At 41.1% G+C, this 52,045-nt stretch carries 51 protein-coding genes; 24 read left to right on the top strand and 27 right to left on the bottom strand.

Annotation, left to right across the window (positions count from 1 at the left end):
* Positions 1-236: 236 nt before the first annotated feature.
* Together RRG12_RS27950 and RRG12_RS27945 are read right to left on the bottom strand one after the other, a co-directional pair.
* The gene (locus RRG12_RS27950) at positions 237-1,055 is read right to left on the bottom strand and encodes a hypothetical protein (RefSeq protein WP_420761426.1); all 819 of its coding nucleotides are present in this window, start codon (positions 1,053-1,055) and stop codon (positions 237-239) included.
* Between the two features lie 33 nt (positions 1,056-1,088).
* On the bottom strand, positions 1,089-4,436 hold the full coding sequence (locus RRG12_RS27945; RefSeq protein WP_420761425.1) for a hypothetical protein: 3,348 nt from the start codon (positions 4,434-4,436) through the stop codon (positions 1,089-1,091).
* 142 nt (positions 4,437-4,578) lie between these two features.
* On the opposite strand from RRG12_RS27945, the gene RRG12_RS27940 reads away from it, so the two are divergent.
* Entirely contained in the window at positions 4,579-4,965 is a 387-nt protein-coding gene (locus tag RRG12_RS27940) for a four helix bundle protein (protein ID WP_420761424.1), read from the top strand.
* A gap of 51 nt (positions 4,966-5,016) precedes the next feature.
* Here RRG12_RS27940 and RRG12_RS27935 read toward each other — a convergent pair whose 3' ends face one another.
* Both RRG12_RS27935 and RRG12_RS27930 read right to left on the bottom strand, forming a co-directional pair.
* A complete protein-coding gene (locus RRG12_RS27935) occupies positions 5,017-5,652 on the bottom strand; it encodes a hypothetical protein (protein WP_420761423.1) in 636 nt (211 codons plus the stop codon).
* Positions 5,653-5,674: 22 nt separating this feature from the next.
* Complete coding sequence (locus RRG12_RS27930; RefSeq protein WP_420761422.1) at positions 5,675-7,708, bottom strand: hypothetical protein; 2,034 nt, start codon at positions 7,706-7,708, stop codon at positions 5,675-5,677.
* A 216-nt stretch (positions 7,709-7,924) separates the two neighbouring features.
* Here RRG12_RS27930 and RRG12_RS27925 point away from each other — a divergent pair, with 216 nt between their 5' ends.
* A complete protein-coding gene (locus RRG12_RS27925; RefSeq protein ID WP_420761421.1) occupies positions 7,925-8,809 on the top strand; it encodes a hypothetical protein in 885 nt (294 codons plus the stop codon).
* Between the two features lie 131 nt (positions 8,810-8,940).
* Here the strand turns inward: RRG12_RS27925 and RRG12_RS27920 are convergent, their stop codons facing one another.
* On the bottom strand, positions 8,941-9,135 hold the full coding sequence (locus RRG12_RS27920; protein WP_199331162.1) for a hypothetical protein: 195 nt from the start codon (positions 9,133-9,135) through the stop codon (positions 8,941-8,943).
* Positions 9,128-9,595 carry a hypothetical protein gene (locus tag RRG12_RS27915; RefSeq protein WP_420761420.1) on the bottom strand — a complete coding sequence of 156 codons (468 nt, stop codon included), beginning with the start codon at positions 9,593-9,595 and terminating at the stop codon, positions 9,128-9,130. Before RRG12_RS27915 ends, RRG12_RS27920 begins: the two co-directional genes overlap by 8 nt.
* 345 nt (positions 9,596-9,940) lie before the next feature.
* Between RRG12_RS27915 and RRG12_RS27910 the strand changes: the two genes are divergently transcribed.
* Positions 9,941-10,246 carry a hypothetical protein gene (locus RRG12_RS27910; RefSeq protein WP_420761419.1) on the top strand — a complete coding sequence of 102 codons (306 nt, stop codon included), beginning with the start codon at positions 9,941-9,943 and terminating at the stop codon, positions 10,244-10,246.
* 27 nt (positions 10,247-10,273) lie between these two features.
* Here the strand turns inward: RRG12_RS27910 and RRG12_RS27905 are convergent, their stop codons facing one another.
* The 4 genes from RRG12_RS27905 to RRG12_RS27890 form a co-directional block, all read right to left on the bottom strand.
* Entirely contained in the window at positions 10,274-10,624 is a 351-nt protein-coding gene (locus tag RRG12_RS27905) for a hypothetical protein (RefSeq protein WP_094353291.1), read from the bottom strand.
* Between the two features lie 82 nt (positions 10,625-10,706).
* Positions 10,707-10,985 (bottom strand): hypothetical protein, encoded by a 279-nt coding sequence (locus RRG12_RS27900; protein WP_420761418.1) that lies wholly within the window; start codon positions 10,983-10,985, stop codon positions 10,707-10,709.
* Positions 10,986-11,018: 33 nt separating this feature from the next.
* Positions 11,019-11,435 carry a hypothetical protein gene (locus tag RRG12_RS27895; RefSeq protein WP_420761417.1) on the bottom strand — a complete coding sequence of 139 codons (417 nt, stop codon included), beginning with the start codon at positions 11,433-11,435 and terminating at the stop codon, positions 11,019-11,021.
* A gap of 460 nt (positions 11,436-11,895) precedes the next feature.
* Positions 11,896-15,267 carry an RNA dependent RNA polymerase gene (locus RRG12_RS27890; protein ID WP_420761416.1) on the bottom strand — a complete coding sequence of 1,124 codons (3,372 nt, stop codon included), beginning with the start codon at positions 15,265-15,267 and terminating at the stop codon, positions 11,896-11,898.
* A 35-nt stretch (positions 15,268-15,302) separates the two neighbouring features.
* Here RRG12_RS27890 and RRG12_RS27885 point away from each other — a divergent pair, with 35 nt between their 5' ends.
* Both RRG12_RS27885 and RRG12_RS27880 read left to right on the top strand, forming a co-directional pair.
* A complete protein-coding gene (locus RRG12_RS27885) occupies positions 15,303-15,434 on the top strand; it encodes a hypothetical protein (protein ID WP_420761415.1) in 132 nt (43 codons plus the stop codon).
* A gap of 85 nt (positions 15,435-15,519) precedes the next feature.
* Complete coding sequence (locus tag RRG12_RS27880; protein ID WP_420761414.1) at positions 15,520-15,846, top strand: hypothetical protein; 327 nt, start codon at positions 15,520-15,522, stop codon at positions 15,844-15,846.
* 129 nt (positions 15,847-15,975) lie between these two features.
* Here RRG12_RS27880 and RRG12_RS27875 read toward each other — a convergent pair whose 3' ends face one another.
* A complete protein-coding gene (locus tag RRG12_RS27875) occupies positions 15,976-17,118 on the bottom strand; it encodes a hybrid sensor histidine kinase/response regulator (protein WP_420761413.1) in 1,143 nt (380 codons plus the stop codon).
* Between the two features lie 754 nt (positions 17,119-17,872).
* Here RRG12_RS27875 and RRG12_RS27870 point away from each other — a divergent pair.
* Entirely contained in the window at positions 17,873-18,589 is a 717-nt protein-coding gene (locus RRG12_RS27870) for a response regulator (protein WP_420761427.1), read from the top strand.
* Positions 18,590-18,728: 139 nt separating this feature from the next.
* Here the strand turns inward: RRG12_RS27870 and RRG12_RS27865 are convergent, their stop codons facing one another.
* The 6 genes from RRG12_RS27865 to RRG12_RS27840 form a co-directional block, all read right to left on the bottom strand.
* Positions 18,729-19,637: a ThiF family adenylyltransferase gene (locus RRG12_RS27865; protein WP_420761412.1), complete on the bottom strand. Its 909-nt coding sequence runs from the start codon at positions 19,635-19,637 to the stop codon at positions 18,729-18,731.
* On the bottom strand, positions 19,628-20,320 hold the full coding sequence (locus RRG12_RS27860; protein WP_420761411.1) for a hypothetical protein: 693 nt from the start codon (positions 20,318-20,320) through the stop codon (positions 19,628-19,630). Before RRG12_RS27860 ends, RRG12_RS27865 begins: the two co-directional genes overlap by 10 nt.
* A complete protein-coding gene (locus RRG12_RS27855) occupies positions 20,304-21,062 on the bottom strand; it encodes a hypothetical protein (RefSeq protein WP_420761410.1) in 759 nt (252 codons plus the stop codon). Before RRG12_RS27855 ends, RRG12_RS27860 begins: the two co-directional genes overlap by 17 nt.
* Positions 21,035-21,859 carry a hypothetical protein gene (locus RRG12_RS27850; RefSeq protein ID WP_420761409.1) on the bottom strand — a complete coding sequence of 275 codons (825 nt, stop codon included), beginning with the start codon at positions 21,857-21,859 and terminating at the stop codon, positions 21,035-21,037. Before RRG12_RS27850 ends, RRG12_RS27855 begins: the two co-directional genes overlap by 28 nt.
* Before the next feature lie 144 nt (positions 21,860-22,003).
* Positions 22,004-22,441, bottom strand: coding sequence for a hypothetical protein (locus RRG12_RS27845; RefSeq protein ID WP_420761408.1), 438 nt, complete (start codon positions 22,439-22,441; stop codon positions 22,004-22,006).
* Between the two features lie 5 nt (positions 22,442-22,446).
* Positions 22,447-23,088, bottom strand: a complete 642-nt coding sequence (locus RRG12_RS27840) for a hypothetical protein (protein ID WP_420761407.1) — start codon at positions 23,086-23,088, stop codon at positions 22,447-22,449.
* 123 nt (positions 23,089-23,211) lie between these two features.
* Between RRG12_RS27840 and RRG12_RS27835 the strand changes: the two genes are divergently transcribed.
* The 3 genes from RRG12_RS27835 (at position 23,212) to RRG12_RS27825 (ending at position 27,889) form a co-directional block, all read left to right on the top strand.
* The gene (locus RRG12_RS27835) at positions 23,212-23,775 is read left to right on the top strand and encodes a Uma2 family endonuclease (protein WP_420761406.1); all 564 of its coding nucleotides are present in this window, start codon (positions 23,212-23,214) and stop codon (positions 23,773-23,775) included.
* A 346-nt stretch (positions 23,776-24,121) separates the two neighbouring features.
* Complete coding sequence (locus RRG12_RS27830) at positions 24,122-24,508, top strand: hypothetical protein (RefSeq protein WP_420761405.1); 387 nt, start codon at positions 24,122-24,124, stop codon at positions 24,506-24,508.
* A gap of 123 nt (positions 24,509-24,631) precedes the next feature.
* Positions 24,632-27,889, top strand: a complete 3,258-nt coding sequence (locus RRG12_RS27825) for a hypothetical protein (RefSeq protein ID WP_420761404.1) — start codon at positions 24,632-24,634, stop codon at positions 27,887-27,889.
* Positions 27,890-28,201: 312 nt separating this feature from the next.
* On the opposite strand, the gene RRG12_RS27820 is transcribed toward RRG12_RS27825, so the two are convergent.
* Together RRG12_RS27820 and RRG12_RS27815 are read right to left on the bottom strand one after the other, a co-directional pair.
* On the bottom strand, positions 28,202-28,780 hold the full coding sequence (locus RRG12_RS27820) for a siphovirus Gp157 family protein (RefSeq protein ID WP_420761403.1): 579 nt from the start codon (positions 28,778-28,780) through the stop codon (positions 28,202-28,204).
* 2 nt (positions 28,781-28,782) lie between these two features.
* Positions 28,783-28,974, bottom strand: coding sequence for a hypothetical protein (locus RRG12_RS27815; protein ID WP_162398260.1), 192 nt, complete (start codon positions 28,972-28,974; stop codon positions 28,783-28,785).
* A gap of 140 nt (positions 28,975-29,114) precedes the next feature.
* On the opposite strand from RRG12_RS27815, the gene RRG12_RS27810 reads away from it, so the two are divergent.
* The gene (locus RRG12_RS27810; RefSeq protein ID WP_420761402.1) at positions 29,115-29,366 is read left to right on the top strand and encodes a hypothetical protein; all 252 of its coding nucleotides are present in this window, start codon (positions 29,115-29,117) and stop codon (positions 29,364-29,366) included.
* Between the two features lie 55 nt (positions 29,367-29,421).
* Positions 29,422-30,045 (top strand): hypothetical protein, encoded by a 624-nt coding sequence (locus tag RRG12_RS27805; protein ID WP_094353307.1) that lies wholly within the window; start codon positions 29,422-29,424, stop codon positions 30,043-30,045.
* 363 nt (positions 30,046-30,408) lie between these two features.
* Here the strand turns inward: RRG12_RS27805 and RRG12_RS27800 are convergent, their stop codons facing one another.
* Entirely contained in the window at positions 30,409-31,764 is a 1,356-nt protein-coding gene (locus RRG12_RS27800) for a hypothetical protein (protein WP_420761401.1), read from the bottom strand.
* On the opposite strand from RRG12_RS27800, the gene RRG12_RS27795 reads away from it, so the two are divergent.
* From RRG12_RS27795 to RRG12_RS27780, 4 genes are all read left to right on the top strand, one after another.
* Positions 31,763-31,954: a hypothetical protein gene (locus tag RRG12_RS27795; protein ID WP_420761400.1), complete on the top strand. Its 192-nt coding sequence runs from the start codon at positions 31,763-31,765 to the stop codon at positions 31,952-31,954. The genes RRG12_RS27800 and RRG12_RS27795 overlap by 2 nt on opposite strands.
* 128 nt (positions 31,955-32,082) lie before the next feature.
* The gene (locus RRG12_RS27790) at positions 32,083-33,681 is read left to right on the top strand and encodes a hypothetical protein (RefSeq protein WP_181927193.1); all 1,599 of its coding nucleotides are present in this window, start codon (positions 32,083-32,085) and stop codon (positions 33,679-33,681) included.
* A gap of 46 nt (positions 33,682-33,727) precedes the next feature.
* The gene (locus RRG12_RS27785; RefSeq protein ID WP_420761399.1) at positions 33,728-34,600 is read left to right on the top strand and encodes a macro domain-containing protein; all 873 of its coding nucleotides are present in this window, start codon (positions 33,728-33,730) and stop codon (positions 34,598-34,600) included.
* Positions 34,601-34,842: 242 nt separating this feature from the next.
* Entirely contained in the window at positions 34,843-36,288 is a 1,446-nt protein-coding gene (locus RRG12_RS27780; RefSeq protein WP_181927191.1) for a hypothetical protein, read from the top strand.
* 119 nt (positions 36,289-36,407) lie between these two features.
* On the opposite strand, the gene RRG12_RS27775 is transcribed toward RRG12_RS27780, so the two are convergent.
* Both RRG12_RS27775 and RRG12_RS27770 read right to left on the bottom strand, forming a co-directional pair.
* The gene (locus RRG12_RS27775) at positions 36,408-37,913 is read right to left on the bottom strand and encodes a relaxase/mobilization nuclease domain-containing protein (protein WP_420761398.1); all 1,506 of its coding nucleotides are present in this window, start codon (positions 37,911-37,913) and stop codon (positions 36,408-36,410) included.
* Entirely contained in the window at positions 37,910-38,284 is a 375-nt protein-coding gene (locus tag RRG12_RS27770; protein ID WP_420761397.1) for a plasmid mobilization protein, read from the bottom strand. Before RRG12_RS27770 ends, RRG12_RS27775 begins: the two co-directional genes overlap by 4 nt.
* A 94-nt stretch (positions 38,285-38,378) precedes the next feature.
* Here RRG12_RS27770 and RRG12_RS27765 point away from each other — a divergent pair, with 94 nt between their 5' ends.
* The 6 genes from RRG12_RS27765 (at position 38,379) to RRG12_RS27740 (ending at position 43,119) form a co-directional block, all read left to right on the top strand.
* Complete coding sequence (locus tag RRG12_RS27765) at positions 38,379-38,744, top strand: hypothetical protein (protein WP_420761396.1); 366 nt, start codon at positions 38,379-38,381, stop codon at positions 38,742-38,744.
* Between the two features lie 278 nt (positions 38,745-39,022).
* Positions 39,023-40,171: a ParM/StbA family protein gene (locus RRG12_RS27760; protein ID WP_420761395.1), complete on the top strand. Its 1,149-nt coding sequence runs from the start codon at positions 39,023-39,025 to the stop codon at positions 40,169-40,171.
* Positions 40,168-40,806: a hypothetical protein gene (locus tag RRG12_RS27755; RefSeq protein ID WP_420761394.1), complete on the top strand. Its 639-nt coding sequence runs from the start codon at positions 40,168-40,170 to the stop codon at positions 40,804-40,806. The genes RRG12_RS27760 and RRG12_RS27755 overlap by 4 nt, the downstream gene beginning before the upstream one ends.
* A 45-nt stretch (positions 40,807-40,851) precedes the next feature.
* The gene (locus RRG12_RS27750; RefSeq protein ID WP_420761393.1) at positions 40,852-41,622 is read left to right on the top strand and encodes a mobilization protein; all 771 of its coding nucleotides are present in this window, start codon (positions 40,852-40,854) and stop codon (positions 41,620-41,622) included.
* Positions 41,623-41,641: 19 nt separating this feature from the next.
* Positions 41,642-42,427 carry a DUF6753 family protein gene (locus tag RRG12_RS27745; protein WP_420761392.1) on the top strand — a complete coding sequence of 262 codons (786 nt, stop codon included), beginning with the start codon at positions 41,642-41,644 and terminating at the stop codon, positions 42,425-42,427.
* A gap of 152 nt (positions 42,428-42,579) precedes the next feature.
* Positions 42,580-43,119 (top strand): hypothetical protein, encoded by a 540-nt coding sequence (locus RRG12_RS27740; protein WP_420761391.1) that lies wholly within the window; start codon positions 42,580-42,582, stop codon positions 43,117-43,119.
* 78 nt (positions 43,120-43,197) lie between these two features.
* Here the strand turns inward: RRG12_RS27740 and RRG12_RS27735 are convergent, their stop codons facing one another.
* The 3 genes from RRG12_RS27735 to RRG12_RS27725 all read right to left on the bottom strand — a co-directional run bounded on the left by RRG12_RS27735 (position 43,198) and on the right by RRG12_RS27725 (position 44,936).
* Entirely contained in the window at positions 43,198-43,521 is a 324-nt protein-coding gene (locus RRG12_RS27735; protein WP_094332201.1) for a hypothetical protein, read from the bottom strand.
* A 185-nt stretch (positions 43,522-43,706) separates the two neighbouring features.
* On the bottom strand, positions 43,707-44,138 hold the full coding sequence (locus RRG12_RS27730; RefSeq protein WP_420761390.1) for a hypothetical protein: 432 nt from the start codon (positions 44,136-44,138) through the stop codon (positions 43,707-43,709).
* A gap of 171 nt (positions 44,139-44,309) precedes the next feature.
* Positions 44,310-44,936, bottom strand: a complete 627-nt coding sequence (locus tag RRG12_RS27725; protein ID WP_420761389.1) for a primosomal protein — start codon at positions 44,934-44,936, stop codon at positions 44,310-44,312.
* Positions 44,937-45,259: 323 nt separating this feature from the next.
* Between RRG12_RS27725 and RRG12_RS27720 the strand changes: the two genes are divergently transcribed.
* Both RRG12_RS27720 and RRG12_RS27715 read left to right on the top strand, forming a co-directional pair.
* Positions 45,260-46,921: an AAA family ATPase gene (locus tag RRG12_RS27720; protein WP_420761388.1), complete on the top strand. Its 1,662-nt coding sequence runs from the start codon at positions 45,260-45,262 to the stop codon at positions 46,919-46,921.
* A 28-nt stretch (positions 46,922-46,949) separates the two neighbouring features.
* The gene (locus RRG12_RS27715; RefSeq protein ID WP_420761387.1) at positions 46,950-47,135 is read left to right on the top strand and encodes a hypothetical protein; all 186 of its coding nucleotides are present in this window, start codon (positions 46,950-46,952) and stop codon (positions 47,133-47,135) included.
* Between the two features lie 164 nt (positions 47,136-47,299).
* Here RRG12_RS27715 and RRG12_RS27710 read toward each other — a convergent pair whose 3' ends face one another.
* A complete protein-coding gene (locus RRG12_RS27710; RefSeq protein WP_420761386.1) occupies positions 47,300-49,954 on the bottom strand; it encodes a tetratricopeptide repeat protein in 2,655 nt (884 codons plus the stop codon).
* Between the two features lie 129 nt (positions 49,955-50,083).
* Positions 50,084-50,662, bottom strand: coding sequence for a hypothetical protein (locus RRG12_RS27705; protein ID WP_420761385.1), 579 nt, complete (start codon positions 50,660-50,662; stop codon positions 50,084-50,086).
* Positions 50,663-50,723: 61 nt separating this feature from the next.
* On the opposite strand from RRG12_RS27705, the gene RRG12_RS27700 reads away from it, so the two are divergent.
* On the top strand, positions 50,724-51,563 hold the full coding sequence (locus RRG12_RS27700) for a hypothetical protein (protein WP_420761384.1): 840 nt from the start codon (positions 50,724-50,726) through the stop codon (positions 51,561-51,563).
* Positions 51,564-52,045: the final 482 nt, after the last annotated feature.

The following is a 52,045-nucleotide window of genomic DNA, read 5'->3' as shown; positions in this document are numbered from 1 at the left end:
AGGGCGCAGCCTCTCGTAGAGAAGGGAAGACACGAAGAAATGGAAGGTTTTGCGTAAGTTGTTATTGATTTACAATGTCTAATTAATTACTTAGAGCTAGTACAGCACGACATAAATAAACCAACCATAGCCCTACTCTTAAAACTTGCTACGAAATAGCTAAAAAGGTTGATTAATCAGCTTTTTGACTTTGGACTTCCGCCTTACGGTACTAGCTCTAAGATTCTAATTCCTAGCTACTGCTTGTCAGAACCAAGAGTAATGCCACCAGGCATGATCAATAACCCCGCCTGTTGAGTGGCAGCATTACCGGCGGCAACACTCTTACGGCGATCGGCAGTATTGATGGCTGAAAGTTCCTTAGCTGTTTGAGCGGTTAAGGTGTTACTCAATGCCCTGTCAATGCGTGCTTGCTGGGCTTCTTGAAGCATTCGCTCATTGACGCGACTAGTCAGGGCAGTCTGTTGGGATAGGTTTTGCAAAATCTGTTGGGTGACATCTAAACTTTGGGATTCCTCACCCAAGCTGACGTTTTCTTGAGTATCTTGTTGAGTAGCTTGCTTAATTTGAGCCATCTGACTTTGGGCTGTTTGGCTCAAAGTAGTCTGATTAGCGATCTCTGTGGCAACTGTTCTAGTAGCATATTTACCAAGGTCTTCACGGATACCATAAGAGCTTTGACCATTGGTTTTGTTCTCCAAAGTTTCAGACAGCACCGCACCAGGGTCGTTGTTAGCAGAACCGTTCATAATTCCTGCCAAAACTTTGTTTAAATCTGGAATTTGAATTGCACCCAAGGCAGAATTGAGCAAATTGCCAAGAGGATTAAATAGGTCATTTTGAGCGAAATTTTTGACATCTCCCACAAAATCATTGATTTGAGATGCTGTGTCTGAGGTGAAAATACTACTACCAGTAGTTTTGTTACTAACAGCAGCAGCTACCGGATCTCGACCGTTGTCTTGAGTGCGAGCAAGGGCTGGACTGGCGATAGAACCAAGTTCAAAAATTAGAATCAGTGCTATCAATCTGATAAAGGTAAGTTTAGATTTCATGATTCACCTTCCTTAATGCAGTTTCTAGATATATCAACTTGCAATCAGGCTACTTTCAGCCTGTTGGCCATCGTTACTCTCTCGGCGATCGCCTTCTTCTTGCAGAGATGCTCCGCTTTGGTGGGGTCTGTCCGCAGGACTTACGGCTGGGCGTAACCAATCGCGCAATACTGGGGTTTGATCTATCTCTCCACCAATATGCTTAAAGCCTCTGTTTTCCTTCAAAGCAGGAATGTAAGCATCAGTAAACGCTCTCAGTCCTAACAGGTTGCCTTTGGGAGTATCTGGATACTGAGCCATGACCCGTTCTCGTGCTTCTCGTTCATCCTGGTTATTGGCAACACTAGCCAACATCATTTCTCCAGGGTAAAAGCGGGTACGCCAGAATCTACCACCTGTTTCTACTAGCCAGCAAGAATAAAGGTCGCTGGTACGGGGCAAAAATGCTTCCGTCGCATTTTGACTGATAATATTGACGGGATAGCCCAGATACTGTTGGAAAGAAGTAACACCGCTACTGGTAATACGTCCGGTAATCCGGTAAGTCATGTTCTGCATAATTTGAGCGCCTGTTGAACACTCGCAAATGGTATCCGGGTCTTGGGACATCAGCAGAACAGCAATGCCTTCTTTTCTTCCCGTGGCACAGGTTTCGCCTATAATCTGGGCAAAGCCATCTTTACGTAATAATACGGAAAGCTCATCGCCAATAAACAAACTCTTAGGATGGGATAGGGCATTACGGATACAGGCACTATGGGCGTTAATTGCCATCAAGTAAGCATCCTGTTCGTTACTCAATCCACTGAGGGCAAAGAATTTAATCGCCGGTAATGGGGAAAAAGTGCTGGGACGAGCGATCGCTTTCCCCAACCTAGATGCCAGTAAAGCGCTAACCTGATTTTGGATTTGGTTGAGTGCCTGTCGGTCAATTTCTTCAAACGACCTGAGATTAAGGCGCTCTCTAGTGCAGAACTTGACGAAATCTGGTAGCGTGGGTATCTGCTGCCATTCTGGTGAAAGCCAGCCCATCTCAAAGGCTCGGTTGTAACGAGTAATAATTTCTGGGTCTTTTAAAAATACGTCCAAAGCTTTGACCAGCAAGGCATCAACCCGTTGAGCTAGATGGGGGTTTTCGACTTTACCCATTGCGATCGCAGTTAATGCTTTGCGAATAAAGTCCTTCCAAGATTCCATACGCCGTTCCCGTTCTGACTTGTCGAAGCGTCGCAAATCTGGCGGTTCCAGTAGGTTACTGCTGCCACTGGAAATATCGTAATATGCTCCTTGCTCGCCCAAAAGCTCAATTGCCGTTTTGAAGGTGCTATTGCCACTGGCAGAGATATCCATACCAACAACAGGAATATTGTTCGCTAATGCCTCTAGAGCAAAGCGCCATCCCAAAACGCTCTTTCCTGAGCCGGAAGTACCTGTAATTAGAGCGCGTCCAATCTGTTGGTGAAATAAATCCACATAAATAGGCTTGCCACCTCGACTGGTAAGGAATTCTACACCTTGTTTATCGATGTCCTTGGGGACAGTTAGGGGCATGATTCCAGCCACAGTATGGGTATCTAAAGTTATTCTGCGTTCGCTGAGATTGCCTCCATGCAGCAACCATTTGCAGGTAATCGGCAGGGTTTGCAGCCAAATTTCCCAAGCAATATTACGCTCTCGAATTACTTTAGCAGTCTCAAAACTGTTAGCCAATAAGTTGCAAGCGTGGGTTAACTCTTGGGCGCTGTGACGATAAACTAGAAATACAGGCGCACAGTGCAATGCTTTCGTCCCTTCATAAAGTCGTCGTTGGGCTTCAAAGGATTCCTCCTGTTTGATTTCCGCTCCAACGTCCCGTCCCTGTCCTTTGGTTATGGCTAAAGTGCGGGCTGTTTTGGATTGTTTTGCCTGACGCGCCAGGTTGTCTTGGATTAAGAAGTCATTACTGCGGCTGATTTCAATCCAAGCTTCTGTATCGTGGACGTAGCTGGAAGCAAGGATTTTCCAGACCCACTTTAGCTGTTCTTGGGCATTAGACCAACCGACGGGGGGATCTGTTACGACCATGACTCCACAAACCTTGCTTTTACCTGTCAGGTAAACTCGGTCATTATCTCCCCGATGTTCGGGACAAGCAGAACGTCCCTGTTGTCCTTCAATCACTAATGTACAGATGTGCTTGTCGGTGGTTAGGGTTTCTGTTAACTCCAGTCCCGTCTCAGTCTCCTTCAGTGTAATGACTTGGGGAATAGGAGGTGCTGCACCCTCATTAAATCGATTCCAAAGCCACTGCCACAAATCTGTAGCATTGCAAGGTGTTACTTCTAAGCCAATTTTGGTATTGAGCAGCAATTCCCACTGGATAAATCCTTGCTGAAACCCTTGCAGTAAGAGCTTTTTGAAAAACTCCTCTTGGTAAATGCGTTTGTTCCCTGTAATCAGTTCAACTGCCCAAGAGCCAAATTTTCTGAATTTTTCAATCAGTCCACCCACAAAGTCTTTGTGCTGTGAACCAGCTTCATCATCGCTCGTCCAAGTACAGAAGGCAATTTGGCTCCAGATTTGGCGAGAACCTGCTTCCTTGAGTTGCTCCACCCGCAATTGCTCGTTACGAAGCAGCACAGAAACTGGTTTCAAGTGGCAATCGTCTGCTAAGGCAGTAAGTGGGGTTTGGCGTTTGTGCGGTACTCCCTTAGTAGAGCCTGTCTGTAGGGGATATAACTCAGTATCATCACTATAACAGCCTGTACAAAAGGTAATTTTTTCACCGGGGGGTAGTTCTTTCAAACCCTCTTCGATAGAGTGGGCAAATTCGCTGACCTCATTTTCATGGAGTATGTCATGCAGCCCAGCGATGCGAAACCCAAACACGAGTTGATACTGAGAGTTGCCTTTATCTAATAACAGGGCAGCCACTTCACGATCATCTTTCTTAATTTCTGCAATACAGCAGATGTTTACCTCATTTTGGAAGGGCATGAGCTTACTTTTGCCTCCATATTGATTCGGTACAATCAGTGGCTTGAATCGGATTTGTACTTGCGAGTCTGCATAGCGCCGACGTACCCACCAGGGTCGATATTCGGGAATCGGTGAGATGTAAATGCTGTTACTATTGCACCACTCTGTTCCCGGTGGATTACGCCATCGATCTAAAAACTGATGGGGCTGTTTGCCTGTGAGAATCCACCAACTGATAATTAGCCAGAATGAGGTGGCAAAGAACCAACCCATACCCAAACTGAGTAAACCATTGGTGAGAACATAGCAAACTACAATGATGGCAATCCAAGGAAGTAGCTGTTCAGCCGGAATTGGCCCAATGCTGGCTTGTTTGCCTAGAATCCGATTGACTTTGATGAATTCTCGATTGTCTTGTGCCATATTTGTGTAATTCTTTGGTGCTGCATTAGTAGTCAGTCAACCAAGAAGTGACAAGTGAGGGGGGAGCAACGCGAAAAAGTGAGATTATGGTGAAGAGAGCAGGGGAGGCAGGGGAGGCTTCGGGAGCAGGGGAGGCAAAACAATGAATAAAGAAGCAATCAAAGATCATAAAGATTTGGGAATTTATAAAATTGCCTTTGAAGCAGCAATGAAAATTTTTGAGTTATCAAAGAAGTTCCCTGTCGAGGAGAGATATTCGTTAACCGATCAAATTCGTAGATCATCACGTTCTGTTTGTGCTAATTTAGCTGAAGCATGGAGAAAACGGCGTTATGAAGCAGCTTTTATCGCTAAATTAAATGATTCTGAGGCAGAAGCTGCCGAAACTCAAACCTGGATTGAATTTGCTGTCAAATGCAACTACATGAATGTAGAAGTAGGACGAGAAATTTATGCAAATTACAACCAAGTTTTATCTGGTCTGGTGAATATGATTAATAATCCATCACCTTGGTTGAGAAATCACTAATCCCCCCCTGCGTCCCCTGCTCCCCCTGCATCCCCTGCTCCCAGTGAGGGTTTACCTGATGGCTGATGTTGTTCCTGCACCATTACCGACAAATATGAAAGTGATGACATCAATGGCAATAACGATGGAGAACGCTAAACCAACTTGAGTAACAATCGGTCGCCAGTCGTTACCTTGCTGTGCTTGGTTATAGGCAAATAGAGAAGCAGCAGCAACCAGCAGCAAGAATGCACCTCGGATGAGGTTGAATGTCAAACCAACAACGTTGGCATCCAAAGTGCTAGTAGAACCGCCTCCTGCTTGGGAACTTTGTTGAGCTAAATTGTTGAAGAAGCTTTCCAACCCGCTTAAGAAAATAGCTTGGGCTGGAGTTGTAAAGGTATCGAGTAAAGCGGTAACAGTGATAATGGCGGCAACAATATGCCAAAAGCGAATTTTTCTACCTAAATACTTTTCTAAAATTGGTACTGTCCGAATTACATACCCAATACTCAAGAAAACAATGGTGGCACATCCCAAAATAGTGACGAATACGGGTTTGGTAGCTAACAAATAAATTCCAATCGCAAGACATAGTAAAATGAAAAATAAGTCTGTGCGGTTGATTTTCAGGTTTCTCAAGTTGGTTGAAAATTTCCGAGATGACAGCAGTTTTAACTGAGAAATGTGAGATTTTGTGTTGTTCATTTTTCTCTTCTCGTTTGTAGAATTAAACTTGCATTTCTGGTTTGCTGGCTTTTCTTTGAGTTTGTTTCTGGCGTTGCCTTGCAGTATCTTTATCAGCCGGGGCTTGGGTAGAGCGAGTTGATTGCTGATTGTCCAGCAGCGTTTCTATCTCACGCAGGGGGATGCTACACTGCAAAATCTCCGGGGGCTGCCCTGGTACTAAAACGGCATCAAGCACTTGTTCATCGTTACGATTAGGGTTAAATCCTTGAAGTAGCCGTGTATCATTGGGCAGTTTTACTACTTCAAACTCGTACTTGACTTTGCCTTTTTCAGTCCAGGTGAATGTCGGTTCATCATTGCTGTTAAATCGGTTAGGTAGTTGTTCTTGAAATTTTTGAATTAATGCTTGGGTGCTGGCTTTGAGGGCGTATTCTTCTTTTGACTGTGGCAGTTTGCAAATGCCAGTCTTTTCATCAGGGGTGAGATTGTCTTGTGCGATCGCCCACTGTCCCTGAGTGCGAGTACCAGCAAAGAGTGTTTCACCTTGGGTATTTTCTAAAGCGATCGCTACCTGCTTGTCCTGTGCTTCTACCCATAAAGTTTTGTTACTGGAAATGGCGATACCTGCTTGGGGTGATTGGTCAAATAACTCACCAGCAACTTTGGCAAATCCAACTAAAGCATCGGCACAGGCAGCTTGTTGTTGCTGTGCTTGGCGTTTCGTCAGATGTTCTAAAATGTCAACGTCTGCTGGTGGCTGGTTAGCAGAGTTAGGTTGGGCAATATCTGCATCAGTTTCTGACTCGACAACAGTAGAATTATTCTGTGGTGCTGCCATCTGTTTTTCCAATCGGCTAATTACCATTTCTAAACGGTCAAGTCGCTTGGAAAGAACTTTCAGGTAGGCTTCAATTTGGTCAAGCTGTTCGCTGACGCTGGCATCCTTATTTAATTCAAATGGTTGAGATTGGTATTTGGGGTCTAGTTGGGAACCAAGATTATCTACTTTCGAGCCGATTTTGGTAGCAGCTACAGCCAGTGGATTGTTTGCGGCTGATTCTTCAGATACAGTTTGAAAATCTTGAGACTTTTGAGACTTTTGAGACTCTGGTGAGTCCGGTTTTGCTTCTTGCAAGCGACTGGCTATGTTATCTACGCGGTCATTCTGCTGTTGCAGTTCTTTGAGAATTCGTTCAAGCCGCTTGGAATCAGCTTCGGCTGCTAGCTGTTCCAAAACACCTTGTCCTACGGCAATTCCCAGAGATGCCAGTTGTCCTGTTAAGCCTGCCAAATTCACCCCATTTACTTCTCGTCCATTGGTGGCAGCTGTGGCACTTAAACGCGAAGCTTCGTCTAGAGGTTCTCTGGATTTGGAGTTTTTGGCAGCAGTTTTATTGGTGTTAGCTCTGTCCTGAGCTTTAGTTTGTGTTTTGGGTTGGGACTTACTTTGGGTTTTAGTTGAAGTTTTGGCTTGAGTTTTAGTTTGGGCTGCGCTAACACGACTAACAGATGGCTCGTCTTCTTCACCTAAGTCATCTAGGTCATCTAGTTTAGTGTTGAAATCATCATTTAATAGGTCGTCTAGTTCGTCGTTTGTATCATCTATTTCTTCATTTTCTTCATCTAAATCGAGCAGGTCATTTTCTAATTCATCATCGAGATCGTCTAGTTCTGTTTCAGCAAAACCGCAAATTTCAGCAATGTTAGAAGGGGTGAAGTAGTTTTCATCTTTGCTGGTAATTCCTTCGAGGTTTTTAATCAGATACTTGCCACTGGTTCTGTGATTGGAATCGCTGGTGAGGTAGAATCGATAGCCTCTAATCTCGTCATCATCCCCACCTCCAACGCAGAGTTCTACTGTGATGGGGGCTTTACCCGATTCCTGGCTGTAATTTTCTACATAGGCTTTAAAGTCTTCGTGGGACTGGATAGAATCATCCTGAATTGAGGATGCGATCGCTTTATCCAATGTGTTTTCAATATGGCGGAGTTTGCGGCGATCTGTCAGGTTTTCCCATGAGCGATTTTGAGAATTTTGTCTTTGCTTAGGTTTGGTCAGTGTTTTGGTAGCCATAGGTACTCAAAGCTGATTGCCTTAGCAGTTAACCTAACAAGACTTGATCTAAAAACAGCTAGACCAAATGGCGATTTATAAGTTGTCCAGTTGGCTAATGTTGACAGTTAGCAGTTTTATGAACAAATATCCTCTTAAGGATTAAGGAATTTGCGCCTATCCTATAATGTTCTAGTAAACTTTACTAGAACAATTTAGTCTACTACCAACTGTGAGATGAACAGTACAACACAACCATTACCACCCCCAGGTGGGATTGATCCTCTCTCACTACCATCTGTCCCATTAGGAAATCGGGCGACACTTCCAACCGTGCCAGCAGTCTACTTCTGCATAGGGGCAGACAACAAAATACTGTATATAGATTCCACACTCAATCTAAATCAAAAGTGGATTGCCAATAGTCAATACAGTCATCTCGCGGCGATGTCCGATGTTCGGATCGCGTGGTTGTTAGTAGATGAGCCTGAAAACTTGGAAGGTATAAAACAAGCCATGATTGAGTATTGGGAACCAGCCCTTAATGACTGGCGCTACAAACTACAGCTGATTCAAGATTTAACTATCGACGGGTGGCATGATTTCCAAAAGGTGAACTTGGAAATTTGGGCTATGTACAGAGATGCTGTAATGCCCACGCCTGCGCCTGAAAATATTGCTGCTGCTTATAAAAACGAGATTAGAAATAAGGCAGAAGAATTTAGAAAGGTCAAGTCTCAGGAGCGCCGCCAACGACTTGACCAGCTGCGGGCTGAGGTACGAGAACTAGAGAGCAGTGGATTTGTACCCCCAGCTGGTTGCTACCTCAGCACTTACAAAGTGAAAAAACTCTACGGCTGCTATGAATACTGGAAATTGTGGAGTCATTACCCAGTGTTCCCGGCAAAGATGAACGACAAGCAAAAAGCGTTCTGGTTAAGCCAAGGCAAGGACTACCAGAAAAGCGGCAAGGTTAAAACCATGCATCTAGGGAAGCCTGACACCTTGGCATACAACGTAGCAATACAAGGATTAGCAACCCGTAGGCGTATTGAGGCATTGCAGCGAGAAATTGAAGTGCTGCTATGGAGTTTCGACGATGAGAGCAAGGAATCAACATAAACCCAACTCCAACCCATATTGTTCTAGTAAAGTTTACTAGAACAATATGGAAACGCGGACACTAAGAAAAGCGATGCCTTTTTCGTTGGCGCAGCCTAAGAAGAGAAGTGCGGGCTACGCCTACACAAGTACTACTCAGAATTGTCTACATTTAGTTTGACTTTGAAATATTGCCGCTTTAGCTTCGAGTCGCCACGATTTGCATACTGGTTAGATTTTTCAAAAATGGTTATCAGTCCGCGTTTCTCCATTTCCTTAAAAAACCACTCCCATCTGGCCAAGTCTTCTGGTGTAGCAGTAAATCGCAAATCGTTAATTTCACCCATCAGCATCACCCCATCTGACTGTATCTAAGAACTCAATAGCATCACTTCCCCAGGTGTCCCAAGCTCTGTTTCCTGGTTCACAGTCTTCTTCCCACCCATGTCTAGACTGTCTAGCCTGACTATCTTCACCTGGAGGATCAAGAACATCCAGACGCGATTCAATCAGAGCGATCGCTGCTGCAAGAGTTGCAATCTGATCTCTGTCCTTCCTAATTTCCCCCATTAAGCCTATCTGACTATTAGCTATACGCCGTTTCAACTCATCCACCTCTACATTGCTAATAGTTGGTTTAGCTTGGGTAGATTGAATAAGCAAAGGAACTGTTAGACGATTCTTCAACGCATCCAACACAAATTCTTTAAGAGAAATACGCTCATCCTGCGCTCGTGCCTTTACAGCCTCAAGTAGTTCTTTCTCGCCCTCTCCATCAAATTTGATGTTTAATTGTGGTCGGCTCATGACTAGACTTGACTAGACTTGTCTACCCAATAATAGAACAAACTGCTTACTTTTTGTCCCTCTCCGTAGGCGCAGCCTGCCGTAGGCATCGCTCGTCTCAATTATGCTTCTTGGGTTAGAGATGGCGAAGCTATCATGAAGTGCAAACTAAACTGTTTTGATAGAATTGCATTTCTCCACCAGGTCGATAACGCTAGATGTTCACTCCTCCAAAATAGCCGAAAATCAATCTTCTGATTTTAATACATTTCATTGATAGGATTAGAATAAAGACTGTTTTTAGGATCAAAGCTTTCGGTAAAGTAGCTGTGTTTCTTAAGTTTATTAGCTATGGTAAGGAATTATATGGATATGTTAGATGGTCTTTATATACTAGATGAAAATCAACAGCCTATTGCTCCAACAACTCTTGAGCAGTGGTCTAAGTGGCGAAAAGATGATAATAATCTACAAGTAGATTTAAGTATTTTTTCTTGGGGAAAAGTTTCTACAATCTTTTTAGGAAAGGATTACTCAAATTTCCCTAATCAAGAGCCACAGCTTTTTGAAACTATGGTTTTTGGAGGTGAACACAATGGTCAATTCAGGAGATATTCAACTTGGGAGCAAGCAGTACAAGGACATAAAGAAGTTTGTATGTTAGTTAGTTAAGGCTATCGGGGAAAAAGAATCCTAAGATTAAAAGGAAATACGTTTAAATTCCCAAACTAACATCGGCCACTCATAACCATCAGAATCAACTACAGTTATGTACCATCTAAAAGAGGCTGTATACCTCTTTAATTCCATTGACTTAACTAACATATTATCTTCATCAGTAGTATCGTATCTATGACCGACTTTAATTAAATCACCTTCTCTTGTAATGGGCACTTCACATTCATAAAAAACAATGCCTCCATCGTCACCTATGGCCACGGGGAAAACATCAGGCGAAAAGGGATAAGCAATAACATACTGTTCTTGTTTTTCGGTTAGCTCAATACCACATTCTTTAACAATCTTCCGAGCTATTTCCGAGCGGTTCATGGTCAAAATTAATAGTTATTAAGTGTCTGTGTCGGTGGTCAAAAGCTTATTATTTATTTTACTTTACAAAAGAGGTAATAAATTAATTAAGTGTTAAACAATCAAAAATTTCTGCCTGTTCTAACTCACTTAAAAAGCCAGCTAATGCAAATGGACATTTACAACTTAGCTCTTGTTCTATAAAATCAGCATTTAGGTGATATTCTAGGCACACAATCTCAAAAATATCTTCAGTGGTTAATTCTAGATTTTCATCTAATTCCACTATCCGCTTTTCTATTAAGTGAATTAGCTCTTTAATAGAGAAGTAAATTTTTATTTTGGAAGAGATTATTAGCTGATTTATTGTAGCAACTATCATTTTTAACTCTGTTATTTTTTTTAACCGTAATCTTCAAATAGGAGAATACTGTTGTAAGATTGGGTACAAAGAATTAGCAATTGCTTCAAACTTATCACCGTCTGGATAGGGACGAGAAATTTCCTCCCCATCTTCATTCAACCACTCTTGCCGTATGGGAGTGTACTCAAGCGATAGAATTGCAGTTCTCCACCGGCCCGATAATGCTAGATGTTCACCAGACCAAAATAGCCGAAAATCAACCTTATTATTTCGATAAACTTCACTAATAGGATTAGAATAAGGACGATTTTTCGGATTAAAACTTTCGGTAAAGTAGCCTTGAAAATCAATTGTTATAAAACCTTTTTCAATTTCTGCTGTTAATTTAAAGCGAGAGTTTGGATAATGAGCAGATAATATTTTAGCGGCGGCTAATTCAAATTCTATAGGTAAAGTAGATAAACTCATTAATAATTTCCTTAAATATCGATGCAAACATTATTGAAAAGCTGATACAATTGATAAAAGCTGTCTGTTATTTATGCATAGGTTTACGCTGCAATCAGGCAAATAGCCAGATCCAATTATAATGATAAGTATGATAAATTCATAGCTCTTCTTTGCTGTCAACTCACGACCACATTAGGGACACCTTAACTGAATTTTCTCACGCTTAACATCTTCAATTGAGACTAAGGTTTTGTCTTGATCAATGCCATACCTGAGCCAAATCTGCAAATATCCTTTATTTAATACACTATTTTTATGGGCTTTACTTCGGTTTGAAAATATCTTTAATATATCAAATAAAAGCTAGTCTAAAATCAATAGTTTTTAATAAAAAGTCTTATTGGGGTTTCAAAGTTAATCGTAAATTTATAAAAGCGCCTATACTCTTTTACGCATTTCAATAGTTTTCTTTACCACTTTAGTTCAACTCTATATCCTGACTGCTAAGATGGTGTCTATTATGTGATAACTCATGTTTTCTGTGAAGTAATCGTTCCCTCTCTAAAATCATCACTTCTAGCTCACTCGCACGTTCTTCTGAAAGTGGAAATATCTCCTCACCCGTCTGTAGATTACCTCGACAAATCGTCCGCTTACCTTCATTCCGAACAATAAAATCACCACCGGGTTGCACATAAGCAGTCCAATGGCTACCAATTTTGAACTGCTCAATTTCATTACTTGCAGATTGATTGGCTTGTCGCTGTTCATAGGTAGTAGCGATCGCCCCTACCAAATTATCAAACATTTCTTTACGCCAAAGTTCACGGTGAATGGCTCGGAATTGCCCAGCAGTATCTAACTTTGGTTCTGATTCCGGTAATGGAACTTCTGGCAGATTGATTGACTCAGGATTAACTTTGAGGATAACACTAGAGCCATCTGGCTGCAAAGTAGCTGCAAATGTAGCACCAATCGGTAGTTTCGGACTGTCAGGAGCAAAAGTGCCTAAATTCTTGCCATCAATCTGTAATATTGGTGTACCGTTGTAACGATAATGCTCTGGGTGTGATTCGGGTAACTCAAAAACTCCTACTTCCAGAGTAACGCTGCGCTTTTTCCATTGCTTACTAGCAAAGTTTTCATTGGCGAAGTCATTGTATTTGATACCCAACACTTTAATTTCATCAAACTGAAAATCCTGAAGCTGTTGACATACTTCCTCTGTAAACAGGTTATATGACAAAGCACCAACACCTGAATCCTGACGTGATGTTGCCCAACTATGATCTGCTGGCGGGATAATTCTCAAATCCTTCGGAATATTAAGTTCATCTAAATCGTTAATGTTTTCGCCAAATTTAGCTGCTAATTTATCAACTACTTTTGGGGATAAGTCTTTCAAAGCAAATTCAATCAGAGGTAATTGAGGATGAATTGTGGCATCAAATTTAATTCCCTTTTGTTCTAAAGATTCTTTCCATTTAATAGCACCTGCACCGAAAGGAACACTCAAAACATAAATATCCTGTGGTAATGCAACGCTTGGCAGTTCATAATCGTGCTGAAATGAAAACGTAATTTCCATCTGCTCTGCCAGCTTTAAACAGTCTTTGCGATGCCGATCTAATTCTGGACGGGTGTGTTGTGTATGCCACAGTGCCGCCGCGCCTTCTCTGCGAGACGCTACGCATTGACTGAGCCTGTCCGCACGACTTACAAACCTCTCTTCTGGACTGGTGAATAATTCGTCAATTTCCGCCCGATAGCTTTCGTAGAGCTTTCCTAGTTCCTCATTAAAGGCTTCCCTGTCATCTCCCACCCGTTCCTTAATTTCGTCTCTAGCTTGCTGAAACCTTGTTTTCAGTTCTTCTGCCCATTCCAACGCATCTACAGATAGCGTCTCTTTGGGAAACAGGTAGCGAAACTCATGCCTATCTCTGCTGCGAATGCGTGTTGGTTCCCACAAAGGATTGACTACAACTCTTGCAATGACGTTGATTGAGCCGGGAGCATCCGCAGGCATGGCAAAGGAGCGATAAAGGCGTTCATCTTTCTTAAAGTCAAAAAAGTAACTGGGGTGAGACTCTGACCATTTTTTGGCATCGGCGAGTAAATTTTCCCCACCTATTTCTTTGATGTCTTCCAATCTTTCTGCACTTTTGGGCGAATCTACCTCAACCTGAAGTGCCTGAAATAGACGGTTTAGTAGCTTCCTTTGTCGTCTGCCAAATCGCTCCACATTCTCACCGTCTTGGGGCATCGATGACTGTACACGCCCAATATTTGTTGCTACCAGCCCTACTTTATTTTGACTGCTGGCAGCAGCAATCTCTGCTAAATTTTTGTATTTTAAGTTGCCTTGTTCATCTGTAATTTCCGTATACGCCAGCTTAGGACGTTGTTTAACTGGCTCAAATCTTCCCGGTTCACCTGCGCGGAGAGTTTCTTGAGCAATATTAGGCAGTTTACTGGCAGGGCTGACCATTAATTGGTCGCCGTCAAAATCGGCTTGGTGGTATTCCTCGGCATCCTTGGGGTGAATCCAAACTACGTTGCGAGTTTTCCTCAATTCTGGATCGTGGATATTTTGGTAGAGGCGGATGTTGTCTGAATTGACGATGGGGTAACGGGTGAGAATGACATCTCCTTCCGGTAGGTGAGGTACACAGATTGTGCCACGAGTTAGGCGATCGCATGGCATTGCCATACCCGAATTATGGTTGTATCCTCCCTTAATTGCTAGGTCACGCCATTGATTGGCTATGTAATCGGTGGCAAATTTGCGGAATTTGGGGGTTTCAATCAATTGACCATATTTATCGCTACGTAATAGGGATATCCAGCGAGATTCCTGCGCTTGATTGTTAGGATCACCCTCAATTTCGTTAAAAGCTTCTTCTGACTGCTCTTGCTGCGATCGCTGTTGTTTGTCATATTGTTGGATGATATATTTTGCCAACACCAAGGGATTGCGCTGCAACTCGGCAAGTTCTCTAGCTTTTTCTTCGGTGGGTTTGCTCAAATCTTGTTTGACTGCTTGTTCTGAGTACCAAATGGTAAACTGCCAACTATTATCGTAGCTGGTAGCTTTGGCGTTACCTCGATTACCGATTACCGCTTGGGGAAACTCATAGTCACCACAGGGTATTAAGTTTTTAAGTTCTGACTTTTTAATGCCTTTAATTGAGGAACGATCCATAATAATGTCGTACCCTTTGGCATCAGTCAAAGTCGCATCGGGTAGGAAAGTACCTTTGGACAAGAAGCTGGTTTTTGGGGACTCGGAATTATCTGGTTCAGCCCAATTACTCCTCCAGGCAAACCGAAATTGGAATGGACAATTGCCTTCTCCTCCCAATTGTTTGGCAAGTTGAGGCGAAATCTTGCCGTGACAGTCTCCTGTTTTATAATGAGCATACTGTGGATCTTCAAAGTCCACAATTTTAACTCGCAGCCCTGTAAAAGTTTCTGAGCCTTTGTAGCAATTACTAACTAGTAAAGAACCATAGCGACAGGCAGTATCGGGTTCTGTAGCGAATAAGCGTCTAATTTTTTTATGCAGTGAACCATCAGCAAAGTAATAACTATTGCCAGAACTGAAAGCTAACTTGCGTCGGATTCCATCCTGAAAGGTTCTTTGTCTTAAATGGTTGGCATCTTGATTTTTACTGTCAATTTTAACCAGTAGTAGAGATTGTAAATCTTCTGCTTCAAACATCTGTTCGAGCAGAGAATTTTTAATGATTTCTGGTTCAGATAAATATCTTCCCTTACCATTGTTATACGACCCATCAAAGATAGGTATACTCAAACCAGAACCTTCTAAGACTCTAGTGGTTAAATCCATTACCAATCATCTATTAGACAGCTTATCTAGCAAGCATGAGATTCCAATATTCACCTTGGCACGAAATTACACTCAATAAAATCATCCAAGTGGATAATTTACTGATTTCATGGCAGACGGTATCTTATACGGTATTAGCTCTGCTAGCAGACTTCCAAGAAAGTTAAATAGCTGAACAGTGCTTTTAATCGTATTATCATTTTTCCACTGTGTTACTTAAGGTACACAATTTTGAAGCTACCACTAAATTTTATGAATAAAAGAATTCAACGGCTAGAAGATGGTTTATTAGTAATGCTTTATGACGATGACCCAGATTCGCCAGGAGATGAGTTGATCGTTCCTTCTGATGATATATCCCAAGATGAGCATTACCCCGAATATGCTCATCTCAAACCTGGTGAAAGCATAATAATTAAGAAAAATACTATCAAACCTACATCAGGTTCTTATTATCCAAGTGGATATGATGATTTAGATGAATTCCTCAATAGCGATCCTGGGGCAATTGATCGACTAGGTGATGAAAGTTCAACTACTCGTGGTTGGCGTCCACCTGAACCAGATGAATCTTGGTAAAACTTCCCTTAAGAGGCACGCATTAATAAGTTACCTTTTTGAATAACTGAAAACCTTCATTATCAGTTTTTTTGATAAAGTAAGTAGGTTATTTAGGTACAAATTATTAAGCTCGATTTTCCAAAATTTTTATGCTGATAACATTTTTGAATAAGCTGTTTCCACAGGTAAATAAACTGTAAAAATACTGCCTTTCCCAACAGTCGATGAAACAGAAATATTTCCCTGATGGGCTTCAACAATTTGACGGGACAAATATAATCCTAAACCGTTCCCCCGACGTTGATGCTTGCCCTGTCGAAAGCGATCAAATAAGAGTAATTGTTCTTCTGGATTCATGCCAATACCTGTATCCTCTACTTCAATCGTTACCCCTTGAACAGTGGAATTGAGGCGAACTTCTACTGATCCAGCATCGCTGAAGCGAATGGCGTTACCAACTAAGTTAGTGAGTAGTCGGCGTAGTTCCAGGCGATCGCCTTTAACTCTAACTAAAGAAGCTTCAGTACCCTTTGTCAAGACAGCTTTGAGAGTTAAATGTTTAACATCAGCCAAAGGCATTAGTTCTTGCACTACTTGCTGACATAATTCCCACAGGTCAACCACAAAGAAATCCAAAGTTTTGCCTCCAGCTTCATACTGGTAAACTTCTAATAAGGTATCGACCATTGACAACAAAGTTTGGTTACTCTGAGCCATTTGTTCTAAAGATTCACGCATTGCTGATAAGGTATTGCCAAAAACACCTCTTTGCAGCAACTTTAGAAATTGGTCAGCAGCTATCAACGGAGTTCGCAGATCGTGAGTGAGGCGGGTCACAAAATCTTCCCGTCGCTGACTAAGGAATAGTTGTTCATCCATACTGTGTTTCAGTCTCAGCAAAGCCCGCACCCTGGCCAGTAATTCCTTCTTATCTACCGGCTTGCGAATAAATTCATCTGCACCTGCATCTAAACCTTTGACGACACTTGATTTTTCAGAACCTGTCACCAGCAAAATTGGGATAAAAGGTAAGTTTGAATTGTGCTTAATTTGTCGGGTAACTTCGTAGCCATCCATATCCGGCATCACCACATCTAGGAGTACCAAATCGGGAGGATATTCAGCAATTTTTAGCAATGCTTCAGCACCACTGTTAGCTATGATCACGTTGTATCCCTTCAGCTTTAAAGTGACTTGCAGCAAGCGGAGGCTGTCAGCTGAGTCATCCACCACCAGAATTTTTTGGTTTCTTTCTTCTGAAGTTATATTCCAAGATAAAGTGTTCTTCATAAAACGCCTTTAATAAACCTAATCCCTTCCGAGTAGAGAAATAGAGTATTCAAGCTAAATTTCGTTGGCAAAAGTGTAATTTCAACCGCCATGCTAAACACTACGCGGCGATTAACATTCATCAAAATTTTATAAAACTCAAGGTATTGTTCAACATAATTACTAATTCGTAATACTCGCCTCCAGCGAGAAACAAGGTACGTAATTTGTGATTAATAAACTGCTTATAGTCTCCCATCTCTACAGGTCACAACCTTATGATTGAGGTCTAAATTTCCATGCATAACATAATTACGAATTAGTAATTACGAATTGTTAATCTGGCTATGTTATGTGTAAGAGCCAAGGTTCTCGCTTAGAAATAAGCTACATCCTCCTCTAAGTGTGATGTGGACACAAGTCAGAATAAACTGTATTGGTTTCAGTTTAACTTCAGTGCTTTTATATTTTTTTATACTTTAGGAAGATTTTTTCAGAGAATTTTCAGATTAAACGGTGTCCATTTTGAACACTGGAGCTTTTTCAACAGCCAGTTGAGATATGTAGCCCTTGATATATGAACTTTTCAACTAATACTGTAAAAACTACTGGTTTCAACCTGGATGAGGTTTAATAACATTGAAATGCCGCTTTGCATCTCAATAGCCACATTTTGGCTAAATAGCTAAAATTTTTCGTCCAATGGAGTAATCCTTTCCTTGAAACCATATTCGACAGTTAAAAAAGTATAGTTACCAAGCTGCTGAGGTAAATGATGGTAGATATTCGAGTAGCAATTATTGAAGACCACAGCTTAACGCGGATTGGAATGCGTAGTTCTCTCAACGAGCAAGAAGGTATTCAAGTCGTGGGTGATGAAGCTACAGCATCCAATGGGTTGAAACTGCTTCAAAGTACAAAACCAGACATAGCGATCGTTGATATTGGCTTGCCGGATAGAGACGGAATATGGCTGGTGCAGCAGTTTCGGGAATCTTTAGTGTCGGAAACTGCTGCACAGACTAAAGTAATGATGCTCACTTCCTTTGCCAAGGAGCAGATGGTACTAGCAGCGTTTGCAGCCGGGGCAGACTCTTACTGTGTAAAGACAATTAAGTTCGAGTTGTTGCTGGAAGCGCTGCATATCACCCATGAAGGTCAGTCTTGGATTGATCCAGCGATCGCTCGTATCGTTCTCAAGCATACTCGTCAAGGAGCGGCGGCGGTAAAACCAAATGCTACTCAAACGGTGACGATCTCTGCAATTGACCCAGAGCAAGCAAGCATTCTGCAAGCAGATCCATTGACAAATCGGGAACTGGAAGTCTTGGAGTTAATTGTCCAAGGCTATAGCAATAACGAGATTGCCCAGAAACTCTATCTCAGCTTGGGAAGTGTAAAAGTATATGTGCGTGGGGTTTTGAACAAGCTTTGTGCAAGCGATCGCACTCAAGCAGCTGTATTAGCGTTGCGGGCTGGTTTGCTCAATTGAAGTCACTGTACAGTTGCTTCTGTACAGCGCTTGGTTGTTAACTTGAGAGGGGAGCGATGTCTACGACGGTCACTGAGCTTTGTCGTACCCTTCGGGATCTTGCTACGCGCAGCGTCTCGTAGAGAAGTGCGGGCTACGCCTACGCACAGGAGCGACCCAGGAGAATCGCCTTTATAATACTGACTTGCGTTGTATACAGAGATTTTCCGCTACCACTCTCTAAGTCGAAATAAGTAGCAAATCGTCGTAGTTTCCCCGTCGTCAATTGCAATAAATAATCAAATGCTTCCGCAGCAACTCGCTGGTTAATGCTCAAGGACTGGCTATTGAGCAAGGCCATTTGTTCACAGGACAAGTTGTTGTCTGCCAACTCTTCTGGTTGTGAAACCAGTAGATCGGGTTGCTGTATAGTTGGCGCAGGTAAGCGAAAGCAGCCTAAAGCTTCAAAATCATAGTCGTTGGGGTTAGTAGACAGATGAGAACCTAATAGTACCTGACCACTACGTTTGGAGTTGCCGCAATCCAAATGCCAAATGTGAGGCGCAGGGCGATGAGTGTTGTGCTGAAGTACTTGAGTAATTGACTCTCTGGCTTTGGCATTATCTACGCAAGCAGTGACAACAATCAGGGTATTGTAACTGGGAACAATCCATTTGGATTGGAAAGGTTGAGCGATCGCTGTAACTTCCATCTTCCAAGCCAGGGAGTAGCGCAGCGCCAACGTTTTAGCTTTGTTGAGTCCGATTTCTGCATCACAGAAGCACTGGCGTAAAACGTTAGCTGACTCAACACGATCCGGGTCAACAAAGTAGAGTTTCACCTGTTTACCTTGCTGAGAAAGAACTCTACCTAACCGAACCAAAGAAGGAGCCAACCAAGAACCAGTACCGCCACACCCAACTAGCCACAGTTCTATCTTCGAGTAGTTGACAGTCACGACAGGAGAAGCATTTGCCAAATCAAGATTTAGCTTCATAGTACGGTTGGTTAAGTTGATACAGGTATTGGCGAGGGGACAGGCATTTGCTAAATTGAAATTCACCTCCATAGCTTCTCCATTACATTTACAGGCGGTACATCGGTACTGTAAAATTTACAGCCAGATGAAAGTGAGACATCAAGCATAAAAAAGTCTCGATCAATGTCAAACACTGCTCTAGCAGGTACATCCCAACAGTGGCGAAACAGTCCAACCCGTAATTTAATCTCTGGTTTCAGAGTATTAACTCTACCTAGTACTCCATAGATGCGAAAGCCAGATTCATCAGCATTATCAGTGGTAGAGAAAAAGGCAGGTAAGGAACCGTGGGAATGGATGTCTACAGCCGCTTTCTGGTGGGAAGAGTTACTCCCAGAGTTAGTTGGCTGGCAGCTAGTTGGAGTTTGAATTTGCTCTGGGACTTGTAAATCCCAGCCTGCATCAGTACAGTGGAGGTGAAAGAGAATTTCATAAAATTGATTGCCAGCTTGATAACTCGACCGCCACATTTCCAGTAGCAGCGGTTTGGGAATTAAGGGAGTGACTTTGAGATAAGGTATTAGGTGAGGTAGCCCTTTGATAGTTTGGGAACACAAGCAAATGGGCATTAATACCTCTATACCAGGACGAATGGCTCTAGCAAAGATGCCATTTCCGGCATAAAGGTACTCTAGTCCACTGCTGGTGTGTGTTGGCAGAGATGAAGTTATGACAGTTTTGTAACCAATAATACCTTCAAGCAATGGGTTCATCGAGGATTTCCTGCACAAGTATAGCGACACTTTTCTGATTGCCGATAGGCACAAGGTCAGATACAGGATAGGTTGCACGTCTACATCTTTTGTGCAGTTTTAGAAGTTGGTGGCGAACATCCTTGCGGTATTTTTGTGATTTACTTATTGTTAAATGGTTAGTGAAAATACTGGAAATAAACAAATTCCAAGCATGGTTAATTGATAGACCATTAGCAGCAGGTGGTTCGTTCACTCCCCAACACACCTGTCCAGAACTGTAGACATTGGGTAGTGGCACATGAAAGGCTGGTGCTTGAGGACTAAACTCCTGTTCTTGAATTGCCCAAACCCAATACTTTAATCCCTTGCCCACAAACACCATTGCAGGTAGCGGAACGGTTAAAGATCCAAGTTCATCGCAATTGATTGTATGAGTGGCTGGTGGGATAAATTTTACCAAGTATGTGTCTGTACTGCCCGTACCCCAGCGCACAATTCCTGGTTCCATCCAACCAGTATCAATTGGTTCATTGCTGAAAGCAGTTCTCAGGGCTGCGGGTGAGATACATTTGTAAATATGAGCATCGGCAATTTCTTTGTCTCGGTGGTGGAAGATGTAAATGCCATCCAAAAACAGCAATTCCGCTTGAATTACTGGAGATTTTCGGGGAGGGTCTGCCAAAATTGCTCGTAGAATTTCGCTGGATAGAATTGGTGTCGATGTAACGTCGATTAACGTGGTTTCAATGCTTGTTTCCATAGTTTTAGTAGGATTTGAGCATGAGGTTTTAAGTCTGCTTCTAGCCAATCAATTAAGTCGGCTGCACAGTTCAGCATTCGGTCGGCTTGCTGCCATTTTCTGGTCAGTAAATCAATAGATGCTTTTGACCAAGGTAGAGAGGCGCAGTAAGGTTGGTAGTAATAATCGTCTGCGTACTCATCTAACCAAAGGTTTTTAGTTTCATGATCTAGCAGCTTTAAAGTTAAAGGCAGAAACTTTAAAGGATTATCTAAGTGATGACACTGCCGTTTCAGTTTTTTGTAGTCAATTTTGTCTGGGTGGTCGATGTCAGTGTAGGTAATTTCGTAAATTCCAAATTCACTATCAAACCAATCGCTACCTTCTGGGTGTATGTCATCGAGCCAACGGCGACTGTCATGGCTAAAAGGTAAAAGTAGTTGCCAGCCATCTTTGAGATGTTCAATTTCTCCATCCATTGTCCAGTCAATACCCATTGGGGTAATAGGAATGCTATGCAATCTTTGTTCGTAGGCTGTTTCTACAGTCCAGTGGGATAACGGAAATAGATGAGTGTAAATCAGTACAATAAATTCCAGTTCTCTGGGACTATGGCAATCTACATCTGTAGGTGAGTAAATAGTGGCTTGGCTAGCTTTCCATTCAGTGGGAAAATAGTGCTGATACAGTGCTAGTAAGGAGTAAATGTTGAGTTGAGTTTCCAGATAATCGAGTGATTCTGTGGCATCTAAGGTAAATTGGCACTGATAAAGACTATAAATTGCCTCTGCCATACTGTGGGGTACGAGGTGAGACATATTTTAGTGCAACTCGTTATTATGTGAATTGAAGAACAAAGAGACAGAGGTAGGTGTGGGGTCTACTTCAGCCGAAATGCAAATTGCTGTAATTTGGACAATAATTTACCCCTCAAGTCAATTTCTAACTCCTTTTATCAGCACTCAAAAACCTTCAGGGATAACGCTAGATGTAGGAGTGCAGGCTGTTAGGGATTTTAGGGTTTGGTTGAGTGACTCAGAAAATTCTGTTCCAGCTGCGATCGCTTCTTCAATCTGGACTGATAGCTGTCCTGCATTTTGCCAGTCAATTCCGGTTATGACCTGACGTTGACGCATTTGGTAGCACATTTGGACTGCGGGGTTGATTTCTTCAGGAGCCATTATCAAGCAATCTAGAGAAGAAGTACCTTTTTTACCGGGCTTCTTGATGATGTGAATGGGTTCTCCTGGTTTCCGCTCAATGTCTGCGTTTGCCAGTTCAGCACAAAGAGGAGTGAAAGCATCCCGTAGTAATTGGTCGTCAAAGGCGATCGCTTCTGGAATCCAGTGTTGTTGACCTTCGTAGATAACAAGTAATTTGTTACTATTTGTAGTAGTCATGGCATTTAAAACAGTGATATCTGCGTAGTATTACTGGCTGGTTTAGTAGTATCTGAGCTAGCAGTTTCAGTGCGAACTGGAGTCTGGGTAGTGGGTTTATTGGTTTTGACAGCTTTAGTCTGGGCTATATTCCGGCGAATTTGGCGATTAGGAAAATCGGCTTTGAGTTCGTCCAGTAGTTGAACAATTGGAGGGGGGAAATCACCGAGTTCTTCTTGATTGAGCATGGTAACTACAGGGAAATCACCATGACTGCTGGCAGCAATCATTACAGGTCTATCTCCTGTTTGTTCTGTAGGTAGTAGCGTGATGACAATTTGAACTTTGCATTGCTCGAAAATAAATGGTTCTGGTTGATTTACATTGTTGGTAGCAGATGTTTGTATCTCATCGTCGTCTAACTCATGAGAGTCGATTTCATCTTCGCCGTAGCTATTTTCATCGCTTACTGGTTCTAAAAGTTGCAAAAAGTTAGGTTTGCCTGCACGCAAGCGTTCCCTATCAAATAGCAATCCTAAAGCTTGGAATTGTTCTTCAGCAGTGGTTTTTCCCTGTTGTTCTGAAATGTAAGATTTTAAAGTTTCAGATGTAAGAGTGAGATTGGCTTTGACAATGGCCTGTTCTGGTGTTAGCCATTTTGCGGTCATAGCTTTTTTGGCCTTGTTAACTGGTGTGCAAGCGGTTGTGGCGGTAGCCAGAAGTAGAAACTGTTTTTGAGACTACGGTACTGCTAGACTAAAAGATATCCCCTTTGCTTTTCTTCGGGAGCCATGTCTACGGTAATTACCCAATCCCTGACTCTGGAGGAGTTTCTCAAGCTACCAGAAACAAAACCTGCAAGCGTTTACATTAATGGTGAGATTATTCAGAAGCCAATGCCAAAAGGGAAGCATAGCCGATTACAGTTAAGGCTATGCAACAGTATTAATGATGTTGCCGAAAGCGTGCATATTGCTTATGCCTTTCCAGAACTGCGCTGTAGTTTTGGTATCCGTTCAATAGTACCTGATGTAGCGGTTTTCAACTGGTCGCGTATTCCCTTTGCTGCTGATGGGGAAGCACCCAACGATTTTCTGCTTCCTCCAGACTGGACAATTGAAATTCTTTCTCCCGAACAAAGTTCAAATCGAGTCACAGGCAATATTCTCTATTGCTTAGATCATGGTTGCCAATTAGGTTGGTTAATAGACCCAGAAGATCGTTCCATTTTGGTTTTCCGTCCAAATCAACAACCAGAACTTTTGCAGGGTGATGAGCGTTTGCCAGTGTTAGCCGGGATAGACTTGGAGTTAACTGTTGCGACTGTGTTTGGTTGGCTAAAAATGAGCAGTTAGAGAAACAGATGAAACACTATTGATTTTAGGAACTAGGCTGAATTCAGTTACCTTTCAACTTGGTTTTTATAGGTTTAATTCCTCCCTGTCTGCCCGTCTTGATAGCAGACATAAGGAATGGAATATCTAACGCCTGCAACCACCGGATTACAAGAGTACAAGCATTATCTATACAATAAGTATTATATAGCACTTTTAACTACGTAACCTTGATGAGCGTAGGCGTAGCCCGCCGCAGGCATCGCTCTCTGAGAAAATTTTTTGGTTTGCTGGTACTATAGCTCGTGTGCTAATCTAAACATCGAAGGCAAGTATTTTCCCTATTACAAATTGTTGAGGATTAATTATGGAACCTATTTCTTTGATTATTACTGCTTTAAGTGCTGGTGCGATCGCTGCTTCTAAGGATATCGCAGGAACAGCTGTTAAAGATGCCTATCAGGAGTTGAAAAAGTTGATTAAGAAGAGGTTTGAAGGTGATCTTCTTGGACAAGCAATGGTAGATGCGAAACCAGAAGAAATCAAGCAAGCTGAAGGTTTATTAAAAGATAAAATTGTCAAAGAGGGAGTTGATAAAGACGCAGAAATTCAGAAGATAGCAGAAGAATTAATGGAGTTATTAAAATCGGAACAATCGGGTTCTGCATCTTCAAATACAACAAATATTCAAGCCAAAAATGTTGTCTCTCAAATAGGAGATCATGGCATTCAAAAAGATATTAAATTTAACTGAGGTTTAGGAAGTGAAGATATAGCAATTCTATTTGATTTTTAAATTGCTTTCACCAGAATCCCTCTCTTCAGGTGGAAAAAGTAAACAAGAAATATTACCACTAGTTTAGAATTGCTATAGCTTATGTCGGAACAATCAGAACAGATTCAGGCAAGAAATGTCGCCTTGCAAAAAGGAGATAACAATAAACAATACATTACATTTTTTAATGAGATCATTACCATTTCAGTTGATGTTATCAAAACCAAAACATTCAATCCAGCTTCTCCCTATAAAGGATTGAAAAAGTTTGAGGCAAAAGCAGCAGACAGTAAGCACTTTTTTGGACGAGATCAACTTATCCATCTTCTGACGCAAGAATTAGATCAGAATAATTTATTGTTGTTATTAGGTGCGTCAGGAAGTGGCAAGTCTTCGGTGATTCAAGCGGGGTTAATTCCCCGTTTTGAAGAAAAATTAGGTTCTGACTTTAAAACTTTTATTTTTAAACCAGATCGAGATCCCTTTCTGTCTCTTTTTATTGCTTTTTCTAGGGAATATGGTCAAGATAACGCAAATATAGCAAAAATAGAAAAAAAAGATACCTTAATTGAAATTGTTAAAACTCTAAAACCGAAAGAGCATCATTGGTTAATTTATATCGATCAATTTGAAGAAATTTTTCATCTTTCTGATGGAGATAAAGGGAAGAAATTTATTGAAGCCTTGGTGAATCTATATCAATTTTTAGAAAAATCTCAGGATCTTTCTGTCAAGCTTGTGATGACGATGCGGACGGATTTTTTAGATAAATTTAGTGCTTATCCTGAGTTAAAAGATATTACCATTACCCAAAAGCATATTGAAATGATCGCTGACATGAAACCGGATGAATTACGTCTAGCGATAGAACAACCCGCAGCACAAAATGGCGTGGTTTTTGAAGGTGGAGAAGATGGATTAGTAAAAGAAATTATTATTGATATTAAAGATCAACCTGGATATTTACCTCTATTACAATATACCCTGGATTTACTGTGGAAGAATGATAATAATGTTGCCCAAGATAGAACCCTCAGTATTAGTACCTATCGCACTTTAGGAGGAGTTAGAGGTGCATTACAGCAGCACGTTGAGGCGATTTATTTAACCCTTTCGGCCGATAAACAAGAAGCGGTGAGAAAAATCTTTTTAAAATTAGTAGATGTGGAGAGAAATCAAGAATTAGGCACATTGCAAAAGGTAGTGAGTAAACGGGCAAAGGTGACTGAATTTCAAGGAGAATTAATTCAAGCTACTCTGAAGAAACTGATTGATAATAATCTCATCGTTTCTCAAGCAACTATAGAAGGAGAAGCTACAGTAGAAATTGCCCATGAAATTCTTTTAAGTTCGTGGGAAACTTTGCGAAAATGGATAGCTGATGCTCATCAAGTGATTGCGATTAGAAATGATTTAGTCAAAAGTTTACATCGGTGGCAGGAAACGAAGAAAAAAGATCCTCAAAATGCTTATAATGATTTTTTAACAGGGTCTTTATTAGCAGAAGCAAGAGAAAAACGTGATAGCAAAACTTTTGATTTAGTATTAGGAAAGTTAGAACCAGAGGAAGATCAATTTATTGAAGCTAGTATTAAGTATCATAATCAACGCCAAAAAGTTGAAGCAGAACGACGACAGCGAACTATCCAATGGCTCTCTGGAGGTTTATTAGCAGTTTCTATTTTAGCTGGTTTAGCTGGATGGCAATGGAAATTATCAGAAGATGCACGCACAGCTACAAGGCTTGAGTTTGAAGGTGTAAATGCCCTCAATAAATTTGAAGCTGATCAAGATATAGAATCTTTACTTTTAGCAATACGATCTGGAAAAGATTTACAAAGCGAAGTAAATGATAGCCGTTCTTTAAAAGATTATCCTGCCGTTAGTCCAATTTTAGCTTTGCAAACTATCTTAGATCGCATTCAGGTTCAAAATCAGATTATAGCTTCTCAAAATTCTGATTTATTAAAAAGTTTCCCAAATAAATCTGCTTTGAAAAATAAATTGGCTGATTTTAATACAGGTCATGGAAAAAGCATTATTATCTACAACTCCGACATACCTAATTTTATTACATTAGGAGAAAATGGGACAATCCGTTTTTGGCAATCACTGCAACAACCAATAAGTCCTGCTTTTAAAATTACTGATTCTTTTGATATTAATAATTTTCAAGAATTTAAAAAAATATGGTTTAGTCCTAATTTACAAATGATTGCTGTTATAAATTTATCCGAGGATGGTAATGGTGGTATTAATTTTTGGGATGTAAATGGAACAAAAATCGGAAATTTTCGTAGTAGCCAGAGGTTCTTTACTACTACAAACGTAATCTTTAGTCGTGATGCCAAAAATATTGCTGTTTTAGAACAGCTTGATGGCGGTGAAGGTACACAAATTTTACATTTTCTGAAATATATTGACTCAAATCAGATTGTACATATTGCTCAATCTATACCTGGTTATTATGGAGAAATACAATTTAGTGAAGATGGGCAACATATTCTCACTGGAAAATTATCTGAATATCCAAACTTCGTTCAAGTCTGGAATTCACAGCCGGGATTACAAATTGTGCCAATCGTAAAAAAGATATCAGAAGAAGCTTTTGGAGAAGTTTTTAGTAATGAATATTTTAGTAGCGAGGAGGAGCAAAACCTTTCTCCAGAATGGGCTGATGGGAAAGTTAAACTGCAATTAAAAAATAAACGTATAGTTGAGTTAGAAGGTCAGCAGAATTGGTTTAATACCGTAATTATCAGTCCAGATAAACAACGGATTGCCACTTTAGATGAAGATGGAAAACTTCGATTTTGGAATTTATCGGGTAAACTATTAGAAATTTTAGAAACTTCTAAAACTAGAATCAAAAAAATAATTTTTAGTCCCGATACTCAATATATTGCTACTGTAGAAGATACTGGCTTGATTCTCAGACGGGCAGGATCTAACTACAAAATTATCTCTCAAATTAAAGGACAAGAAAGTTGGTTTTCCAGCATCAGTTTTAGTCCCGATGGACAGAGAATTGTTGCCGGAAGTCATACTAACAGATTGCTAAGAATTTGGGATTTGGCAGGGCGTAAACTTGCTGAATTAAAAATTACAGATCCACGTGTTTATGCAAAAATCAATGAGGAGTTGGATACAGGAGATGGATATTCTCTAAAGGTGGGTTTTACCCTTGATAGTAAATATGTTGTTATTACTACATTAGTAGGTAATCCTATCCTACTTTGGAAAGTAGAAGGATTAGATGATTTATTAACGAAGGGCTGTAATTGGTTAGATGCTTATCTCAAAAATCCTGATATTAGTGAAAGCGATCGACATATCTGTGAGGGATCTACAAAGAAATAAAGTATAAGTTAAAAATTAAAAAGGAAATCCACATCCTTAACCGGACTTTCTTCTAAAAAAGCTCAAACACTTGATATAGAACAATTCTAGCTGTTCCATATCTATCAACTATATTTTTTCAACTAATTATAATTTGAGGGGAACTACAAGACCTTGAAAGGACTAGTTCTAATTACGTATTTAAAAATAGCAAAAACTACTAATTCTTTAGTGATGGCTCTTTGGAGAAACCCTTTTTGCTTGACGTATAAGTAGCAGCCAACAAAACAGTAAAATTTCTGCTGTTGGCTGATAAATTAGTTAAAGCTATTGCTAAGTTAAAAGCGAGTCTTTGAAGTCATGAATTGCTGTTGCTGTCAAAGCATAGATAACTCGGCGCTTACGTATGATGTGAGTGCCATCTACAGGAATACCTTTCTTCCAAGCAGCAATAATAGCTTTCTTGTCTGCTGAGTAAACAGTCTTTTCTCTGCGGTATTTTGGAGACAATTGTTCTGCATCTATCAGCACCTCACAACTTGGCGGATTTTCTTGAATTGTGATGCGAAGTGAATTACCAATCATTTGCTCAGGTAGAATTCCGGTGGCGGTTTGTTCTAAAATAGTTTCATCTAATTTTTGTCGCCAGCGTTCTAGTCTTAATAGTGCTGATTGATGTACAGCTTTTAGATGTTCTAGTCGTTGCTTAATAGCCGTTATTTCAGCATCCAGTTGCAATGCTAATTCTGCTTGGATATCAACAACTTCTTCCTGAACTTCCTGAGTTTCCCAAATAGCGGTGATGATCTCAGCTTCTTCTTCAGGAGTCTGGCAATTAGTTAGCTGTTCCCAGAGATGAGCAGCAGTTTGGGAAAGTCCTGCTAAGGATTGTTGAGCGAGTGCTAAATTCATGACTACCACTCCTCACAAGCTTGGTAATATTCATATTCAGCTTCAATCTGTTCTAAGATAGCTATAGTGCCTGAATCTAAATTAGTATTGAAAGATAAATTGGAAGTGACCTTTTGTGTAGGGTGAAGATTTGAAATGGGAGGAGTAACTAATTGCGCTTTAACTTTCGTGAAAATTGCTGTTAATTGTTGCATTGCTTTGGTTATTTAACACCATCAATGTTGGCGCGATAGCGCACCTATCTGTGTTGGTATTCTCCCAAATTTTTAGGAATTAACTTAATTTCAGATTATTGTTATTTTGTCAATGTCAAGCGTTGAAACTACAAATAGATATGAAGCTCATCAAAAAATCGGAAAAGCTACTCCAAGAAACAAAAATCATCGAGGAAACACAAGAACAGAATTTTCAAATTGACATTATTAATATGCAAGAACCAATGCTTGAAGAACAGCCACAAATAGGTGGAAGTAATAAGGAAGCTAACTATATTCCAGCACGTGATAATCCTATAGTCCTTTCTGTTGGTAAGACGGGATGGCAAGTTTCTGATATTTGGAAGGATATTAGATTAGATAAATTCTAGTTATTGTCTTGATGTTGTTCTTCTTGATTGCTAAAAGTTTAACAAACGTGTGGTTATGTTTACTGGGTACTATCCAATTATTCTTTATCCACCACTAGTGAGACGTTTATACACTAAAGATTCTACAAGTCAGGAGCATTTGAAAGCTTCGTTTCAAGGATGTGTTCAATTACCAAATGGAAATGGTACGGCCAAGCAAGGTGTCAGTGAAAAGCAATTTTTTCGCCATTTACTGTGTGCTTTTCTAGAGAATCTTATCTGTCAAGCGGTGGAATTTGAAATTCCTGGTTCATCTCGACGTTACTCGGCTGATTTTATCCTTTACCATCGGTTTTCTGGGTTAGCTCTCGATATTGAGATTGATGAACCTTATGCTGGAGATACAGGTAAACCTCACCACTGCATTGATGTTGATGATGATAAAATCCGTAACCGTTTTTTCTTAGAGCGCAATTGGGGTGTGGTGAGATTTGCAGAAGTTCAGGTGGTACGTCATCCTTGGAGTTGTTGTAAGGCGATCGCTCAAATCATCGCTAGATTAACTGGAGATGATAGCGTGTTCATATTATTGCAAAGATTGGCTGATGTTCCTTTACAAAAACAGTGGACAAAGCGTGAGGCTAGGCTGATGGCTAAGAACAATTATCGTCAGTCTTATTTACCAAAAATGGGAAAGTAAAACTAGAGATAGTACCTTCAACGAAGAGGCTGTTGGTTGGGGGCAGGGAGCGGGGGAAATGACCCCATCCAAGAGCCGTGAAGCGGAGTGGAACATGGGTCTGAGTTCCCCACTTCTAATAAGTGGTTCTCGAATTGATTGGGTCGAATCCCCCTTTCTGTTCCTTCTCCCCTGCTCCCTGCTCCCTGCTCCCTGCTCCCTGCTCCCTTGCCTCTTCTTCAATACTCATCTTTAATAATCATATAGTCTCCCCAGAATAGGGCTACCGTGTACACACAAGTATTTTAGAGTTGTCCCACACCGGTTTAATCCTGTACAAAGATATGTGTACACGGTAGATTATGGGTAAAAATTGGAAGGGTATTACATCGATTTTGTCAACCTCGCGTTAACTAATCTTTTTGGTTTTCTTACGCATTGCTTTTTTGATTTGCGGTGTGACTTCCACTTACGAATGCTCATGACAATTGAGCCAAAGTCCCGGCTGGCAAAGGCTGTTGTTTTATTCGCACTGTGCCAAATTGTATCTGCCTCAGTTGGTTCGAGTGGAGGTTTACAGCGATCGCAATATCGGTCAAATAGTTGGCGTGGTTCAGGATGATAAGCGATTCGGTGTCTAGTGAGTAAATTAGATGTACCCAGTAGGTTACGAGCTAATTTGTAGCCAGAATTGTTTCTGTTTCCCTCAGATTCGCCATAAGTCAGTAAAGTGCGATCGCTCAAAGTTAAACAGATAGACAAAGGAACAGACACTCCGCTAGCGCGTAGTTGTTTAAGAGATGAGCCATTATCTCTGGTTGTAGCCTGTGTTACTGTCCCTCGTCGGCAATGTAAGGTTGGGCGAGGTGCAGTAATAGAATGTTGCAGTAGCGCTGTTTGTGGGTCGATAACTTCTCCATTTTTTGCTCTTGTGAGAAGTTGCACCCACTTACGCCAACGTTGCTCAGAAAGTTCGTAGGGAAATAAGGCTGTAGAATCAAATGCGGTTTCTAGTTCTTCGACATTATACTGACAGTTTGACCAATGCTCTAGGGTAATGGGGATGGTTGCACTCAATATTCCATCCACCACCCGTCTGCGAACCATACCTGGCAGTCTCATGGAACGAGCTAAGTTGCAAATGGCTGGATCTGCGTTTTGGATAATCGTCAGTTGGCGATTGAGGTACAGCCATTCAGCAGGATTCAAGGAATGGCTGCATTTAAAGTAAACGTGCAGGGATTTCCCACCTGTGTAAACAACGGCGGCGGGTTCCAAGTTGATTTCGTCCTTTAGCCGAACTACAGCTTGTCGCTGCTCACTCAATGCCAAATCATCAATTTCGTAGAATAAACATTGGCATTGACTAACGTGGTGATTGCTGATTCCCTTGTCTGGTTGGTTGGGGTAAAAGCTGACTGTAGCACCAAGATATGACATTTTAAATGCCAATGCCCAACCATCAGCATAGCGTTTAGGTGTTAGTCGCCAGCAGTTGTTGCCCTGTTTGTCTCGACCTCCGTAAGTGCAGCAGTAGAGTTGAAATCCTCGCTGGGTTATTTTACCGCAGAGAATGTAATGGGAGTAGACAAATTGACCATTGCGACAGTAGTTATTCCAGTTTTTAGGTATTAGGTCTGTGGGCAAGTCCCAAGAAATCCTGAGCCAAATTTTGGTTCCGGTGGTAAAGCCTATTTGTCTGAGAAATTTAATAGTTGTTTGTCTGGGATTGAAGATCATGCCAGTTACGCCTAAAGGTTCATTTCCCAGTGGCGCAATCGCGCTCTATTTAATAATCCTTTTATCGGCATTGGTGAATCAAAGGATAAATAATCAACCGCCAAAACGCTACGAACGCCAAGAAACAGAATTTTACATTTGTTTGAGAAAATCAAATTATCCCACAAGTATGCAACGCCCCTTTATCTAGTAAAGATTTCAGGCGTATTATTCTGTGTAAGCTCATAGACTATTAGTATATTTTATTACTATTAATTAATACACCTGAAATTCCTATATTGTGCGTTATATATGGAATAATCTCGTCTTTTATTACGTATGCCAGTAGAAGCTAAAATCTATCGAATTCTTATTGCTAGCCCTGGTGATGTTATTGAAGAAAGAGAAATCATCCGAAAAGAAGTTGACCGATGGAATGCAATGCACGCCGAGGATATGAAAATCATCCTGATGTCCATTGGTTGGGAAACGAATTCCACACCAGATTTGCGAGATTCAGGACAGGAAGTTATCAATCGTCAGTTGGTTGATAAGTGTGACCTTTTAATTGGTGTTTTTTGGACTCGTTTGGGTACACCCACTGTATTAGGTGGAACTGGGACAGAAGTTGAAATAGCGCGAGCTAGGAACGAAGGTAAACGTTGCATGGTCTACTTTTCTGACAAGGAAGTTTCACCTTCTAAAATTGACCAAGAACAATATAGACAAGTTCAAGAATATTGGAATAAATTACAGCCAACAGGATTAGCAAATCGCTACAACAGCATTGAAGACTTTAAAGAGAGAGTCCTTCGACATATTACATCAGCTGTTCAGGAAATTGCCAGAGAAGACAAAGAGCGAAGAGCCGCAGAACAGGAAGCAAAAGTTACTGAGCAAGCAATTGGTCTACCTATTCAAACAATACCAACCGCTTCCAACACAGAGATATCATTCAACACTCTCTCTGAAGCACAAACTTCAGTCAAAACATTGCTAGATTCACGCTTCGGTGTTCAAGATATGGAGGATGCCAAAGAGCAAGAAATCGCCAGAATACAGTCTGTACTAGCTTCACCTGATTTTGGTGAATTATTTTCTCGACAGCCAAGTGTCGAAACTATTCCTGCGATCGCGCAAATTCTGGAAGCAGCTACAACACCATCTATGTATGCACTGGCAGCAATCGGAAGATATGCAGATGAAACTTCACCTGAATGGCTAGATATTGCTGGAGACTGGATTGAGCGACTCAGCACTAGAAAAATGCAAAGTTACGACTGGGCGAATTACATCAAAACTTATCCTGGACTCCTTCTATTATATACGCTGGGAATTTCAGCTTTGCGTGCAGGTAAAATAAACTTCTTACAGGAAGTGACATCTCGCCAAGTTTACTTACGTGAATATAATCGTGATTACTCTCTACTAGATTCAATAGATCCAAGATATGTGTTCTATCACGATATTTCACAAATGATCGAACCCGGATTTGAACGTCGATTTACCCCCGTTAGCGATCATCTTGCTCTGTTGCTGAAAAGCAAGTTTTACGCTAAAGAAGAAGAAGGAAGATACTTAGACTGGTTTGATTTCTTTGAATTTTTACTTTCCTTTAAGGCTATTCAAACTAAAGAACATCCTTATTTTGGATCATTTATCTGGCGTTGGGAAACCAAAAGATTCATGTTCAAAATGATTCAGGATGCAGCTGTACGGCAGGGAAGGTATGGATCTGGCATATCAGACTTATTTGGAGGTGATGCCAAACTGAAAGAAACTGCTACACAGTATGACGAAATTGCTAGTCAATCTAAAATAGATTATGGGCGTGCAGTTCCTCCAAATTACATCAGTCATCTGATTCAACTTGCAAAAACAGGTACAAGAGTCTCAAGCTATGAGGAATTAGTAAACATTCTTTCTCCCAAAAGATAGCATTATCTAGTCAATACCGCTATTACTCTCTTAAATTAGATACTTAATGAACAATAAATTTACAGGTGCTGGCATTTACTTCACGTTGTTCAGAAAGCTTGGATTCAAAGAATTCGCGATTTCTTTTTCTAGCAACTTTGGCGCGTTTTGGTTATTTATTGAGCCAGCCAGTTTTTTTATTCCCGAATATTTCAAATTTGGCTTATCTGGTTATTTTGGTCTGGTTTTGATATCTCTGACTTTTGCTATTGTGCAAAATTTCCCTCGAATATCTGCATCATGTAGCCTATCTTCACCAAATACAGATATAGAGATTAAAATTGGGGATATCTTTCTAGAAAATGAACATTTAGTTATTGGATTTAATGATGTCTTCGATACAGAATTGGGAGAAGTCATCAAAGACTCCAGCGTTCAAGGGCAATTTCTTAAACGAGTTTATAGGGGTAAACAGGATCAACTTGATGCAGATATTGAAACTGCTCTTCAAGAACATAATAGTCATCGCAGGCAAGATCCGGGTAAAACTCGCGGAAAAGGTTGGCGGTATCCCATTGGGACTACAATCACACTTGGTTCTTACGAAAAAAGATATTTCCTCACTGTCTATGGGTATATGAAAAACGATTTAACAGTTGAATCAAATGCTGATTACATATCAACTTCACTGGATAAACTCTGGCAAGAAGTTCGTCTGAAGTGCCACGGTACAAATGTAGCAATCCCAATTATAGGTTCTGATCTGGCTCGTAGTGGTCTGTCTAGAATGCAATTATCTAAGCTGATAATAACTTCATTCATTTTGGAATCCAAAAGAAGATTTATTACACGAAAGCTGACCTTAATGATTTACCCAAAAGATTTGGATTCTGTTAATTATTATGAACTAAAGAAATTTTTAAAATCAATTTGCTTTTAAAACAGAAGAGATAATTTTATGGAGCGCAAAATTATATGCTTATTTATTGTATTTATTGAGTTTCTTATACGAATACATAACTAATTGTTAAAAATATTTATTACACTCCTATGTCCAAAGTGAATTTGTTATTAAAATAATTTTTGAACCCGAGGGATATAACAAGCTTGAATTTAATAAACACTCTTGATGTTTCAATGCTCAATTATCAATAATCTTCAAAGTCGTGTATATAAAGTAGAATGCCACAAGTAGAGAAGATCAAGATATTCCTGGCTTCGCCAAGTGATGTACCTAAAGAACGTAACTATTTAGTTAAAGTAATAGATGAAACTAACCGTACCATTGCTGCTAGTAAAGGAGTAATGCTGGAAGCAATCTGCTCAGAAAAGAATGCCTTTCCAGGTTATGGCCAGGATGGTCAAGCTGTTCTCAACCTGCAAATTGGCAAAATGCAAGAGTATGCGTTGTTTGTTGGCATTATGTGGAACCGCATCGGGACTCCAACACCGCGCGCTGAGTCTGGGACAGTTGAAGAATTTGAGCGGGCTGTTAAATCGTTACAAAAAAAGGGGCAGCCTGAAATATGGTTTTACTTTCGACAATCAGCAGCACAACTTAATACGGAAGAAGCACTAGAACAACGACGAAAGGTACTAGCATTTAAGAAAAAAATTCAGGGAAAAGCATTGATCCGAGAATACTCTGCTCCTGCAAACTTCCGAGATCAATTCCGTGAGCATATATTGTTATGGTTAAGCAAACGTGAAAGCAAAACTCTCCAACCCAGTGTTATTGCTTCCAAAAACAGTAAATTATCACCCACAGTCAATAATACTTCAAAATCTTCGACTACTAAAGTAGCTAGTCGTAGAAAATCAAATTCATCCTCCACGCAGAAAAGCACACAATTAAAGTCATCTTCCACAGTAAAAAAACAATTACCTACTAGAAGTAGTTCCACAACTCGTTCCAGAAAAAGCGTTAGCAGTTCAGGTGCATGGGTTTTACTAGATGACAAATTCTTCTTAACTGAATCTGTTGACACTCAAGCAGATCAGAGTTTGATACTACACATTTCATCGGCTGATCCAACACAAGAAGCTGCCTTACGTAATCTGCATCCAGAACAACATTATTATAAAAAGCAAATTTCCTATGCTTACCAAAACGAAGCAGCAATAATGCAGGTAAAAAGTGTTCTCCCAAAATCTATAAGGGGTAAGACTACCTTTGTCCTTACCTTAAAGCCATATTCACAGGCACAAGGAAACAGCATGATGGAGATGAACTTCAATGGCTATAGCACAGACCAGATTGCTGAGTTACGTGCACGTTTTCTATTACTCAACGAACTACTCTCTCCTAGCCAGAACAAAAATGATTATTCAATGCTTAATTCCTTTATTAAGGGTTATGACAATTCCGTCAAAGTAGAACAATGTGTTTTTCTCAATTTATGGACGAGACTGAAAAATGACCCGCAGCTTTTCCTAACTCATGCACGTCTTGCAGCAATTTATCATTTAAAAATGAGCAGTACAGTTGAACATATATTAGAGTTGAAACTTACTCTACTCAAAGATAATATACTATCTGTTCAGTTTCGTGGGCAAAGAAAGCAAGCTTACAGTAATCAAGAACCTGCTATCATTGAAGTAAAAGGTAATTGCGATCTGAACATATAATAAAATGTCCATAGGGAAGATTGGATAAATTGTAGTAGTATTCAAAACAAAAGCCTTGTCGTGTTTTTTATGCAGAACAAATAATTTTGTCTTGCTTGTCAAAGATAACTATGAATTTGCTAAAGTTCCCACCTTTGTGGCTGTGGTAATTCACTCTTTCTGAGTTGCAGTTTGCTCAGGGTTAACATTCCATTCCAACCTATTTGACCTGGAGAAACTTGTTTAGATTGAGGTAGTTCAGCCAGTATCTCAGCTATCAAGTTCTCAAATTTCTCATTATCTTTAAAAGCGATGACCACTGTATCGAGCGATCGCAAAAATTCTAGAGGTATTTGCTCGCTATCGCCTACACTCCAATACAATGTAGGTTTGCGCTTTTCTTTGTCAACAGTTGATTCTAAGGCAATGACAGAGAGAACTTCAATCGGGTCACTTAGTAGCACTGCTCTTTCTACTGTGGCATCTGTAGCAATCCAAAAACTACCTTTTTTTGTCGGTTCAGAGTTCAGGGGAATGGCGGTGAAGTTACCTGTTGGTTCTAGCTGCTTGGCAAGAGTTGGAAGATCATCGAGCGTGCGTTCCACAAATATTGCTTGACCTGTTTGACTTGCATAGAGCCAACCCTTTTCATACAGTTCTGTGAGCAGAGAATTGGGTAAATTGTACTGCTGGCTTAACTTTAGGCGTATTTGCTCCCAGTTTGTTGGTTCTGGTATAGGCAAGGAGTTTGTTTGAGTAACTGCTGGCGTGGGATTTTCAACAGCTTGTTCTATAAGTTTCTGGATACGTTTGTCATCCTGTTTTGAAGGCACTGCTGGTGTAGAATTTTCAACAGCTTGCTCCATCAGTTTTTGGATGCGTTTGTCATCCCACTTGGGACTGTAGTTTACACCTCGATGCTTTTGTAAACCAGGAAAGGTATATGCTTTACCCAGATGCGTACCACTAAAAGCCACACCATCAAGTTGATAACTAATGCCTTTGACAATGCCTGTGCGAGTATAACCAACACGGACATTAATACCTTGTTGTTGCGTTCGCTCTATTAACTCTGGCATAGTGGGATGATCGTGTGTTGCTTGGTCGAGCGATCGCTGAAGTCTGACTCTAACGCTTTCCTCTCCAGTTCTGGCAATGTGCCTACGTTCGCCAGTAGTTGGACTATGCTTATCTTTTTCCCAACTTGGTTGCACCGATTGCAAATTGTATTCCTGCTCCAACTTGCGAATTACCGCTTCACTTCTGCGATCGTCCCAGCTATCAGAAACTGTAGTGCCATCTAATTGAATGCGACTGGCAGCAATATGTATGTGTTCATGAGTCCGGTCAGTATGCCGCACTACGACATATTGGTTCATATCAAAACCCATTGCTTGCAGATACTTCTGGGCGATTTCATCCCAAGTATCATCATCTAAACTCTCTTTGTGGGCCAAACTGAGACAAGCGTGATAAACAGCCCTGCTCACCTTCGGGTTTAATCTTCGAGATATACCAAATTCAGCTGCTAATTCCCGTGGGTTTGTTCCTTCCATATTCCCACCGATTTGTCTTGCTCCATCTTTGCCAAAGAGGTAGTTTAGCAGTCCCCGGAAACTTTTACCTTTGATGTGCTTACCAATCATCCTTCATCTTGTAAATCAGTAATTAAATCAATTTCAGCAATCTCTCGCCGTACCTGTTTCACCAAATCTCTTACCTGTGACAACAATGCTCTATCTACGACCACAGGCTCTCCCATGAGTACTGAAGTATTGATTGCTTTAGCTATTTGGTTGAGGTTGTTACCTATTTTCCCCAACTCCCAGTAAGTTTGGCCTGCTACTTTGGTGACACGCCTGGGCAATCTATTTTTCAGAGTCTTGGCACGAAACAACTCACTCATAGTGAGATTATTTTCATCTGCCATTAGCTGTGCTGTCTCGTATTCTGCCAAAGTCAGTCTAATGTCTATCCTGTGTGAGCGTTTCTGTCGCATTATTGATGCATTAGTCATTAGCTGTTTTAAGTTTGACGACTGCACTATCATTTGTCATTGACCAAGCGGTTACTTACGATTCTGGATCAATACCAAGAGGCGGCGCAAGATAGTGGAATGCGATCGCCTACGGCAAGGCGTAGCCCATCGTGCAATTAAAAAGCTAATCCGCCCAAACCTTGCAGAAATTTTCCAGGCTGAACTCCTAGAGAGAATTTTCGTATCATCTTCCCCTCTGTCACGGTGGTTGACCTACTTAGGTAGGGGAACCGTGAAAGGAGGGCAAGTTTGTTGCCGCACCTGGGGGGTGCGTTTTTTCTCCCCAGAAAAAATGTCCGGACAGCAACATAGCTTGCTACTCACCAAAGGTTTTTTTGGGCTACTCAAATTAAAAACATCAGTGGCATTGAGTTGGCATTTAAGCGGCACTGAATTGGCATTTTTTGACCATTTTATTGTCAATAAGCTTAGTTCTTGATAAGAACAATATATACATAATGTATGCAGTGGCGTTGAATTGGCGCTCAATTGGGATTGAATTGGCGCTCAAGTGACGCTTAAGTGGCGTTGAATTGGCATTTGAGTGGCGTATTTTTGAATAGAATTCAATAGCATAAAGATAACTACTTGAGAAAATGCAGCAAAAAAATAACCAATGAGCTAATTTTTCGCCTTATAAAAATGGTCAGTGGGTAGATTGGCATGATTTCTATTTGCACTTAACTTAAAGGAAAGCTTTTAGGTGAACCACAGTCAATGTCAAACTTGATAGTCAGTTTTGACCCTGGTGCTTCCTTGACCAAGATTGTTTACGAACTAGCAACTGAAGGCAAACCATGTTTGATGACAATGGAACCAGAAATGCTGAAGTTGCCTCAAAGTTCGATTGACGCTTATATGTCGAGTCGCAAGGGTTTGGAATCTCCTAAACCAGCAGATGAAGCTTGGGTGTCAAGTTCTGCGGATGGTGATACACAATGTACGGTAGTTGGATTCCTGGCACGGCAGTTTTCAGCATCTGCCAGACTCGATAAGCTCAAGTACGAAACCTCAATTCACAAAGCCCTAGCGGTTATTGGTGCGATCGCTCAACACAACAAATTGCCTAACAGGTTTTCACTATCACTTACTTCACTACTGCCCTATGGTGAATATCAAAACCGCCAAGCATTTGAGCAACAATTGCAGTCTGCACTCAAGGATTTTAGGTTTCGGGGTCAAAGGTTGCGGGTGAAACTGGAGCGATTCGAGTGCTTACCCGAAGGTGCAGGATTAGCAATGATTCGCCAACGCCAGAATGGTAAAGAATGGTTCAATGCCCAAACCATTGCAGTGCTAATGTTCGGTCATCGCAATACCAGTCTTCTATTATTTGAACGGGGCAAGATGACGGCGGGTTACACTAATGGGCTGGGCTTTCACCAAATGGTAAAGCGAGTAATTGAGCGCACATCTGGACAAGATGCCACTGCTTTGACCTCTGCCATCTATGCAGCCGGTTCAGATATCACGACTGATAACCAAGCAATTCGCACTCTGGTCAAAAGCAGAGAACCTAAAAATATTGATTATGAATTGCAGATGATTGTTAATGCCATTGCTACTGCTAAAGCTGAGTATTGGTCTAGGCTTTACGATTGGCTGGAATCAACTTTACCTGCGGTGAACGAGGTGATTTTGAGTGGTGGCGCAGCATTGTACTTAGAGCAAGAGTTACAAGACTGCTTTCAAGAAATTTCCACTTATTGGGGTGCTGACTTACAGCAACAGGTACAAGAAGTATTCAAGGATAAAAGTAATGATTATTGCCATACTTTCCGGGAACAGGAAGCTTTGTCGTTTAGGTTGATTGATGCGTTTGGTTTGTTTATGCGGTTTAGAGCGCAAATCGAGAAGGTAGCATGACTACAAATAAAAAACAACCCAAAAATAATGACAATAATAGACAGCCCAATAGTAGCGGTAGTCGCAGACTGTCTGAACGAACTGATACTGACAGACAAAGACAATATAAAAATTTGACTCTTCGGCTTCGTGCTTACTCAAATACTGTTGATGCAAAGCTAATTATATATTTGCAAAAAGGAAATGGAGTTAGTACTAGCAAAGAGATGGTATTACAGGCATTACGAATGTGTTGGTTGCCTTTAGCATATCAAGCTCAAGCAAATACGGATGTAGAAATTAGTGATAAAGAGGTGCGTCAGGTAGGGTTAATTTGTTGTCATGCCCTGGAGCAACATTTGGCCTATTTGCGAATGGAACTAGGATTACCACATAAATCAAGTGATGTTTTGCCTGTACCTCTCAGCACTATGACCAATCCTCAGACGCTTGCTACTATGTTCGGGCTAGAAATTGGTAATAGCGGTGGTATTGATGATGAAAATGATAGTAATGCTAGCGCTAAAGCTAAAAGTAAAGGCAATGGCAGTAGTAAGAGTGACAACCAGCCAAAACACAAAATAGATTCTGATTCCTTCATTCCTGGTGAGGGGTCTTTCTATGATGAAACAGACGATATGTTTGAGAATATTTAAGTATTTATTAATGCACATTTAGTCAAATCACAAAGGAGATTTCAGATGGCAGCAATTCACTTCATTGATGGTGAAAAAGGTGGAGTTGGCAAGTCTTTGTTTGCACGGGTTATGGTGCAATACTGCATTGACAACAAACTCTCTTATGAATTGGTAGAAGCAGACCAAAGTAATCCAGATGTGGGCGCATTTTACCCAGACAATCATAAAATAGCAGTTTTTAGCGAATCAGAGCGTAAAGCTTACGATGCTGATGAAATTTTTAATTTAGCGCTAACAACTTCTGTCATTGTCAATTTACCTGCTCAAGTATACCCAGCAGTAACTGATTGGATTGAGCGTAATCAAATCCTAGAACTTACTGGGAAAAATAAGGTCAAAATATACAAATGGTTTGTTTGTAGTGGTGGATATGACAGTGTTCAATTATTTATGCAATCTCTCGAACGCTTTGAGAACAAGATTAAGCATATATTTGTACGCAATTATGGTTTATGCGATGACTGGAAACATGTAGATGGACGTAAGAATTTACAGGATTTAATCAAAGCTCATAAAGTAGCTGTCATCAATTTTCCCAAGTTCAGCTATCGAGAGCGGGATATCCTTGATGCCAATCAGATAAATTTTTCTGCGGCTAGAGATTATGGAGAGTTAGGCGTATTGGGTAAGCAGCGATTACACAATTTTATCAAAAAAGCTTCTGAGGAAATTGAGAAAGCTAAAGTTTGGAACCTTCCAGCAGCTTCAATTACTTCCCCAACAGAAAAAGTTGATGATGCTAATGTCAACGGCAAAGTTGCTACCAAGAAGTAATCTAAAAGCAAATACAGATATGAGTAATTCTCACATTGAAGAACTCGATTTAGACGATGAATTTTTGGATTCAGTAGCTGCTAGAGGTAAAGGACTGAGCCAAATTCCTTACCCAACTTTACTAGATTTAGCCATTCGAGGTAAAGATGATTCATTTAAAGCTAGGGTTTGGGAAATAGTAGTCCAAACCGGACTTGACCCTGATGACCCAGCATTTCTGATGATGATTGCTACTGGTAGGCTACAAGTACTGTTGGAAGACAATCCCAAAGAAATGGAAGCAATGTTTGACCTGTGGCAAACGCAGCTTTATGATCATCTCCAGACATATGAAAAGGCAGCAGTAAAAGGCCAGCAAAAAGCGATTGCTCAGTCAGTGGCGGCATTAATTAGGCGTACTGAATTTGAGCGTGCTATTCATTCGGTTCCCTCTTTAATTGCTGCGGGAATACTGCTATTAATTGCAGCTGGAGTAGGCGGACTAGTAAGTGTAGGTGGAATGTCCTGGTATCAATCTAGTCATCTAGATCCTGCTGGGCCACGCCAACTCACACAAGCACAAGCCAATGCTTTGGAATGGGCAACCAGTAATGAAGGTAAGTTTGCTCACAACCTAATGCAATGGAACCAAGATTTGCTGAGTCGTGACCAAAACGGTCAACTTACTTGTGCTAAAGATGTCAAGCGTTTGGGGGTAACACTGGAAATTGGAGCAAGTAACAGAAAAGCCTCATCTGGGTTCTGCACGTTATGGACATCACCTAGTAATCAACGCCAGTTTGTATCTAAACCGCGTCAACCTTGAAAACCATAGTTTTTTGGAATCAGAGTAAAGCTCAGAACTCAAGCCACGCCAGAATAATACACTCTCCTTAAAAACTCCAGGTTTCAAAATGGACGGGGTTTAAGTTAAAAAATTAGTTGTCAATTTCTCAATCGTAGAAGAGGATTCAGCAGATGTTTACCTGCAAAGTTAAGTGGCTTTGGCTGCTGGTAATAGGAGGTATAGTTACAGCTTGTACCCCTACTACTGTAAATGTCAGTGGCAAGGATGAGAGGAATACGACTCAAGCTCCAACTGTGCCTGATTATCCGCCGATGTATGATGTGGATGTTAAAGTTTGTGGCAACATTATTGCCCCTCTCAAGGATGGAAAACGTTGTGTCAATCAACAATTACGCTTGTGGGGCCCAGTAGGAGAGGCAAAATTAGTTCGTGCTGGTATTTCTCTACCATCAGTTTCTAGCGTAGAGCATAAACTAGCGATCGCCTCGAAAGGCTGTTATCCTGTTTATTCACAACCTTCTCAACAGCAGTTTTATTGGGCTAATTCCATTATTCAAGTCAACAGGGGAGAAACTGCACCTACAGTCGAAGTCAAGCCAACTCAACTTTCAAACCAGCAGATTGATGAGTTAATGACTAGTAAACTTTCCAGTCGGACAATTACAACATTTGGTGGGGTGGGGTGCGAAGCTGCATCTTCGGTAAAATAAAGCTTTTACGGTTGAGGGTGGGTGGGCAAAAAAGTTACCCCACATTTTAGTGGGGCTGCTGTGACAACCAGCAGGTAATTAAGAAGCTTCAGCCCATCTAGCTGTACGTTGTTGTTTATGAGCTTTGCGCCGCTCCCGTACTGCATCCAAATCTTTGAGTCCATACAGACGTTTGGCGTATGCTAGTAGTTCATTGATGGGAGTTTCGCTATAATCCTGGCGAAACTGAATGTTATGTTCGTTCCAATCAAATTCTTGCTGATTAAAACGTGCTTGAGCAGCAAGTTCTCTGCCTGATTCCTCACGTAAAACTTCCAGTACCATTAATCGCACTTTATCCTGATATCCTATTACTTGATCCAACGCTTTTGTTTGTTGCTGATTACGAGTCATTTGAGTCATTTGATTATCCTTTGATTAACGAATTACTACATCTCAGCTAAATAGCATCGACAGATGCCTTCTGAGTTATAGTTCACTTTTAAATCTCTTGAATTCAGCAGCAATCGCTGCATTCAATTCTGTTTGTTGGATGCGGGTGGGCGGGAAATAGAATGCCCCGAATTAGATAATTCAGGGCATTGTAATTAATCGTCGATTTCTACATCTTCGTCATTTTCATCTTGTTCAAAATCGTCATTTGTCAAGTCATCAGAGTTGCTACTTAAACCATTGAGTCCATCCATGCGTTTAGACCGAGCAGCTTTATGAGAAGCACGTCTATCTCGTATTTCATCAAGATTATTCAAGCCGTAAAGTTTGCGGGCATAATTCCCCAGTTCTTTTAATGGTGTATTTACATAGTCCTTACGGAATTGGGAATTGTGTTTGTCCCAATCAAACTCTTGTCCGTTAAATCTGGCTGCTGCTGCTAATTCTCTTCCTGATTCTTCCCGCAATACTTCAATTACCATCAGGTGTACTTTTTCCTGATAAGTCATTACTCGTTCTAAAGCAGGAATATGCCTTTCAATTTTACGTGATGCTTTAGCAGTTTTGCGAACGTTAGCGTTAACCATGAGAATTACTCCTTGATATTTAGTATTTTTCTCATATAAACAGCATCGGAAGATGCAATTCGCTCCAATTTAAATTCTTTATTCGGCAAAAAAATAACCTGTATTGTTTGAGGCAATACAGGTTATTTTGGGTTATTATTCTGTCAATTACTGAGAATAAGTCTGAGTTATTTACTCGTCTTCATCTTCTTCATCTAATTCGTCATCTTCATCTAAATCTTCGTCTAATTCATCTTCGATATCCTCCTCATCTTCATCCAGGTCTTCGTCCAGTTCGTCATCTAAATCGTCAAGTTCTTCCTCTTCTTGTTCTTGGAAAGAATTACGACGTTCCAGAGATGCGCGGTTGAATTCAACTAAATCTGTTATTGCTTGCTCTGGGTCAGTGCTGATAGTGTCATACAGCATACTCATGAAAATTGCCACTACTTCTGGTGCATATTTGAGTGCATCTGGTTGTCCAAACAATTTAGTAAATAATTTGGTATTCCATTTTTGCCAATCAAACTTTTTGTTACCACCTTTCTTTTTGACTTGGGCTGCAATATCAAGTCCGAGTTTTTCACGGGCTGCATGACCGATTTTTGTGGAAACACGGGAATCGCGTAGTTGTAATTTAACGCCGTATTCTTTGAAGATTAGGTTCCGCAACTCCTTCAACAATGCGAATGCTTCTTCTTGTGGTGAAGCATTCGCTACCTTTGATTTAGTTGTAGCGGATGTGCCATTGGTTTTGGCAGATGTTTTAGCATTAACTGCGTTGCGATTGTTATTGGTTCTAGCTTTAGCGATAGCCATTTTACAACTTCCTTTAATGAAGTAAATTTTTCACCTCCTTGCCGCAATCGCGGCTTTCACATCCATTTCATTTTAATTTCATTTTTTTGCGATTTAAAACCTGTCTTTGCTGCGACAAATTTATGCTTTTAAGAGATAAAGAAGCGGACTAGGAGCAGTTTCCGAAATTAACACTGTACTGGAGGCGATGCCTGCGGCGGGCGTAGCCATCGCTCTTCACACAAGAAATATAGCCAATCCGTTAGTAATAATTATCCGTGTGGCTAAAGCATCAGTAATAAATTTGCTCTAAAAGGGAAAAGTAAGTTGTTGAAGTCAGATTTATGAAGTTGACAGACTGGCCTGCTCTAGCTAACCAAAATACTCCAATTGTGGCTGTGGAGTATCATACGCCTGACAGAATGCAGATATTACAGCAGTTTTACCATTGGGGTGAGGAGCGGTCTTTGTCAGTCTTTGTCTGGAATCCTGGTTACTGTGGACTACAGCAATTAATTCAGCATCAAGGTCAGTACATCTTGCAGTCAACTGACAGAGGTAAAGACGGGGACATTATTCAGTATCTTCTGGAGGAATATCAATCGGGTATTTATTTACTGGAGGGAATGCTAAATGAGGGTGATACTAGCAAAATAAGTCAAAAATGTAGCTATCAATTACTCAATGGCTGTCATCAAGCTCTCTGGAGTCAACAACGTCATTACTGGGTGTTATTGGAAACTTACATTCAACTACCTCTAGAATTACAGCCTTTTATTCCTATACTGTCAAATCCACTTCCAGACCAACAGCAGGTGCAGATGGTTGTGGAGCAGTTTTGTGATGCCTGGGTTGGAAGTAGCCATCCCCGGCTTCAGCAGTTTGCAGAGTGCGATCTGCTGAAAGCAGCAGCGCTTCGCTATCGCGATCGCCGCGCTGTAGCCGATCGCAATTCTTGGTTAAAGACAACAGAAAAAACATCAGCACTGCAATTGCTCTTTCGTGCCTGTCAGGGTTTACCCATAGGCGAGATAAATATGCTATTACGGCAATCTCTGAGTTTTACAGAGCAGCTTGAGAAAATCGCTCAATTAGTACTAGAGCATAAAGTTAGCAAATTGCGGGGTCGGGGTTTAGAGTACATTGCTCAACCGGATGTACCTTCAGCCGGGGGATTAGATTTACTGGAGAAAAGGTTGGAAACTATTACCTGTCTACTTCAACCTCAAGCAAAGCAATATGGATTGAGGTTTCCCACTGGAATGCTCTTATGGGGGCCACCGGGTACTGGTAAAAGTCTTTCTGCCAAGTTAGCAGCTAAGAAAATGGGATTGCCACTGTTAGCAGCTAATTGGGGTGTACTACTGAGCGATCCTCATCCCGACAGAGCATTAAAGGAGTTTATTGCTTTGGTGACTTCCCTTTCTCCCTGTGTACTCTACTGGGACGACTTTGATAAAGGCTTTGCTGGCTGGGACTCCAATGCAGATGGAGGTGTGGCACGGCGGCTATCTGCTGCTTTGTTGACTTGGATGCAAGAGCATCAAGAGCCAGTTTATACCATTGCTACTGTCAATCGCTTGTCAATGCTACCTGCGGAATTAGTGCGCCGTTTTGATGATATCTTTTTTGTGGATTTACCCCATGAAGGGGCAAGATATGAAGTTTTCAATCTACATCTAGCTAAGTATTTTCCAGCTTTTCGAGACAATAACTCACCTTGGAGTGATGATCAATGGCGTAGACTGTTGGCTGAATATCGCATTTGCAGTCCAGCAGAAATTGGTAATGCAGTCCGTCGTTGTGCTGAGGAGGCTTTTTATCAAGGTAGACCTGGGGAAATTGAGTTTGAGGATTTGCTGAAACAGCGACAAGAATTCACACCAGCTATGGAGCGAGAGTCAGAACAGATACAGGCAATTCGCAATCAGGCTATTTATGCTAAACCTGTGGCTAGTCTGGATGTCTCTCGATTTGCTTATCAGCATCGGGAGTTATTTGGGTGATATGAGTGGAATTTTTGAAATTCAGCTTGTGTCGGATTTTAAAATGCCGATGGTAGAAGTATGGTTGGGATTATTGCTGGGTAGGTTTACATTAGAACAACGTGGTAATTTTTATTACAACCAAAATGTCTGGGTGAACAGCTCTCTAACTTGGCATCACCGTGGTCGGGTAGCAGGACTATATCGCTATAATCCCGCTACCCGACCACGGTGATGCCTACTCCCAGTACGAAATATTTTATTGTTCAAGCTGTACAATCTCGATAATTGCCCCATTGCCTACAATTATTATCGAGTATAAAAGGTGAGGCTGCGCTGCTCACCTAGTCAGTATCCCGGCTGTACCCCGAAGAGATGTCTTAACCGAACGGTATTGTCCTACCGCCCATCGCCTATTAATACAAAAGGCGACCAAAAGAAAGGATGACTATCAATCTGACTCAATTTTGCCTGACGCAATGCTTCATCCTTGTTCATGCCCTGCTTTATATTCTGGTAAAATTCCACCATGATTTCTTTTGTTGTTTTGTCATCTGCACTCCACAGACTCGCAATTACAGCTTTACTGCCTGCACGTTCAAACAGGTAGGCTAACCCAGAAATCTCTTCACCATTGGATTCGGTTTGTAAACCTGTTTGACAAGCACTCAAGGTAATTAATTCCGTATTTTCTAGTCCCAATAAAGCCGCATCTCTTATATTTAACCTTTGGTCAGCAAACAGCAAAGTATTCTCTTCTAATCCCAAATTACGACAGCCACCTTTTTGGAAACAGCCATGCGTTGCTAAGTGCAGAATCGGAAAGCGCGGCGATTGGGTTTTGAAAGTATCAAGGGTGGCCTTACTATTAATAAATTGTTCACTACCAGGGAAAATCGAGATAATACTTTTTACCTCTGCTTCTGCTCCCTTTAGCTCCAAGGGTGGTTTGGCTATCGGATTGCCAAATGCCAGCACTTTTCTAGCCGATGCCGGGGTTGGTGCTGTTTTCGCTTGCAGCGAACGAGTCGAAAGGCGAGTCAAGTAGCTGATGGGATATTTTTGAATTAGATATTGGTCAGTTTTACTGTCGGAAAGTGCTTCAAAAGGAATATAGCGCAGTTTGCCAGTAGCAATAAAGCTGAGTTGTTTGGGTTGGCTGGCTTCAATTTCTGCTTCAATGGGGCGAATTATTAGGTTGTAGAGTTTTTCTAAATTCTCAAGGTATTCATCATCTTTATAGTTAGTCAGTTTTGCGTAAGCTTGTGTCAGAAGAACATTAAATTTAGCTGGGTCAATAGGTATTTTCTTCACAGTTAGTTTGTCTCTAGTTAACACAAACAAAGCGATTGTGTCGGTGACATTTTTAATGTTGGTCAACAGCACAGGCTGAATTACTATTGTACTGACTGGAATACTAGCTCGTAGTTGAGCAATATCGGTCGGTTTGGTTTCAAACAAATCTGCTATTTCCAGAAAGCGATTTCTAACGTTTTCAGCTTCCTGATTCAGTTCTTCTTGTAGTTGATTAACTCGTTGAGATAGTTCTGGCGAAAACTTTTCTTGCAAATTCTTTCGCAGACTTTCCAATTGAATGTTTTTTTGATTCCACTCCTCAAGTGCTTTTTGTGCTTCTGGGTTCGCAACTTTGGCATTCACAAGCCGAGAATAATCCGCTAAGTCGGCTACAGTTGCAAGATTTGCCAATTCAAAAGCGCGTTCAGGCTGGTTTTGCTCGATAAGTAAATCAACCAAGGCAACTGCCGCACCTCTTTCACTTTCTAAAAAGGTTTTGCGATTTTCTCGCCCGACAGCGTTACGAAGTTGTAAGCTAATGGAAACAGATTGCTCTAAATTTTTGATGGCTTTAATAGGCTGCTTAGTATCTCGGTAAACAATACCCATATTGCTGAGAGTTGAGGCTTCCCCACCACGATCCCTCACTGCACGACTTAAAGGTAGAGCCTCCTTGTAATATAACAGTGCCTTTTCCTTTTCTCCTAATGCATCGTAGACAAAACCGATATTATTGAGAGTTGTGGCTTCCCCACTTCGATCCCCCACTGCACGATTTAAAGGTAGAGCCTCCTTGTAATATGACAGTGCCTTTTCCTTTTCTCCTAATGCATCGTAGACAGCACCGATATTATTGAGAGTTCCGGCTTCCCCACCTCGATCCCCCACTGCACGATTTAAAGGTAGAGCCTCCTTGTAATATGACAGTGCCTTTTCCTTTTCTCCTAATGCATCGTAGACAGCACCGATATTATTGAGAGTTGTGGCTTCCCCACCCCGATCTCCCACTGCACGAAGTAAGGGTAAAGCCTTCTTGTAATATGACAGTGCCTTCTCCTTTTTTCCTAAAGCATCGTAGACAAGACCGATATTATTGAGAGTGGCAGCTTCCCCACCTCGATCCCCCACTGCACGATATAAGGGTTGAGCCTCCTTGTAATATGACAGTGCCTTTTCCTTTTCTCCTAAAACGGAGTAGACAGCACCGATGTTATTGAGAGTTCTGGCTTCCCCACCTCGATCCCCCACTGCACGAATTAAGAGTAGAGCCTGGTTGTAATATGACAGTGCCTTTTCGTTTTCTCCTAAAGCGGAGTAGACAAGACCGATATTATTGAGAGTTGTGGCTTCCCCACCCCGATCTTCCTTTGCACGATATAATAGTAGAGCCTGGTTGTAATATGACAGTACCTTTTCCTTTTCTCCTAATGCATCGTAGATACGACCGATGCCAAGGAGTGAGATAGCTTCACCTTTCTTATCATCCACCAGCCGATACAGCGATAAAGCCTCCTCCCATTTCTTAATTGCCTGTTGCAATGAGTCTGCTGTTCCTTGTTGGTATAATTCAACTCCTTGATCAAATGCTCGTTGAGCAGCAGCACGAGTTGCATCTTGCGTTGCACTTGGCTGTTGTGCTATTTCTTCTCTCCTCATTGCTGGACTAGCAGCAACTAATTTCGTTAATAACAGTAAGCTCAAAACTACCAAAAGGCTGGATTGGGTAAGCTTCGATAAAGATATTAACTTCCTTGACATTGGCATCAATACAATCATCCGGTTTGATTTTTGGGCGTTGCTAATTCATCGGACAAATAATCATGCTCAAAGACTCATTAAGGTGCATTAGGACTTTATTTAATGCATAACACACCCGACTTTGGAAACTTAACGGTCAATCGGCGTTACCTTAATCGTCATCTTCCCACCAGATGTAAACTCTATCTCATCTACTACGTATAAACTCTTCACCGCCACCGACTGAATTTGCCGCAATTCTTTCTGTGTCTTCACTGTTGCCAAGTTTACTGAAGCTTGTCCATATTTCGGTTCGACCAATTTAAACCCCTCCAGTGGAATCCCCGACCAACTGCGTTGCTTTGACTGAGCGTTATTCTCACCCCGAATTACTACCTCCCCTGTGCTGGTATAAACTAACGCATCCTTATTTTTGCTGAAAATTATTTGCTTAACCTCAGCTACCGGAAATGAGCGAGAATCACCACTGTGGGAAAACTTAATTGTTCTCCCTTTCGAGTCAAACCCTGTTACTCCTCCAGTCAGAGAATTCCCATTTTTCAGCAACACCTGCGCCCTTGTCGGTAATGCCAAATCTATCGGCTTGTTATTTACAGCCTTCTGTGATTGAGCAATTTCAATTGTCCCCCTGACTGCTGGTATATTGGCAACTGTTACAGCTAAAACGACAACCAAGGCAAAGGATAATCTATTTATTAACGTTTTCATCGTTTTTGGGGGTACAAGATACTATTTCTAGATACACTTTAGTTACTCTGAATTCCTAAAAATGCCTTCACAATCTCAAGTTTCGCCCGATCCCAACATCCTCACTAACTTTGCCGGACTCATCGGCGTTTTAAGTCTTTTTATTTACTTTCTAGGCTGGATATATCGCTGGGCTTATTTTGGCTTCTTTCAACTCGAACTCAACACCTTGAGTCTTCCACAGGAATCATTCCTTTTAGTACCGATACAAGTCCTACTAGGTAATTTTCTGAACTTATTGCGCTCTCTTTTGGCTTTATTTTTAACAATACTCTTAATTAAAATTACTCTCTGGCTGATTTCACCCCTGCGAACTACTCAAAATCATCTAATTACGACAAAATTAACTATAATTACCCAAAAAATCCATGAATTTCCCTTGTTTAAGCTGTTGCGTTCCCTTGCCCAGCTTATACACCAGTCCTTACGCCATGAAATGATTATCGTCGCCTGGATTTTTGCTGCCCTGTTTTGGTTAGGACGCTACCAGGGAACTGCTGACGCTTTCCGTGATGCAGTAAATCATACTTCCACAAGACCCATTGTCACCCTTGTTAGCCCTAGCGATAAACTCGCTTTAGGGCGTAACTTAGATGACCTATTAATCGACCCGACGCTGAAGGGTTCCCGCATCATTGGCGATGTTCAACAGTTCAAAAAGATTTTTACGCGAGAAACAAATGATACTACCAATCCCAAGCAACCGATTATTTGGCGATTGTTGATTGAAAATGAAAACTGGGTTTATCTTTTCCCTGCAATGTCCCCTGATGCCAAATCTAACCAGCGTCCGCCAGTCTTAGCAGTTAATACAGGTGATGGTCGAGTACAATTGCTAATTCTCAGTCATCCTCAAATATAGAGCAGCATTAAGTAACAAAAAGTACATAATATTCAACCGCTCGCTTCCCTTAAAAACATTAAATCTTAAAGCTATTAAACAGTTATTAGTTATCACAATTCAGTCGAAGATTTGACCTTAACTGTACTTAGCTCGGACTGCAACACTATATAGTCACCACCCATGTCTACAATTAACACCCTAAGCTACATCCTATGTCTGTATTAGCCTCTCTAAATTTTCACCTGCGTCTCTGGCACAGCACACTACGATGATGCGATCGCTTACGACGGGCTACGCCATCGCCCGAACCATCCTACCGCCCATCGCCTATTAATACAAAAGGCGACCAAAAGAGGGAGCAACGCGAAAAAGTGAGATCGGGGTTAAGTTCTCAATTACATCCCTATATTGTCAACAAAACCTGGTTTTTAAGTTGCGATCGCATCCTGAAACAACCTATATACGTCGCAGGTTTCAGCACCTCACAAAATCGCGTTGCT

The organism is Nostoc sp. CALU 546 (assembly GCF_048836525.1).
Note: the sequence above shows the minus strand (reverse complement) of the source record. Positions and strands in the feature narration are given on the sequence as shown.

Excerpts from the sequence above, each read along its gene's own strand:
- RRG12_RS27950 (WP_420761426.1), bottom strand. The coding sequence starts at position 1,055 with ATGAAATCTAAACTTACCTTTATCAGATTGATAGCACTGATTCTAATT.
- RRG12_RS27945 (WP_420761425.1), bottom strand. The coding sequence starts at position 4,436 with ATGGCACAAGACAATCGAGAATTCATCAAAGTCAATCGGATTCTAGGC.
- RRG12_RS27940 (WP_420761424.1), top strand. The coding sequence starts at position 4,579 with ATGAATAAAGAAGCAATCAAAGATCATAAAGATTTGGGAATTTATAAA.
- RRG12_RS27935 (WP_420761423.1), bottom strand. The coding sequence starts at position 5,652 with ATGAACAACACAAAATCTCACATTTCTCAGTTAAAACTGCTGTCATCT.
- RRG12_RS27930 (WP_420761422.1), bottom strand. The coding sequence starts at position 7,708 with ATGGCTACCAAAACACTGACCAAACCTAAGCAAAGACAAAATTCTCAA.
- RRG12_RS27925 (WP_420761421.1), top strand. The coding sequence starts at position 7,925 with ATGAACAGTACAACACAACCATTACCACCCCCAGGTGGGATTGATCCT.
- RRG12_RS27920 (WP_199331162.1), bottom strand. The coding sequence starts at position 9,135 with ATGGGTGAAATTAACGATTTGCGATTTACTGCTACACCAGAAGACTTG.
- RRG12_RS27915 (WP_420761420.1), bottom strand. The coding sequence starts at position 9,595 with ATGAGCCGACCACAATTAAACATCAAATTTGATGGAGAGGGCGAGAAA.
- RRG12_RS27910 (WP_420761419.1), top strand. The coding sequence starts at position 9,941 with ATGGATATGTTAGATGGTCTTTATATACTAGATGAAAATCAACAGCCT.
- RRG12_RS27905 (WP_094353291.1), bottom strand. The coding sequence starts at position 10,624 with ATGAACCGCTCGGAAATAGCTCGGAAGATTGTTAAAGAATGTGGTATT.
- RRG12_RS27900 (WP_420761418.1), bottom strand. The coding sequence starts at position 10,985 with ATGATAGTTGCTACAATAAATCAGCTAATAATCTCTTCCAAAATAAAA.
- RRG12_RS27895 (WP_420761417.1), bottom strand. The coding sequence starts at position 11,435 with ATGAGTTTATCTACTTTACCTATAGAATTTGAATTAGCCGCCGCTAAA.
- RRG12_RS27890 (WP_420761416.1), bottom strand. The coding sequence starts at position 15,267 with ATGGATTTAACCACTAGAGTCTTAGAAGGTTCTGGTTTGAGTATACCT.
- RRG12_RS27885 (WP_420761415.1), top strand. The coding sequence starts at position 15,303 with ATGAGATTCCAATATTCACCTTGGCACGAAATTACACTCAATAAAATC.
- RRG12_RS27880 (WP_420761414.1), top strand. The coding sequence starts at position 15,520 with ATGAATAAAAGAATTCAACGGCTAGAAGATGGTTTATTAGTAATGCTT.
- RRG12_RS27875 (WP_420761413.1), bottom strand. The coding sequence starts at position 17,118 with ATGAAGAACACTTTATCTTGGAATATAACTTCAGAAGAAAGAAACCAA.
- RRG12_RS27870 (WP_420761427.1), top strand. The coding sequence starts at position 17,873 with ATGGTAGATATTCGAGTAGCAATTATTGAAGACCACAGCTTAACGCGG.
- RRG12_RS27865 (WP_420761412.1), bottom strand. The coding sequence starts at position 19,637 with ATGGAGGTGAATTTCAATTTAGCAAATGCCTGTCCCCTCGCCAATACC.
- RRG12_RS27860 (WP_420761411.1), bottom strand. The coding sequence starts at position 20,320 with ATGAACCCATTGCTTGAAGGTATTATTGGTTACAAAACTGTCATAACT.
- RRG12_RS27855 (WP_420761410.1), bottom strand. The coding sequence starts at position 21,062 with ATGGAAACAAGCATTGAAACCACGTTAATCGACGTTACATCGACACCA.
- RRG12_RS27850 (WP_420761409.1), bottom strand. The coding sequence starts at position 21,859 with ATGTCTCACCTCGTACCCCACAGTATGGCAGAGGCAATTTATAGTCTT.
- RRG12_RS27845 (WP_420761408.1), bottom strand. The coding sequence starts at position 22,441 with ATGACTACTACAAATAGTAACAAATTACTTGTTATCTACGAAGGTCAA.
- RRG12_RS27840 (WP_420761407.1), bottom strand. The coding sequence starts at position 23,088 with ATGACCGCAAAATGGCTAACACCAGAACAGGCCATTGTCAAAGCCAAT.
- RRG12_RS27835 (WP_420761406.1), top strand. The coding sequence starts at position 23,212 with ATGTCTACGGTAATTACCCAATCCCTGACTCTGGAGGAGTTTCTCAAG.
- RRG12_RS27830 (WP_420761405.1), top strand. The coding sequence starts at position 24,122 with ATGGAACCTATTTCTTTGATTATTACTGCTTTAAGTGCTGGTGCGATC.
- RRG12_RS27825 (WP_420761404.1), top strand. The coding sequence starts at position 24,632 with ATGTCGGAACAATCAGAACAGATTCAGGCAAGAAATGTCGCCTTGCAA.
- RRG12_RS27820 (WP_420761403.1), bottom strand. The coding sequence starts at position 28,780 with ATGAATTTAGCACTCGCTCAACAATCCTTAGCAGGACTTTCCCAAACT.
- RRG12_RS27815 (WP_162398260.1), bottom strand. The coding sequence starts at position 28,974 with ATGCAACAATTAACAGCAATTTTCACGAAAGTTAAAGCGCAATTAGTT.
- RRG12_RS27810 (WP_420761402.1), top strand. The coding sequence starts at position 29,115 with ATGAAGCTCATCAAAAAATCGGAAAAGCTACTCCAAGAAACAAAAATC.
- RRG12_RS27805 (WP_094353307.1), top strand. The coding sequence starts at position 29,422 with ATGTTTACTGGGTACTATCCAATTATTCTTTATCCACCACTAGTGAGA.
- RRG12_RS27795 (WP_420761400.1), top strand. The coding sequence starts at position 31,763 with ATGCCAGTTACGCCTAAAGGTTCATTTCCCAGTGGCGCAATCGCGCTC.
- RRG12_RS27800 (WP_420761401.1), bottom strand. The coding sequence starts at position 31,764 with ATGATCTTCAATCCCAGACAAACAACTATTAAATTTCTCAGACAAATA.
- RRG12_RS27790 (WP_181927193.1), top strand. The coding sequence starts at position 32,083 with ATGCCAGTAGAAGCTAAAATCTATCGAATTCTTATTGCTAGCCCTGGT.
- RRG12_RS27785 (WP_420761399.1), top strand. The coding sequence starts at position 33,728 with ATGAACAATAAATTTACAGGTGCTGGCATTTACTTCACGTTGTTCAGA.
- RRG12_RS27780 (WP_181927191.1), top strand. The coding sequence starts at position 34,843 with ATGCCACAAGTAGAGAAGATCAAGATATTCCTGGCTTCGCCAAGTGAT.
- RRG12_RS27775 (WP_420761398.1), bottom strand. The coding sequence starts at position 37,913 with ATGATTGGTAAGCACATCAAAGGTAAAAGTTTCCGGGGACTGCTAAAC.
- RRG12_RS27770 (WP_420761397.1), bottom strand. The coding sequence starts at position 38,284 with ATGACTAATGCATCAATAATGCGACAGAAACGCTCACACAGGATAGAC.
- RRG12_RS27760 (WP_420761395.1), top strand. The coding sequence starts at position 39,023 with ATGTCAAACTTGATAGTCAGTTTTGACCCTGGTGCTTCCTTGACCAAG.
- RRG12_RS27755 (WP_420761394.1), top strand. The coding sequence starts at position 40,168 with ATGACTACAAATAAAAAACAACCCAAAAATAATGACAATAATAGACAG.
- RRG12_RS27750 (WP_420761393.1), top strand. The coding sequence starts at position 40,852 with ATGGCAGCAATTCACTTCATTGATGGTGAAAAAGGTGGAGTTGGCAAG.
- RRG12_RS27745 (WP_420761392.1), top strand. The coding sequence starts at position 41,642 with ATGAGTAATTCTCACATTGAAGAACTCGATTTAGACGATGAATTTTTG.
- RRG12_RS27740 (WP_420761391.1), top strand. The coding sequence starts at position 42,580 with ATGTTTACCTGCAAAGTTAAGTGGCTTTGGCTGCTGGTAATAGGAGGT.
- RRG12_RS27735 (WP_094332201.1), bottom strand. The coding sequence starts at position 43,521 with ATGACTCAAATGACTCGTAATCAGCAACAAACAAAAGCGTTGGATCAA.
- RRG12_RS27730 (WP_420761390.1), bottom strand. The coding sequence starts at position 44,138 with ATGGTTAACGCTAACGTTCGCAAAACTGCTAAAGCATCACGTAAAATT.
- RRG12_RS27725 (WP_420761389.1), bottom strand. The coding sequence starts at position 44,936 with ATGGCTATCGCTAAAGCTAGAACCAATAACAATCGCAACGCAGTTAAT.
- RRG12_RS27720 (WP_420761388.1), top strand. The coding sequence starts at position 45,260 with ATGAAGTTGACAGACTGGCCTGCTCTAGCTAACCAAAATACTCCAATT.
- RRG12_RS27710 (WP_420761386.1), bottom strand. The coding sequence starts at position 49,954 with ATGTCAAGGAAGTTAATATCTTTATCGAAGCTTACCCAATCCAGCCTT.
- RRG12_RS27705 (WP_420761385.1), bottom strand. The coding sequence starts at position 50,662 with ATGAAAACGTTAATAAATAGATTATCCTTTGCCTTGGTTGTCGTTTTA.
- RRG12_RS27700 (WP_420761384.1), top strand. The coding sequence starts at position 50,724 with ATGCCTTCACAATCTCAAGTTTCGCCCGATCCCAACATCCTCACTAAC.